The sequence below is a fragment of the Streptomyces sp. NPDC051315 genome (assembly GCF_044455165.1).
Lineage (GTDB): Bacteria > Actinomycetota > Actinomycetes > Streptomycetales > Streptomycetaceae > Streptomyces.
The window spans coordinates 114,031-169,737 of the sequence record NZ_JBITEN010000005.1; the positions used below are offsets into that span (position 1 = coordinate 114,031).

Below are 55,707 nucleotides of genomic sequence, written 5' to 3' on the forward strand. Positions count from 1 at the left end.
CGTCTCCGCCGACAACCAGGTCAGCATGAGCACGGAGCAGCGGATCGCCACCAGCGCGGCCGTCGCCCTGCGCGCGGCGCACATCCTGGGCCGGCCCGAGTCCCAGGCGGGCGCCCTCGGGGACGGCCTGCGGGTCACCAACCCGCAGAAGTCCCAGGTGATCCGCTTCGAGTACACCGCCGGAGCACCCCAGCGGGCGGCGAGCGGCGCCAATGCCTTCGCCGAGGCGTACCTGGACGACCGCAAGAGCCGCAACGACGCCACGGTGCAGCGGGCCACCGACGCCCTGGAACAGCAGATCGCCGTGCTGAACCAACGCCTCGCCACGGACCAGCTGGAGCGCGCGTCGGCGAAGCCCGCCGCGCAGAACCAGCTGTACAACCTGCAGAAGCGTGTCCTCGACATCAAGACCCGTGACACCGACGGAGGCGACATCGTCCGCCGGGCCACCGCCCCCACCCTTCCGGTCGGACCCGGCATGCGGACCCTGGTCGGCCTCGGGATGGTGTGCGGGCTCCTGCTCGGCATCGTGCTGGCCTGGGTGCGCTCGGCCCTGGACAACCGGGTCCGGTCGGTCGGCGACGTACAGGCCGCCCTGCGCGCCCCCGTGCTCGGCATCCTGCCCTCCGACGACGGGGGAGACGACGCCCTGTTGACGGTCGGCCGCACCAGCAGCCCCCGCACCGAGGCGTACCGGGCGCTGGCCTTCCGGCTGCGCGGGGCCGGGAACCCGGACGGTCCCGGCCGGGTGCTCGTCGTGGCCCCGCGGGACGCCGGCGTCGCCGAGGAGGTCGCCGCCAACCTGGGCGCGGCGCTCGCCGACGACGGGAGCGACGTCCTGCTGGTGGACACCGCCCCCGACACCACCAGCCTGGCCACCCGGCTGCCGCTGATGCCGTACGAGGCGCCCACCCTGGAGGAGGCGTTCCTGCCCGCCGGAAGCGTCCTCGTCGACACCGACGTCACCGGCCGGTTCGCCTTCTCCTCGAGCGGTGGCCTCGCCCCGCACCACCGGGTGGCGTCCGAGCCCGACACCTCGAGCGTCGTCGTCACGGGGCCGTTCCTCGCACAGGCCGACGCCCTGGCGATCGCCCAGCGCGTCGACGGCATCGTCGTCGTCGCCGGCCTCAACCGCACCCGGCGCGAGGACCTCCGGCAGGTGCAGGAACTGATCGGCTGCGCCGGCGGACGACTCCTCGGGGCGGTGCTCGACGCCGGGCGCCCGCGCCGGCGCCTGCACAGCCTGCGCCGCCGCCCGAAGTACGGTCCCGAGGCGCACACGGCGAGCTTGGAACTTCCCGTGCCGGACGGCACGTTCAGCATCTCCCGCCGATGACCGCGTCCGAGGCGACCGCCCGCCCCCGTGCCGGGGCCCCCGCCCGCAGTGCGGTGGCCGCGACCGCGCGGGGCGGGTGGTGGGGGATGGCGGGTTCCGTCGCGAACGCCGCCTTCTCCTTTCTCCTCGTCGGCCTGATCACCCGGGCCGTCGGGGCGCAGGGGGCGGGGGCGATCTTCACGGGCGTCGCCCTGTTCACCATTCTCAGCAACACCTGCAAGCTCGGTGCCGACACCGGGCTCGTGCGGTTCGTGCCGCGCGACCTCGCCGTCGACGACGGCCGCTCGGTGGACGCGCTGCTGCGCACGGCCGTCCTGCCGGCGGCCGTGGCCGGCACCGCGGCCGCCGTGCCCCTGTTGCTCTTCCCGGCGGTGGCCACCACGCTCCTGCCGCACCTGCCGCCCGGGGACGCCGTCGCCCTGGTCCGGCTCTTCGGACTCTTCCTGCCCGCCGCCACCGTGGGCATGGTCCTGCTCGGCGCCACCCGGGGATACGGCACGGTCGTGCCCTTCGTCGGCGTGGAGCAGATCGGCAAACCCGTGCTGCGCGTGCTGATCGCCGTCCCCGTGGCCTACTGCGCGCCCGGCGTGCTGTCCCTGGCCTCGGCCTGGCTGCTGCCCGCGCTGGCCGGTTCGGTGGCCGCCTGGATCTCCCTGCGCCGCTGCCGTGCCGCCCGGCCCACGCCGCGTCCCCAGGGCAGCGGGACGGTGCCCTGGCGAACCTTCTGGGCCTTCGCCGCCCCCCGCGCGGTCTCCTCCGTCTTCGACATCAGCGCGGTCTGGGTCGGCGTCATCCTGCTGTCCGTCCTGGGCACGGCCGGTGAGGCGGGGGTGTACACGGCCATCGGCCGCGTCGTCACCGCCTGCACCCTCGTCCAGCTCGCCGTCCGGCTCGCCGTCGCGCCGGAACTCAGCCGGCTGCTCGCCGTGGACAAGGAGGCCGAGGCGCACGATCTGCACCGGGTCTCGACCTTCTGGACCGTGCTCTTCTCCTGGCCGCTGTTCGCCCTGGTCGCCGCCTTCCCCGAGACCGTCCTGTCCGTCTTCGGGCCGGAGTTCACCGTCGGCGCGCCCGCCCTCGTGGTGCTGTGCGCCGCCTCCGTGGTCAATGTCGCGGTGGGCAACGCCCAGACCGTGCTGCTGATGGCCGGCCGGAGCTCGTGGCATCTGGCCGTCACCGCGGCCGCGTTCACGGTGCAGCTGACCGTCGGCGTGCTCACCGTGCCGACCTGGGGCGTGCTCGGCGCCGCGGTGTCCTGGGGCGCCGCCATCGTCGTGGAGAACCTCTCGGCGGCCGTGCTCATCCGGCTGCGCCTCGGCTTCCCGACCGTGGACCGCGGCTACGCGAGCGCCCTCGCCCTCGGACTGGTCGTCTCGCTGGTGCTGGCGGCCTCCCGCGTGGAAAAGGGTGACACATCGTCAGGACTCGCCGTCGCGATGGCTTTGGGATCGTGTGTATTTGGTATTACTTTGTGGCGATATCGGACGTCGCTGAGGGTGGGCGAGCTGGTCGGAGTGCTGCGCCGCCGCGCCGCATGAGCCCAGACACGGTCCTACCGTCCAGGCCCACCCGGTCGGCGTCACTCCCCTCACACCACTGCCAACCGGGGTCTCCCTTGCACCTGAGAAAACTCCGTACGAAGCCGGCCGCCAAGGTCGCCGCCACGGCGCTCGTGTGCTGCGCCACCGCCCTGCTCGACGCCCCTCTCGCCGCGGCCGCCGACGGCACACCCGCGTTCTCCGCCGATCCGCTGGCCACCTGGCAGACGGACGGCATCGTCTGGTCGATGGCCGCCGCCAACGGCGTCGTCTACGTCGGAGGGTCCTTCGACAACGTCCGCCCCCCGGGAGCCGCGCCCGGCCAACGGCAGGTCCAGCGTCGCAACTTCGCCGCGTTCGACGCCGCCACCGGCAAACTGCTGCCCTGCGCCCCGGCGTTCACCGGCCACCACCACACCGTGCGGGCCATGAAGGCGTCCGCCGACGGCCGGATGCTGTACGTGGGCGGTTCCTTCGATCACGTCGGATCCACCCGCGTGGCCAACGCGGTCGCCTTCCACACCTCCACCTGCACGCTCAGCAAGAGCTTCCGGCCCCCGGTGTCCGCCACCGTCCGGGCCATCGAGACGACGGACAAGGCGATCTACCTGGGAGGCGACTTCGGCCGCGTCGGCGGCCAGCCCAGGAACCGGGTCGCCGCCCTCACCCCCGGCGGCTCCCTGCTGCCCTTCCGGGCCGACCTCGACCAGTCGGTGCGTGCCCTGTCGGCCGCGCCCACGCACGGCAGGCTCTTCGTCGGAGGCGACTTCGAGTCCGTCAACGGGCAGGGGGCCCGCTCGCTGGTCACCCTGAACCCCACCACCGGCAAAACGGTTCTCTCGTATCCGGGCTGGTTCCCGCCGCAGTCCTCGGTGAAGGCGATCGCACGCGACAGAACCCGGTTCTTCGTGGGCGCCGAGGGCCACGGGCCCGGCATCTTCGACGGCCGGATCGCGGGCCGTCTCACCAACGGCACCATGGTGTGGAAGGACACCTGCCGGGGCGCCACCCAGGCTCTCGTGCCCTACAAGGGCCTTCTCTACAGCGCCTCGCACGCGCACGACTGCAACGAGACGCCCGGAGGGTTCCCGGAGCGCGGGGACCGGCAGCACCTGCTGGTCCAGTCGCTCGACACCCGCAAGATCCTGCACTGGTTCCCCGACACCAACGACGGAGTGGGGGAGCACGTGGGCCCCCGCGCGCTGGCGGTGTCACGGGGCGTGCTGTGGGCGGGCGGTGAGTTCACCCGGGTCAACGACCAGCCGCAGCAGGGCATCACCCGCTTCGGCGCCCGGGACACCGGAGCGCCGAAGGTCCCCACCCTGTCCGTGTCCGACACCGACCCCGGCAAAGCCACCCTCACCTGGCGCGCCACCTGGGACCGGGACGACGCGGCACTGACGTACCGGATCTACCGCGACGGGAAGCTCGTGACGCGGCAGACGAAGGCGTCCACCTACTGGGACCTGCCGCGGATGCAGTACACCGACTCCGCGCCCGCCGGCCGCCACCGGTACGAGATCGAGGTGACGGACGGCACCAACACGTCCTCCAGGTCCTCCCTGACGGTGACCGTGCCGGCGGCCGCCCAGCAGCGAGTGGCGGGTGACCCGCAGTGACCCTCATCGGTTTCGCGCCCGGTGTCTACGACCTGTTCCACATCGGACACCTCAACATCCTGCGTGAGGCGCGCCGGCACTGCGACCGTCTGGTGGCGGGGGTGACCTCCGACGACCTGACCGCGCACCTGAAGGGCCGGGTCCCGGTCGTGCCGCTCGCCGAGCGCCTGGAGATCGTCCGCAGTGTGCGCTACGTCGACGAGGTCGTCGTGGAGTCGGAGGTCGACAAGCTGAAGACGTGGAAGCGGATCGGCTTCCACGTCATCTTCAAGGGCGACGACTGGCGGGGCACGCCCAAGTGGGAGGAGTTCGAGAGGCGTTTCGCGCAGGTCGGCGTCGAGGTCGTCTACTTCCCGTACACCATGCACACCTCCAGCACGCTCCTGCGGGGAGCCCTGGAACTGCTCTCCCGGCAGGAGCAGCCGGCGATCCCCTCAGCGCAGCTCCCGGAACCACTTCACCAGGAAGACGGCCATGAAGACAACGTGGGCCAGCAGCAGCGCGCAGTACACCGTGAGGAAGATGTGCTGGCTTCCCAGGAATAGGAAGCTGACGCAGGTCAGTCCGTAGTCGACCGGCAGCAGCAGTACGGACCGCAGCGCCGGGGCCGACCCGGCCGGAGCTCCGTCCGGTGTCCGCCACTTGAGCTTCTCCGTCAGGATCCCGGCGAAGAAGATCACCACGGCCGCGAGCTGGAAGACCATCGGCGCCAGCAGGTAGGCCGGGCTGGGCAGGTCGAAGAACCGGTAGAACGACACCAGTACCACCAGGTGGAGGGTGACGATCTTGACGCAGTCCAGCACATGGTCGAGCCACTCGCCCGAGGGGCTCCCCGAGCGCTGCCCGCGCGCCAGCTGACCGTCCGCCGCGTCCAGCGCGAACCCCACGGCCAGGGCGGCGCCGACGCCGACCGCCATTTCCGGGCCCGGCGGCAGCAGAGCCACCGCGGCCAGGGCCGGAAAGGTGAACAGGGCGCCGAGGACGGTCAGCTGGTTCGGTGTCGCCCCCACTCGGTAGGCCAGCGCGGCCAGGACCCGGCCGGCCGGGCGGTTGACGAAGCGGGTGTAGAGCGAGACCCCTTTCGCGGGCTTCTGTGCCGCCGACAGCTGTCTGAGCACCTCGGCAAACTCGGTCATTTCCCTCCTTAGATGAGAAATCGGTTGGAAAGAAGGCAATTATGGCAGAACGGGGAGGCGGGATGTCTCGTGTCAGCCGTCGGCAACTTCTGCGTGGCGGCGTGTCGGTGCTCGCCGCGACAGCGCTGACCGCCCACAACGCGTCCGCCGCCGTGGGACCGGAACGCGGACCGGACGTGCCGCACGGCCCCGTCGGTCCCGGGCGAGGCGGCTCGAAGGCCCGGCTGCCGCTCGTCATCAACGTGGCCGACCTCGGAGCCGTGGGCGACGGACGGACCGATGACAGCACGGCGTTCGAGATCGCCTACTCGCTCGCGGCCTCCCGGGTCTCCCGCGGGGTGGGGCGCACGGTGATCGAGATCCCCGCCGGAGAGTTCCTCATCACCCGCCCGCACGCACTGCTGAACGGCGTCGCCCCGTTGCAGGCGGCCAACGGCCTGCGCGTCTGCGGGGCGGGCAAGCGCATGACCACACTCGTCTTCCGCCCGGCCAACGGCCCGGGCTCCTACCTGTGCCGCAACGAGGACATCTGGTCCAACCTCTCCTTCGAGCGCATGCAGTTCCGCTCGGCCACGCCGGGTGCCTCCTTCTTCAGCTCGTACTCCACGGGACAGGCGCAGGACTACCGCTTCTCGGAGTGCGAGTGGATGGGGGAGTGGGAGTACGGGCTCGTCCTGGACGGCACGGACACCAACTCGGAGATGCGCTGGGAGGCGTGCCGGGTCGGCGGCAGCTACCGACGGGCCTTCCTGTACTCCGGTCTGTCACGACGCCGGCAGGGGGACCCCAACGACCAGGACCAGTTCCTCAACTACTGGTTCACCGACATGAAGGTCGAGTACGAGTGGGGCAACTTCCTGGAGTTCCCCTACGGCGGTTCGATCACCTGCCGGGGCGGCTCGTACATCATCACCGGCACACGGCCCCGGAGCACCGAGGAGTACGGCACCACCAGCACGTTCTTCCGGTTCCCCGTCGCGCAGCACCACGACTCGGTGCAGCGGTTCCACGCCGAGGACATCCGGTTCGAGGTCCGCAACCCGGACGTGCGGATCATCGACTGCACGTGGAAGAGCGGAACGGTCCACTTCAGTGACTGCGACGACACCGGGATCGCCTTCAAGGACTTCTCCGGCGACGTCGTTCCGCACCGCTACACGGTGGGGCCGCGAGGGCCGCTGATCCGGTACGACTCCTGCCAGCTGGTGGGCCGTCACGAGTACCGGACGGAGGGCCCGCCGGACGCCCTGCCGTCCGTGGCCCGCTACGACATGTGTCTGCTGCGCAGCCACCCGGTGAGCGAGTTCCTGGTCACCGAAGGCGTCGAACGGCCCGACTTCGTCAGTTTCGTCGACTGCCTGGACGGATCCGGCCAGGACGACGCACCGGCGCCGGCCCCACCGCGCGCCCCGGACTCGACGATCGGTCCGGCACCGCAAGCGAGTGCGACGCCGCCGGCCGGCCGGCCGGTCGCACCGTCCCCGGCCCAGGTCCGCTGAGGCCCGTCGGGGCCGGCGAGGGACGCCGGCCCCGACGGATCCACCGTCAGCGCACCACGCTCAGCGACAGCGCGAAACGCCCCTGGCGGTCCGTCCACCAGTGCGTCAGTTCCAGCCCCACGCCGGACAGTTCGGCCCGCACCCCCTCCTCCCGGAACTTCGCCGACACCTCCGTGCGCAGTTCCTCGCCCGCCGCGAAGTCGACGGCGAGGTCGAGCGCGGGGATCTTGACCGTCTGCGCCGTACGGGACCGCAGCCGCATCTCGATCCACTCGTTCCGGGCGTCCCACAGGGCGACGTGGTCGAAGGCACCGGGGTCGAAGTCGGCGCCCAGCTCGCGGTTGACGACCGTCAGGACGTTCCTGTTGAACGCGGCCGTCACCCCGGCCGCGTCGTCGTACGCCCGCACCAGCACCCCCTCGTCCTTCACCAGGTCGGTGCCGAGCAGCAGCGCGTCACCCGGCGCGAGCAGGGCGCGGACCGAGGCGAGGAAGGCCGCCCGCTCGTCCGGCAGCAGGTTGCCGACGGTGCCCCCGAGGAACGCCAGCAGACGCGGGCCCGGGGTGTCCGGCAGCGTCAGCGGGGCGGTGAAGTCGGCGATGAGGGCGTGGACGCCGAGGCCGGGACGCTCGGAGACCAGCGCGTGTCCGGCCCGGGTGAGGGCGCTCTCGCTGACGTCCACGGGCACGTACGTGCGCAGTCCGGTCAGCGCCGCGATCAGGTGGCGGGTCTTCTCCGAGGAACCCGAACCCAGTTCCACGAGGGTGCGGGCGCCGGCCGCGGCGGCGATCTCGGCCGAGCGGTCCACGAGGATCTCCCGCTCGGCGCGGGTCGGGTAGTACTCGGGCAACTCGGTGATCCGGTCGAACAGTTCGCTGCCGTGCGCGTCGTAGAACCACTTCGGCGGCAGCGTCTTGGGAGTGGCGGTGAGGCCGTGCCGGACGTCGGCGCGCAGGGCGGCGTCCGTGGCGTCCTCGGGCAGGGTGCGGGTGATGTGGAACGGACTCACGTGCCGGTCTCCTCGGTGGGTACGGGTGCCGCGTCCGCGTCCGGGTCCTTGAGCGGGGTCAGCAGGACCTCGGTCCGGGTCGCCACGAGCAGGGTGCGGTCGGGGACCTCCCGCCAGCGCGGATCGTCGTCGTGGGGCTCGGAGGCCACCACCGCGCGGCCGGGCTCCGCCAGGTACCAGAGGGTGTCGCCCCAGGCCGTCGCGGTGATCGTCGCGCCGTCGGTGAGCAGGAGGTTGAGGCGGGAGCCGGGGGCCGCCGCGGCGACCTCCTGCACGGTGTCCGCCAGCGCCTGCCCCTCCGCGTCCCCGGCACGCAGCCGGGCGAGGACCAGCGCCCACACGAACGCCGAGTCGTTGCGGGCCTCCATCGACAGCACGTCGGCCGCCGGCAGGGTCCGCGCCAGGGACTCCAGGGACCCGGGCCATCCCCGGACCGCCCCGTTGTGGCTGAACAGCCAGGTCCCGGCGGCGAACGGCGCCGCGGCCGCCTCCGCGTCCGCCCCGGCGAGCGTCGCGTCCCGTACGGCGGCCAGCAGGGCCCCGGTCCGGACGACGCGGGCCAGGTCGGCGAAGGACAGGTCCGCCCAGATGGGGCCGGCCCGGCGGTAGCGGGCCGGCACCGGATCACCCTCGGCGTACCAGCCCACCCCGAAACCGTCGGCGTTGACCGTGCCGTGACGCTGCCGCCGGGGGGCCCACGACTGGCGGTACAGGGCGTGCGGGGGCTCCACGAGGAGCCGGCCGAGTGGCTCCCCGGGCCCCACGTAGGCCACATGGCGGCACATCAGACGGCCCCCGAGCGGGCCGTGCGGAAGCCGGAGAAGATCTGCCGCCGGACGGGGTGGTCCCAGTTGCGGAACGTGCCCCGGCAGGCGACCGGGTCCACCGCGAACGAACCGCCGCGCAGCACCTTGTACTCGGGCCCGAAGAACACCTCCGAGTACTCCTTGTAGGGGAACGCCCGGAAGCCCGGGTAGGGCAGGAAGTCGCTCGCCGTCCACTCCCACACGTCGCCGATCAGCTGCCGTACGCCGAGCGGCGACTCACCCGCCGGATAGCTGCCGGCGGGGGCCGGGCGCAGGTGCCGCTGGCCCAGGTTGGCGTGCTCGGGCGCGGGGTCGGCGTCGCCCCACGGATAGCGCGTCGAGCCGCCGGTCGCCGGGTCGTACCGGGCCGCCTTCTCCCACTCGGCCTCGGTGGGCAGCCGCCGTCCGGCCCAGCGGGCGTAGGCGTCCGCCTCGTACCAGCACACGTGCAGCACCGGCTCGTCGGGCGGTACGACCTCGGTGACGCCGAAGCGGCGCCGCAGCCACTGCTTCCCCTCGCGCCGCCAGAACAGCGGGGCCCGCAGGGAGTGCCGGCGGACGTGGGCCCAGCCTTCCCTGGTCCACCAGCGTGCGTCGTCGTAGCCGCCGTCGTCGATGAACGCCTGGTACGCGCCGTTCGTCACCGGCGTCGTGTCGATGAAGAACGGCGCCACCTCGCGCGGGTGCGCGGGCCGTTCGTTGTCCAGCGCCCACGGCTCGTCGGAGGTGCCCATCGTGAAGGGGCCACCCGGGACGAGGACTTCGGACGGGCCGGTGAACAGCGGCGCCGGGACCGGGTCGGGGGCGGTCAGGGCCTGCGGGCCCCGGCGCAGCTGATGGGTGATCAGCATCGTCTCGTCGTGCTGCTGCTCGTGCTGCGCGATCATCCCGAAGGCGAATCCGGCCTCCGTCAGGCGCGTGCCGTGGAAGTCGGCCGACTCCAGCACGTCCAGGGCCCGCCCGCGCACCTCCGCCGCGTACCGGCGGGCCTCGTCGGGCGGCAGCAGCGGCAGCGAGGGCCGCTCGGAGCGAGGGTGCTCGAACGCGTCGTACAGGCCGTCGATCTCGGGGCGCATCGGCTCGCGGCCGGCCACCCTGCGCAGGAGCCAGAGCTCCTCCTGGTTGCCGATGTGCGCGAGGTCCCACACCAGCGGGGACATCAGCGGGGAGTGCTGGGCGGTGAGGTCGGGGTCCTCGACGCAGTCGGTCAGCAGGGCGGTGCGCTCACGGGCGGTGGTGAGGGTGGTCAGCGCCCGCTTGCGGAGCGCCTCTATGTCGGCGGTCCCGACGTCGGCGGTGGCGATGTCGGGGGTCTCGGGGGCGGGGCCGGTCATGGGCGGATGTCCTTCCCGTGTGCGCGACCGTCCGTGGCGCGCAGGCGGTCCAGCTGGTCGTCGGCGGGGCAGCGGCCCGGCAGGACGTAGCGGTCCCGGTAGGCGGTGACGGCCTCGATGACGGCGGGGGCCGCGCCGAGCCGGGGCAGCGCCTCCAGGGCCGCCGTGAAGCAGGCGACGGCGACCTCGTGCAGTTCGGGGTCGGTCAGCCCGGCGCGGGCGGCGTCGGTCCACAGCGGGTTGTGCGGGGCCGGCAGCGACAGCGCCCGCTCCGCCAGGGGCTTCACCGCGCGACAGGCGCTCTCGGCCGCCTCCGGGTCGTCGAACAGTGCCGTCGTCACGGCGACCGGCACGATCCAGCCGTCGTCGCCGGGCTGCGCGTCGATCATGCGCAGCTCCAGGTGGCCGCGTGGCCGGACCGGCGGGAAGAGCGTGGAGACGTGGTAGTCGAGGTCCGCCCGGGTGGGCGATCCCGTCCGGATCCACTCCCGGAACGTCATCCCGTCGGGCACGTCCCACGGCCCGCTGTCGCGCCGTACGCACATCACCGGCGAGTCCAGGACGTGCCGGGACCAGGCCGCGCGCGGCTCGGTGTCGGGGTCGGGGGCACCCGCTCGGCCGGCGCCGATCTCCGTCCACAGCAGCTGCCGGGTGGAGCGCCAGCCGGTGGGGGCACCGGCGAGCAGCGGGGAGTTGGCGAAGGCGGCGACGAGGACGGCGCCCAGGGTGTGCGCCAGCCACCAGCGCCGTTCGTACCCCAGCGGGCCCGGCTCCTCGTACCCGGCGTCCAGACAGACCTGGACGGAGGCCGAGGTGCACATCATGGCGCGGCCGGCCGGGCCGGTGCGGTCGAGGTACGCCTCCATGGCGTCGTAGCGGGGTTCGCGCAGGAACCGGCGGGGCGGGTGCCAGGGATCGGTGCCGATGCCGGAGAGGGCGAGTCCCGCCTCGCGCAGGACCGCGCGGACGGCGTCCAGGTCGGCGGAGAGGGTGCCCACGCACTCCGTCAGGGAGGCGGCGGGCGGCGAGCTGAGCTCCAGCTGGCCACCGGGTTCGACGGTCAGCGCCGAGCTCAGGGGCACGGTCCGCAGGGCGGCGTAGGCCGCCTCGAGTCGTTCGGGTGTCACGGGGAGCTGCGGTGCGCGCAGCTCGTGGACGAGCCATTCCACCTCGACCCCGACGGTGCGGGGCGGGCCGGTCTTGAAGCAGATGCCCCTGACCAGGGCCTCCACCTCGGCTTCGGTGAGGGCTGTACCGGGCTTCGGACAGTCACCCACCGAAGGAGAACTGGTTATGTCGGACATGTCGGGATCCTCCTGAGATTCCACCATGCCACCGGTCCGGTGTCGGTGGAGCCGGACCGGCACCACTCGTCCTACCCAAGACCCTCGAAGTGATTCACACAAGGGTGCACAACGGCACTTTCGGGACCGGGAACCTCCTATTCCGTGCTGTTTCCAGGCTGTTTTCGGCCTGTCCCCGACGCGTTCCCGCGCCGGGAAACCCGGTTGCACCGCCCGTCCAGGATCGCCGACGATGCGTGCATGAGCACGACGGGGGAGACGCGCGGGACGGGAGAGGCCGCGCGGCGCGCGGTCGCGGCGCCCACGGGGGTGGCGCCGTGAGCGCGCGGCTGCGGGGCATCGCCCGCGAGACCGAGGGGATCGTCGCGGCGGGCGCCTACCGGGCGCCGGACGGGCGTGAGGTCTCCCTCGCGGCGGCGATCGCGGCGGCGCGCGAGGGGACGCGGACGTGGGGGCCGGACCCGGTCCCGGTGCCCGACGCCCCCGGCGCGGACACCCTCGTCGAGGTCACCGGCGAGAGCAGCACGGAAGCCGTCCGCCGACTCGCGCGGGACGCACCCGCCGCGGTGCTGAACTTCGCCTCCGCGCGCAACCCCGGCGGCGGCTACCTCAACGGCGCCCAGGCCCAGGAGGAAGCCCTGTGCCGCGCCTCGGCGCTGTACACCTGCCTCCTGGAGGCCCGGGAGTTCTACGACCACCACAGAGCCCACCGCGACCCGTTCTACACGGACCGGGTCGTCCACGCCCCGGCCGTGCCCGTCTTCCGTGACGACCGGGGCCGGCTCCTGGACGAGTCCTGCACCGCCGGCTTCCTGACGGCCGCCGCGCCGAACGCCGGGGTGGTGCTCCGTACGGCGCCGCAGCGCGCGCCCGAGCTGCCGCGCGCCCTGGCCGTCCGCGCCGAGCGCGTTCTGGAGACGGCCGCCGCCCACGGCTACCGGCGGCTGGTCCTCGGCGCGTGGGGGTGCGGGGTGTTCCGCAACGACCCCGCGCAGGTGGCGGGGGCGTTCCGGGCGTTGCTGGGGCCCGGCGGGCGGTTCGAGCGGACCTTCGACCACGTGGTCTTCGGGGTGCTGGACCGCACGCCGGGGACGGTGGTGCGAGGCGCCTTCGAGAAGGCCTTCGGCCGGGGCGCCCCCTCATGAGCCGGGGGAACCCGCGCGCAGACGCCGATGGGGGCCTGACGGGACCTCAGGTCCAGCCGTAGCGCTCGCGCAGCCGGTGCCGCACCAGATTGAACCGCATCCGGTCCAGCGCGCACGCCTCCCGGCGCATGCCCCGCTCGTGCAGCCGCAGGACGCGGTCCACGTCGACCCAGGAGTCGCGACCGGACCGGTCCCACGGCCCGCTGCCGATGGGCACCCACTCGCGGTCGCCGTCGTGCCGCTTGCTGGACAGCTGCACGGCCAGGAAGGTCCCGCCCGCCTCCCGGGCGACGACGAGCACCGGGCGGTCCTTGCCCCGTCCGTCGTTCTCCTCGAAGGGGACCCAGGTCCAGACGACCTCACCGGGATCGGGGTCGCCGTCGTGCGCGGGGGAGTACTCGGTGCGCACCCGGCCGACCTCGCGGGGGTCGGCCTCGGTGGTGGCGGAGGGGCCGAAACGGCCCGGGACGTTCTCTTCGGTAAACGCGGTCACGCAGGCACCTTAGACGTCCTTTCAGCCGGTGAGTCGGTGAGTCGGCGACGAACGATGAGGGCTGCGGCTGTGCCGGCGAAGGCGAGGAATGTGCTTGGCCTCGCGTTCGCGGCGCCGGTGCGGGCGTCTGCGGCAGGCCGGCCACGATGCCGCGGCGCCGGGCGGCGCCGTGAGCGAGATGTGCCCTCGACTCGTCAACAGCCCCCTGTTGTCGACGTCGCTGCAGACGGACGCCCCGGTGGCGTGACCGGTCCTCGGCGGGAGGTGCTCCACGGCCGTCACCACAGTGCCGGGGACGGGCGGAACACCGTCATCCGGCCGCCGCGTTCGTGACCGGCTCGGGCTGCGGCGGCCACAGCTCGTGCCAGCGCAGCTCCGCCTCCAGCTGCGCGGCCAGCGACAGCAGCAGCGGTTCGCTGTTGGCCGGGCCGAGCAGCTGCGCCCCGACCGGCAGCCCGCCGGGCGCGAAGCCCGCGGGCACGTTGACGCCGGGCCACCCGAGGACGTTCCACGGCCAGGCGTACGGGCACGCGGCGATGATGGCGCGGTCGGTGGCGAACCCGCTGAGGTCCAGCATGGCGCCGATCCGGGGCGGGGGAGCGGCGGTCGTCGGCGCGAGGACCACGTCGTACGTCGCGAAGAAGGCGCCGATACGGCGGTGCAGGGCCGCTTCGGCGCGCCGGGCGGCCCGCAGCGGGGTGCCGCCGAGGAGCCGGCCCAGCCGGGCGGTGCCACGGGTGCGCCGGTCGAGCAGCGCGGGGAAGGGCGCCTCGGCGACCCACTCGGCGATGCCCGCGGTCGCCCGGGGCACGAAGGTCAGCCCGATCTGCCCGTACGGCGGGTCGGCCTCCTCGACGGTGTGCCCCAGGTCGGCCAGTTTCCCGGCGACCTCGACGACCCGGGCGCGCACCTCGGGCCGCAGCCGGGCGGGCACGGCGGTGAACGGCGGCTTCAGCGCGAGCGCGATCCGCAGCCGGCCGGGGTCGCGGCCGACGGCGGCGCGGGCGTCGACGGCGGGCGGCCGGTGCGGATCGCGTGCGTGGTTGCCGCCGGCCGCGTCCAGCAGGAGGGCCGCGTCGGCGACGGTCCTGGCCAGCGTGCCGTTGACGGTGATGCCCTGGAAGGACTCGCCGCGCGGCCAGGTGGAGATGCGGCCGCGCTGCGGCTTGATGCCGACGAGGTGGGTCCAGGAGGCCGGGATGCGGACCGAGCCGGCGCCGTCGGAGCCGAGCGCGGCCGGCACCAGGCCCGCCGCGACCGCGGCCGCCGAGCCGCCGGAGGAGCCGCCCGGGGTGTGGTCGGTGTTCCAGGGATTGCGGGTCGCGCCGAAGGCGGGGCCCTCGGTGAACGGCCACTGCCCGAGTTCGCAGGTGTTGGTCTTGCCGACGATGACGGCACCGGCCGCGCGCAGTCGCCGTACCGCCTCCCCGTCCTCGGCGACCACCGGGTGGTCGCCCTGGCAGCCGAAGGCGGTCGGCTCGCCCGCCACGTCCATGTCGTCCTTGACGGCGACCGGCACGCCGAGCAGGGGTCTGCGCACCCCGGCGGCCAGCTCCCGGTCCGCGGCCTCGGCCTCGGCGAGCGCGGCCTCGGCCCGCACGATCCGGAAGGCGTTGAGAATGCCCTGCGTCGCCTCGATCCGCGCCAGGGCCCGCTCGACCAGCGTGCGGGAGGACACCTCCCCCTCGGCGAGCGCGCGGGCGCTGTCCGCCAGGCCTGCGGAACGGTCGAGCGTCATGCGGGACACCTCCGGGAGCACGTGGTCTACCGAACGGTAACGTCCGGAGGGGGACGACGGAACGACCCTCGCGCGGAGGTGAGCCCATTGGCGGCACGGCATCCCGCACGGCCCTTCCCGTTCTGCGCAAAGCATTGACGGGCCGGTGCCCCACCCCTACCTTCTGATCGACTTTCCGAACCTTGTTCGGCATGTCGAACCCTGAGTCGTAGGGAGAGCCGTTCATGACCACCCGTCCCCCCGCCCCGTCCCGCCGCACCCTGCTGCGCGCGATGGCCGTCCTGCCCGCCTCGGCGCTCGTACTCGGCGAGGCGCCCGGCCTGCTCGGCACGGCCCTCGCCGCCGCCCCGCCCAGCGGCTCGGCCACCCGCTACACCATCGTGCCGTTCCTCAACAGCACCGACGGCACGGTCAACGTCTACCAGTCGGACGACGCCACCGACTTCCGGCTCGTGAAGTCCTCGGCCTACACCCCGCCGAGCAACCGCATCCGCGACGCGAGCATTTTCAAGCACACCAACGGCTACTACTACATCACCTACACCACCCACACCTGGCAGGACGTCAGCACCACGATCGGCTTCGCCCGCAGCACCGACCGGGTCAACTGGACCTTCCTGTACGACTACACGGTCCCGGTCGCGAACCTGTCCCGCGCCTGGGCGCCGGAGTGGTTCGTCGACAGCGACGGCAGCGTGAACGTCATCGTGTCCTGCTCGACCACGGACGACGAGTGGATCTTCACCCCGTACCTGCTGAAGGCCACCGACTCGGCCCTGACCACATGGAGTTCACCGGTGGCCCTGTCCGGCATCGGCGAGAACCACATCGACACCTTCATCGTGAAGCTCGGCTCGACCTACCACGCCTTCACCAAGAACGAGACGACCAAGTACATCGAGTACGGCACCGCGACGAGCCTCGCCGGCCCCTACACCATCTCCCGGACCGGCAACTGGGCCGGCTGGGGCAGCTACCGCGAGGGGCCGGCCCTCGTCCAGCTCGACAACGGCGCCTGGCGGATCTTCTTCGACGGCTACGGCGACGGCAATTACTACTACAGCGACAGCTACGACACCTTCGCCACCTGGAGCACCCCCAAGGCCCTGCCGGGCGTCTCGGGCACGGCACGCCACTTCACCGTCATCAAGGAGACGGTCTCCGGTGGAGTCGGCCTGGCGAAGAACGTCACCCGCTCCCTCCGGTCCGCCAACTACACCACCCGCTACTGGCAGGAGCAGTCCTCGCTGCTCAACCTCCCGGTGGTGACCTCGGCCAGTACGACCGCCGAGAAGCAGAACGCCACCTTCACCCTCGTGCCCGGCCTGGCCGACGCCAACGGCTTCTCCTTCCGTGACGCGGCCGGCAACTACCTGCGCCACTACTCCTTCCGCGGCCGCTTCGACCCCGACGACGGCACGTCGACCTTCGCCCGGGACGCCACGTTCATCGCCCGCACGGGCACGGCGAGCGGCTCGGTGCGCTTCGAGTCGTACAACTACCCCGGCTACTACCTGCGCCACTACAACTACCAACTGCGGGTGGAGCAGACGGACGGCACGGACCTGTTCCGGCAGGACAGCTCGTTCGTGCCGGTGACGAGCTGGGCCTGACGGGGCGACACACGCCCGGCCGGCACGCGCCCGTACCGCCGGCCGGGTCCGGCGCCCGTTCCGCCCGCCGGTGACAGGCGCGCGGAGAAGCCGGCACACAACCGCCTTGGTCCCGCAGCCCTTCTCGGAGCGACCGCCATGGCAGCCACCCTTCCGATGTTCGAGCGGAACAAGGTGTACGCCAACATGGCCTACTGGGACGCCGCCGGCAACCTCGGCGGCCATGTGGTGCGCTCCTGCATCCCCAACGGCGGCTGGTGGTTCCTGCGCTGGTACGCCGGCCTGACCGGCGACAGCGTCAGGGTCACCCCGCCGCGGCCGAACACCGTCGACACCCTCCAGGGCCTCGCCTCCCTCGACACCTCCCGCCGCCAGGCGCAGGTCCTGCTCGGCGGCTGCGCGGACGACGTCGACGTCGTCCGCGGCGTCTCCCGGCCGGTGTTCGGCCGTACGGTCACCGTGACCGTCGCCGAGGCCGCCTGGTCCGGCTACGAGGGACCGCACCCGGCCCCGCGCGTCCTCGCCCGCACGAAGGCGGCGGTGGCCGACGACGGCTCGGTGACCGTCGCGCCGCGCGGCCCGCACCGGATGTCCGCGTACCGGATCGTCCTCACCCCCGGCGGCTCGGGCACCCCGCGCCCGCCTCCGTCCCCTGGTCGGCGTCGAACGAGGCCCAGGACGCGGCCCTCACCGACGGCGCTGCTGGTCGTCCACTACGCGCACGACGACCGGCGCGACAACGGCCACGCCTACCACACCGACATCGTCTATCCCGGTGAGGGCGATGCCCGCCGTGACTGTCCGCACCTCCTCCAGCTCCGCGCTCAGCCGCGGACGCGGACCAGGAGGAGGGCGACGTCGTCGTCGGGTTCGGGACGCAGGGCGCCGAGGAGGCTGTCGCTGGTCCGTTCCAGACAGTCACCCGGGTTCTGGAGGAACCGCGTCAGGGTGCCGAGGCCGGTGTCGATCGGCTCCCCCCGGTTCTCGACCAGCCCGTCGGTGTAGAGGGCGAGAAGTGAGCCGGGGGCCAGCTCCAGTTCCACCGTGCCGAAGTCCACGCCGCCCACCCCGAGCGGTACGCCCGTGGGCACGTCGACGAGTTCCGCGGTGCCGTCCGTCCTGACCAGCACCGGCGGCAGGTGGCCGGCGCTGGACAGCTCGCAGGTGCCGCGCCGCAGGTCGCACACGGCGTAGACGCACGTGGCGATCGCGTCGCCCAGTGAGCCCGCGATGTCGTCGAGGTGCCGCAGCAGCTCGGCGGGCGGCAGGTCGAGGCGGGCCAGCGCCCGGGTGGCGGTGCTCAACTGCCCCATGATGGCGGCCGCCTGGACGCCCTTGCCCATCACGTCCCCCACCACGAGCCCGGTGCGCTGCGGCCCCAGTGGCAGCACGTCGTACCAGTCGCCGCCGACCTCGCTCAGCGCGGGCCGGTAACGGGCGGCGATGTCGAGCCCCTCCCGCTGGGCCGGCGCCGACGGCAGCAGGCTGCGCTGGAGCGTCAGGGCGGTGGTGCGTTCGCGTCCGTACAGCCGGGCGTTGTCGATGCAGATCGCGGCCCGTGCGGCGAGCTCCGAGGCGAGGAGGCGGTCCTGCTCGTCGAAGGGGCGGTCGTTGACCGTGCGGTAGAGACTGAGGGTGCCGAGCACCCGTCCCCGGGCCATCAGCGGCAGCGCCAGGTAGGAGTGGACGCCGGCCTCGTGCAGTGTCTGGGCGGCCCGCGCGTCCCGGGCGATGCGCCGCATGATCCGGGCGTCCACCCGCTCGACGAGCACCGGCCGGGCGTTGCGGACGCACTGGGTGATGATCCGCGAGGAGCCGTAGGTGGCCAGCTCCCCGACCGGGTCGGCGGCGTGGATGGCGTCGGTGGGGTAGCCCGCCGCCACGGCCAGCGCCCGGAACTCGGCGGGGGCGCGCCCCGTGACGGGCGTGATGGTGCCGTGGGCCACGACGGATTCGAGGACGTCGACGGCCGCCAGGTCGGCCACGTGCGGCACGGTCACGCCGGCCAGCTCCCGCGCGGTCTGCCGCAGGTCCAGGGTGGTGCCGATCCGCACTCCGGCGTCCGCGATCACGGACAGGCGCTGCCGGGCCTGGGCGACCTCGGCCGCCGCCTGCTGGCGTTCGGTGACGTCCAGGACGGACACCGCCAGACCGAGGACCCGGCCGCTGGTGTCCTCGATGCGGTGGTACGACTCCGAGTACGCGCGGTCCTCGGCGTCAGCGGCCGTACGGCCGACGGTCTGCTGGTCGAGCAGGGGCGTGCCGGTCGCCAGCACGTGCCGCATACGGGCCTCGATGGCCTCCACGTCCAGGCCCGGCAGCACCTCGCCCACCCGGCGGCCCACCACGGCCGACTCGGGTACGCCGTTCATGCGCTCGAGTGAGGGATTGACCCCCACCCAGCGCAGGTCGGTGTCGAAGACGGCGATGCCGATGGGGGACTGGTTGACCAGGCTGTGGGAGAGCGCGAGATCCCGCTCGACGCCCCGCACGGTCGGCGCGTCGGTGGCGAGGCCGAGCAGGTGGGGCTGTCCGTCGCGGTCGAGCAGGCGCATCGTCCGGAACTCGACGGGGCGTTCCGTGCCGTCCCGGTGCCGCAGCGGGAAGACGCCCGCCCACCGGGCCCCCGAACGGACCTGGGCGAACAGTTCCCTGCCCCGCGGCCGGTTCTCGGGGGCGATCAGGAGCGTGTCCGCACGCTGCCCCAGGGCCTCCTCCGCGGAGTGGCCGAGCAGCTGCTCGATCTCGGGGCTCCACAGGGCGATGTGCCCGGTCCTGTCCAGCACCACGGCCGCGACCTTCAGCAGGTCCAGCAGCCCGCCCGGCGCGGCCGTGACCTCGTCGCCGTCCGTGGTCACATGTCCGCGCGTCACGTGCCGCTCCCTCCGGCGCGGCGAACGAAACCGCCAAGATCCGTACTGATGGCCATCCGATTAGGTCACAGAACGGTCGGGAGGGCAACACTGTCGCCGCGGGAGACGACCGTCACCCGTGCGGCCCGCAGACAGGGGGCCGATGTCGGACGCCGCGGGGATCCCCGCGAACCGTCCCCGCCGAAAATGGCCGAAACGGCATGCCGTCCCGGTGGCAGGAACGCACCCAACGTCCTTTGCCCGTACGAAAGTCGGCCTAGGTTGGGAAACCGATCACCGACGTGCACGCGCAGGAGGCTCAGCTGTGCCCGATTCCACCGACCGGACCAACGGCAGCGGGACGGCGCCCGCCCGGATCGACACGTCCATACCGCACTCGGCCCGCTTCTGGAACTACTTCGTCGGCGGCAAGGACCACTACGAGGTCGACCGCGAGATCGGTGACCGGATCAAGGAGATCTTCCCCGGCCTGGTCGACGTGGCCGTCGCCGGCCGGCGCTTCCTGGGGCGCGCCGTCCGCCACCTGGCCGGAGACCGGGGGATCCGGCAGTTCCTGGACATCGGCACCGGCCTGCCGACCGCCGACAACACCCATGAGGTCGCGCAGCGTGTCGCCCCGGACGCCCGGATCGTGTACGTCGACAACGACCCCGTCGTGCTGGCCCACGCCAACGCCCTGCTCACCAGCGCGCCCGAGGGCAGGACCGCCTACCTGGACGCCGACCTGTACGACCCGGAGGCCGTGCTGGCGGCCGCCGCGGACACCCTGGACCTCTCCCGGCCGGTCGCCCTGATGATCCTCAACACGCTGGGGCACGTCGCCGACGGCGAGCAGGCCCGCGACCTGGTGCGCCGGCTCATGGCGGGTCTTCCCCCGGGGAGCCACCTCGTGATCAGCGACAGCACCGCCACCAGCGAGGGCATGATCGCCGCGTCCGCGGCGTACAACGCGAGCGGCGCCGTGCCGTACCACGTGCGCCGCGTCGAGGAGCTCGCCGGCTTCTTCGACGGGCTGGAACTGGTCGACCCGGGCGTCGTCCAGGTGACCCGGTGGCGTCCGGACCCCGGTGACACGGCAGGTCCCGCCGTGCACGTCGACGCCTACTGCGGGGTGGGCCGCAAGGCGTAGCGCCCGGGGGTGGGATGATCCGATCATGGACACGGGGGCGGAGTACGAGACGGTGCGGATCGCGGCGGGCCGGGTCACGCTGACGGACCGGCGGACCCGGCGGACCTGGACGGTGGAGCCGGAGCCCTACCGGCTCGGGGTGTACCCGGTCACCCGGGAGCTGTACGCCCGGGTCACCGGCCGGCCGTCGGACGGCGGCGACCGACTGCCGGTCGAGGGCGTCTCCTGGTGGGACGCGGTGCGTTTCTGCAACGCCCTGTCCCTGCGCGAGGGCCTCACCCCCGCCTACGACGTCCGGTCCGACGGCGGGACCGTCGCCTGGGACGCCTCGGCCGACGGCTACCGGCTGCCGACCGAGGCGGAGTGGGAGCACGCCTGCCGGGCCGGCACCACGGGACCGCGCTACGGCCCCCTCGACGCCGTCGCCTGGTTCCGCGGCAACTCGGGGGAGCGGATCCACGAGGTCGGCGGCAGGCAGCCCAACGCATGGGGCCTGCACGACATGCTCGGCAACGTCTGGGAGTGGTGCTGGGACCTCTACGACCCCGAGGTCTACGGCACCTACCGGGTGCTGCGCGGCGGCGGCTGGTTCGACGAGCACTGGAGCTGCCGGGCCTCCGTGCGGCGCCGCAGCCACCCCACCTTCCGGGTGGACGACGTCGGGTTCCGGGTCGCCCGATCCTGAAGGGGCGCGGGGAACCGCACGAGGGGCCGCGGACGGCCGCCACCCGCCGACGGCGCTCGACCGCGCTGCACGACTGTGCCGGGGCCTCTCCGGCGCCGGGACCGACGGGCCCGGTGGCTCACGGCCGTGCCGCCGCCGCATCGGCAGCGCCGGGTGCAGCCGCAGCCGCCCCTGCGGGGTGGGCACCGGCCGGCCCGGCGGGTGCTCGGCGTGGGTGAGGCGGTCCTGGAGCGGGGCGTGGGCGGCCAGGACGGCGACGGGCCGGGCCGGGCACGCCGAAGGGGTCCGGGAGGAAGCCCCGGACCCCTTCGGCGTGGTCAGGGCCTTCAGGCGGCCGCGGCCTCGCCCGCGTGGCCGTGCAGCCGGGCGACGACCTCGGTCAGCTGGGCGGCGACCTCGGCGTCGTCCACCGGGTGGGTCTCGGCGAAGCGGGTCAGCGAGCCGGGGATGGAGAGCTTGAGGTCCTCGATCACCTTGCCGCCGGCGATGCCCACGGCCTTGCGGGCCTCGTCCTGCGCCCAGACGCCGCCGTACTGGCCGAAGGCGGTGCCCACCACGGCGACGGGCTTGCCGCCGAAGGCGCCGGCGCCGTAGGGGCGGGACAGCCAGTCGATGGCGTTCTTCAGGACGGCCGGGATCGTGCCGTTGTACTCCGGCGAGAAGAGCAGGAACGCGTCGGCGGCCCGGGCGGCCTCGCGCAGCTTGGCCGCGGCGGCCGGGACGCTGCCCTCCACGTCGAGGTCCTCGTTGTAGAAGGGGATCTCGGCCAGGCCCTCGAAGAGCTCGACCTCGGCGCCCTCCGGAGCGACCTTGACGGCGGCCTCGGCGAGCTGGCGGTTGGTGGAACCGGCGCGGAGGCTGCCGACGAGCGCGAGGATACGGACAGACATGGGTACTCCCAGGGGCTGAAACAGTGCCGTTACGATCCGGACCGGGGTCCGTTTAAGGTTGTATCACTCTAAGCGGACCGCGGTCCAGTTTCATTCCCGGTGCTTTACGCTGTGTTCATGTCCGCCGTTCTGCCGCCCTTCCACGGGCCCGAGGAGACCGTCGGCGAGCCCGAGCTGCTCCAGCTCGGGCCGGCCGAGGACGAGCCCTGCCTGCGCGCCGACGCGGCCCGCAACCGGGCCCGGCTGCTGGACGCCGCCGCCCGCCTGATCGCCGAGCACGGCGCGGCCGCGGTCACGATGGAGGCGGTGGCCGCGGCGGCCGACGTCGGCAAGGGGACGGTGTTCCGCCGCTTCGGGGACCGCACCGGACTGCTGACCGCGCTCCTCGACCATTCCGAGAGGAAGTTCCAGGCGGCCTTCCTGAGCGGCCCCCCGCCGCTCGGGCCCGGCGCCCCGCCGGTCGAGCGGCTGCGCGCGTTCGGCGTCGCCCTGCTGCGGCGCTCGGTCGACGAGCTGGACCTGCAACTGGCGGCCGAGCCCGACGCGGACCGCCGTTTCGTCGTCCCGGCGCGCCGTGTCCTGCACGGCCACCTCGCGATGCTGCTGCGGCAGGCGGCACCCGAGGCGGACGCCGAACTGCTCGCCCACACGCTGATGGGCTACCTCAACCCCGTCCTGATCCACCACCTGACCCGCCAGTGCGGCCTGCCCCAGGCCCGCCTGGAGGCCGGCTGGAACGACCTGGTCGACCGGGTGACGGGCGGCTGACGCCCGCACCCCACCCCGCCCGGCGCCCGGGAACCGGCCGGGATCCCGTCCCGCGCCGAGCCCGCGCCCACCCCCGCCCGGCGCCCGGGATCCGGCCGGGACCCCGTCCCGCCCCGCCCGGCGCGCCGGACCCCGTTTCTGCCAAGATGCCGTACGTCATGGTGCAGATACCGAACACGCCCGCGCCGACACCGTCGTCGGCGCCGCGCTCCGTGCCCACGAGCGCCGACGTGGCCCGCCTGGCCGGCGTCTCCCGCGCGACCGTCTCCTACGTGCTGAACAACACCAGCGCCGTACGCATCAGCGAACCCACGCGCCGCCGGGTCCGCCAGGCCGCCAAGGAACTCGGGTACGTCCCGCACGCGGCCGCCCGCAGCCTGCGCGCGGGACACAGCCGCATGGTCCTCATACCCGCCCCGCCCGTCCCGGCGGGCCCCCTCTACAGCCAGTTCGTGCACGACTTCCAGAGCGCGCTCGGCCGCCTCGACTACACCGCCGTCCAGTACGGCGCCGGCGGCCTGCACGGGGACGACGCCGCCCGCGCCTGGGCCGAGCTGCGGCCGGTCGCCGTCCTGGTGCCCGGACCCGGCCTCGGCCCGCGGGGCGTCGCCCTGCTCAGGCGCTCCGGCACCCGCGCCGTGGTGACGCTCGGCTCCGAGCCCGTCGAGGGCGCCCACGCCCTCCTCCTGGACCACGCCGGCGCCGGCCGCAGCGCCGCCGGGCACCTGTACGCCCGCGGCCGCCGCCGTATCGGCGTCGTCGTCCCCCGGGAGTCCGGCCTGCGGATGTTCTCCGCGCCCCGCCTCGCCGGTGCCCGCGCGGCGCTGCACGGCACCGACGCCACCGTCACCGAGCTGCCCCTCGCCTACACGGAGAAGTCCGCGGCGGCCCTCGCCGCGCGCTGGCCGGACCTCGGCCTGGACGCGGTCTTCGCCTTCAACGACGAGTACGCCATGCTGCTGATGCGCGCCCTTCAGGACGCGGGCGTGCGCGTCCCCGAGGACACGGCCGTCATCGGCGCGGACGACCTCATGCTCGGCCGGCTGCTGCGCCCCCGGCTGAGCACCGTCCGGATCGCGCTGCCCTCCGGACGCGCCCTGGCCGGGCTGGTCGACCGGGCGGTCCGCAACCCCGGTGCCGCGCCCGAGTCGCACGAACTGTTCGAGGCCACGGTGGTGCACCGCGACTCCACCTGATGCACTGGAGGAGCGCGACTGCGCCCGCACGACCGCCGCACCCAGGGGAGGCATGCCATGCGCACGACGGTCGGCATCATCGGCGGCGGTCCCGCCGGGCTGGTCCTCGCCCGCTTCCTGCACCGCGCGGGCATCGACTGCGTGGTCCTGGAGAGCCGGACACGGGAGTACGTCCTGGGGCGCCAGCGCGCCGGAATGCTGGAGCAGGGCACGGTCGACGCCCTGCGCGCGGTCGGCGCCGCCCGCCGCCTCGACCTCGAGGGCCTGGTCCACCACGGCATCGAGCTGCGTTTCGACCGGGAACGCCACCACATCGACTTCCCCGTCCTCACCGGTGGCCGCACCGTCACCGTCTACGCCCAGACGGAGCTGGTGAAGGACCTGGTCGCGCTCCAACTCGCCGCCGGGCCACCCCTGTTGTTCGCGGCGGAGGCGCTCGCGGTCGAGAGGCCGGAGAGCGACGCACCCGTCGTACGGTTCCTGCACGAGGGCCGCGAACAGACCCTCGTCTGCGACTGGGTCGTCGGCTGCGACGGCTCCCACGGCGTCGCGCGCGCCGCTTTCCCGGCCGGCGCCGGGCGGACGTACACGCACGACTTCCCGTACTCCTGGCTCGGCGTCCTCGCCGATGTCCCGCCGTCCTGCGAGGAGTTGGTCTACGCGCGGCACGAACGCGGCTTCGCCCTGCACAGCATGCGCTCGCCGCGCGTCTCCCGGCTCTACCTCCAGGTCCCCAACGGCACCCGGGCGGACGACTGGCCCGACGACCGGATCTGGGACGAGCTCGCCGCCCGCTTCGCCCTCGACGCCGACTGGACCCTGAACCGCGGCCCGATCACCTCCAAGGCCGTGACCCCGATGCGCGGCCAGGTCCACGAGCCGATGCGCCACGGCCGGCTCCTGCTCGCCGGGGACGCCGCGCACATCGTGCCGCCCACCGGCGCGAAGGGGCTCAACCTGGCCGTCTCCGACGTCCGTGTCCTCGCCCGCGCCTTCACCGCCCTGCACACCACGGGCTCCACCCGGCTCCTGGACGGGTACTCGGACCAGTGCCTGGAGCGGGTGTGGCAGGCCACCCGCTTCTCCTGCGACATGACCAGGATGTTGCACGTTCAACCAGATGGGGATGCGTTCGACCACCGGATGCAGCTCGCCCGGCTGCGCCGGATCACCGCATCCCGCCACGCGGCCGCCGAACTGGCGGCGAACTACACGGGACTTCCGCTCCCCCCGTGAGTCCCGCGGGCCACTGATCGGAGAGCCGTCATGCCGTTGCTCGACCCCACCACCTGGCAGCCCCGCCCCCTGTCCGGCCCCCGGTACACCGTCACCGAACCCGCCACCGGCGAGGAGCTCGGCACGGTCACCCTGGCCGGCGCCGAGGACGTCACCCCCGCCACCGAGGCGGCGCACGCCGCCCAGGCCGAGTGGGGCCGCGTCCCGCACTTCGTGCGCGCCGGGGTGCTGCGCAAGGCCGGCGACCTGTTCGCCGCGCACGCGGAGGAGCTGCGCGAGTGGCTCGTGCGCGAGTCCGGCTCCATTCCCGGCAAGGCCGACTTCGAACTGCACGTGGCCGCCCAGGAGTGCTACGAGGCCGCCGCCCTCGCCTCCCGCCCGGCCGGCCAGGTGCTGCCCAGCGAGGCGCCCCGGCTGTCGTACACCCGGCGCGTCCCGGTCGGCGTCGTGGGCGTGATCGCCCCCTTCAACGCCCCGTTGATCCTGTCGATCCGCTCCGTCGCGCCCGCCCTCGCGCTCGGCAACGCCGTCGTCCTCAAGCCGGACCCGCGCACCGCGGTGTGCGGCGGTCTCGCCCTGGCCGCGGTCTTCGCCGAGGCCGGGCTCCCCGAGGGGCTGCTGCACATCCTGCCGGGCGGGCCCGACACCGGCGAGGCCCTGGCCGCCGACCCGCGCGTGCCGGTCATCTCCTTCACCGGGTCCACCGCGGCCGGCCGGGCCGTCGGCGAGGCCGCCGGACGCCACCTCAAGCGCGCCCACCTGGAACTCGGCGGCAACTCCGCGCTGATCGTGCTGGAGGACGCCGACCTCGACGCGGTGATCTCCACGGCGGCCTGGGGCTCGTTCTTCCACCAGGGCCAGATCTGCATGACCACAGGCCGCCACCTCGTCCACGCCTCCCTCTACGAGGAGTACGTCGAGCGGCTCGCGGCGAAGGCCGACTCCCTGGCCGTCGGCGACCCGCACCGCGAGCAAGTGCACCTCGGCCCGCTCATCGACGGCGGCCAGCTCACCAAGGTGCACGGGCTGGTGGAGGCCAGCACGGGCGCCGGCGCGAAGCTCGCCGCGGGCGGCAGGCACGAGCGGCTCTTCTACCGCCCGACCGTCCTCGCGGGCGTCGACGACCACACCCCCGCCTACACGGAGGAGGTCTTCGGTCCCGTCGCCCCGGTCCGCGCCTTCGCCCACCCCGACGAGGCGGCGGCCCTGGCCGCGGCGAGCTCCTACGGCCTCTCCCTGGGCATCGTCACCCGCGACGCCGCCCGCGGCCTGGACCTCGCCGAACGCATCCCGACGGGCATCGTGCACATCAACGACCAGACGGTGAACGACGAGGCCGTCGCCCCCTTCGGCGGCATCGCCGCCTCCGGCACCGGCGCCCGCTTCGGCGGCGAGGCCAACCTGGAGGCGTTCACCGAGGTGCGCTGGACGACGGTGCGCGGCGACGTGGCGCCGTACCCCTTCTAGGAGCAGCGGGCCGCGCAGGCCCGGGGACTACTGGCCGTCGTTCTGGGCGGCCTGCTGCTCCTCGATCGACTTGCGGACCTCGTCCATGTCGAGCTTGCGGGCCTGCCCGATGACGTCCGCCAGGGCGGCCTCGGGCAGGGCGCCCGGCTGCGCGAACACGGCGACCCGGTCACGGACGATCATCAGCGTCGGAATGGACTGGATACCGAAGGCCGCGGCCAGCTCCGGCTGCGCCTCGGTGTCCACCTTGCCGAACACCAGGTCCGGGTTGTCCTCGGCGGCCTGCTCGTAGACCGGGGCGAACTGACGGCACGGCCCGCACCAGGACGCCCAGAAGTCGATCAGGACGAAGTCGTTGTCGGTGACCGTCTGGTCGAAGTTCTCCTTGGTGAGCTCCACGGTGCTGCTCATGGCGTGATCCTTCTTCCCGGTGCTTCCTGACAGGTGCTTCCTGCCCGGTACTTCCCGACGTGGGGTGAAGCCGTCCGCACAACGCGGCCGGCGGGTCGCGTATTCCGCGCCCCTACCCGTGTGGCCACCCCGCACACCACCCACCAGACTGACCCCATGACGGAAACGGAAAACATCGCGTACGACGTCGTGGTGCTCGGGGCCGGGCCCGTGGGGGAGAACGTCGCCGACCGTACGCGCGCGGCCGGTCTCACCACCGCGGTCGTGGAGAGCGAACTGGTCGGCGGCGAGTGCTCGTACTGGGCCTGCATGCCCAGCAAGGCGCTGCTGCGCCCGGTCATCGCCCGCGCCGACGCCCGCCGCCTGCCCGGACTGCGCCAGGCGGTGCAGGGCCCCCTGGACACGGCCGCGGTCCTCGCACACCGCAACTACTACACCTCGAACTGGAAGGACGACGGCCAGGTCGGCTGGCTGGAGGGCATCGGGGCCGACCTGTACCGCGGCCAGGGCCGCCTGACCGGCCCGCGCACCGTGCGGGTGGGCGACACGGTCCTCACCGCCCGGCACGCCGTCGCCGTCTGCACCGGCAGCCGGGCCGTCCTGCCCGACCTGCCGGGTCTCGACGCGGTCCGGCCGTGGACGAGCCGGGAGGCGACGAGCGCGCAGTCCGTGCCGGACCGGCTCGTCGTGGTCGGCGGGGGAGTCGTCGCCACCGAGATGGCCACCGCCTGGCAGGCGCTCGGCGCGCGGGTCACCCTCCTCGTCCGCGGCAAGGGCCTGCTGAACCGCATGGAGCCCTTCGCCGGCGAACTGGTCGCCGAGGCCCTCACCGAGGCCGGCGCCGACGTGCGCACCGGCACCTCCGTGGAGTCGGTGACACGGGAGAACGGCACCGTCGTGGTCGTCACCGGCGCCGGCGACCGCATCGAGGCCGACGAGATACTCTTCGCCACCGGCCGCGCCCCGCGCACCGACGACATCGGCCTCGACACCGTCGGTCTGGAACCCGGCTCCTGGCTCACCGTCGACGACAGCCTGCGCGTCACCGGCACCGAGTGGCTGTACGCCGTCGGCGACGTCAACCACCGCGCCCTCCTCACCCACCAGGGCAAGTACCAGGCCCGGATCGCGGGCGCCGCCATCGCGGCCCGCGCCTCGGGGACGGCCCGCCTCGACTCCGACCCGTGGGGCGCCCACGCCGCCACCGCCGACCGGCACGCCGTCCCCCAGGTCGTCTTCACCGACCCGGAGGCGGCCGCCGTCGGCCTCTCCCTGGCGGAGGCGGAACAGGCCGGCCACCGGGTCCGGGCCGTCGACGTCGACCTGTCCTCCGTGGCCGGGGCGGGGCTGTACGCCGACGGCTACAAGGGCCGCGCCCGCATGGTGGTGGACCTGGAGGAGGAGATCCTGCGCGGCGTCACCTTCGTCGGCCCGGGCGTCGGCGAGCTCATCCACTCGGCGACCGTCGCCGTCGCCGGCCGGGTCCCGATCGCCCGTCTGTGGCACGCGGTGCCGTCCTACCCGACGATCAGCGAGGTGTGGCTGCGGCTGCTGGAGGCGTTCCGGGACGACTGACCGGCCGCTCAGGGCAGTTCGAAACCGAGCGCGTGCGCCGCCTGCTCCGGCGTCGGCTGCGCCCAGCGCTCCGCCACCGCCTGGTTGGCGGAGAGCGAGCGCAGTTCGGCCCGGTCCAGGTAGAGCATGCCGTCGAGGTGGTCCGTCTCGTGCTGGACGATCCGGGCGGGCCATCCGGTGAACACCTCGTCCAGCGGGCGGCCGTGCTCGTCCTCGCCCGTCAGCCGCACCTCGGCGTGCCGGGCCACGACCGCCTGCCACCCCGGCACGCTCAGGCACCCCTCGAAGAACGCGGCACGGGCGGAGCCGACGGGCTCGTACGACGGGTTGACCAGGACCCGGAACGGCTGCGGCACCCGGCCCCGGGCCGCCCGGACCTCCTCGGGGACCGGCGCCGGGTCCTCGATCACCGCGATCCGCAGGGCGACGCCGACCTGCGGGGCGGCGAGCCCCACGCCCGGCGCCGCGTGCATGGTGACGCGCAGGGCCTCGACGAAGCGGGCCAGCAGCGCGGGCTCGAGCTGCCCGTCGTAGCGCTCGGTGCCGGCGCGCAGGACCGGGTCACCGGCCGCGACGACGGGCAACGGGCCGCCGGGGGCGAGGAGTTGTTCGATCCGCTCGGCAAGGGGGGTGCGGGGACTGGGAGATGCCATCGGGCCAGCATGCCACGACGGCCCCGACGACCCCGGGTGACTGAGTGACGCACGCCACTCCGGTGGCCGGGAACCCGGCGGTATCCCGCTCCGACTACTGGACCGTCACGGCTGAAGAGCCGACGCACCGTCCCCCACCGACCCGGGAGAAGCCCGCCGATGTCCACCGCTCCCCCGACCACCACGGGCGAGGCCCCGCAGCCCGCCGCGCCCGCGCCGACGTCCCGCGGTCCGTGGGCCCCGCTGCGCCCCCTCGTGCTCCGCCTGCACTTCTACGCCGGCCTGCTCGTCGCCCCGTTCCTGCTCGTCGCCGCCGTCACCGGCCTGCTGTACGCGGGCGCGTTCCAGGCGGAGAAGCTCGTCTACGCGCACGAGACGACCGTGCCGGCCGGCGACACCAAGCTGCCGGTGTCCCGGCAGGTGGCCGCCGCCCGCAAGGCGTACCCCGAGGGCACGGTCGCGGCCGTCCGCCCCTCCCCGGCGGACGACGCCACGACCCGCGTCCTGCTGTCCGGCGTCAAGGGCGTCGACGCGACCCACACCTTCGCGGTGTTCGTCGACCCGTACACCGCCGAGATCCGCGGCGGTCTGGAGCAGTACGGCTCCACCGGCGCGCTGCCGCTGCGGACCTGGATCGACGAGTTCCACCGCGACCTGCACCTCGGGGAGAACGGCCGGCTCTACAGCGAGCTCGCCGCGAGCTGGCTGTGGGTGATCGCGGGCGGCGGCGTGGTCCTGTGGTTCTCCCGCCGACGCGACCTGCGCAAGGTCCGGGGCACCGGCGGACGGCGTCGCACGCTCGGCCTGCACGGCACGGTCGGCGTCTGGGCCGCCGCCGGGTTCTTCTTCCTGTCGGCGACCGGGCTGACCTGGTCGCAGTACGCGGGCGCGAGCATCGACGAGCTGCGCACCTCGCTCGGCGGCGCCCCCCCGTCCGTCTCGGCCGCCGCGAGCGGCGGCGACCACGCCGGTCACGACACGGCCTCCGGCGCTGGCGGCGGCGGTGAGCACGGCGTCGGGCTCGACAAGGTGCTGGCCGCCGCCCGCGCCGAGGGCCTCGGCGATCCGGTGGAGATCGTGCCGCCGGCGGACGCGGAGTCCGCGTACGTCGTGCGGCAGGTGCAGCGCAGCTGGCCCACGAAGCAGGACGCGGCCGCGATCGACCCGGCCACCGGAGAGGTCACCGACGTGCTGCGCTTCAGCGACCACCCGGTGCTCGCCAAGCTGACCCGCTGGGGCATCGACCTGCACACCGGGGTCCTGTTCGGCCTGGTCAACCAGATCGCCCTGATGCTTCTCGCGCTGGCGCTCATCCTGCTGATCGTCTGGGGCTACCGCATGTGGTGGCAGCGCGGCCGTGGTTCCGCCTTCGGCCGGCCGATCCCGCGCGGCGCCTGGGCCCAGGTCCCGCCGTACGTCCTCGTCCCGCTGATGGCGGTGATCGCCGTGCTGGGTTACTTCGTGCCGCTGCTCGGCATCCCGCTCGCCGCGTTCCTCGTCGTGGACGTCGTCCTCGGCGAGATCGCGCACCGGCGGGGGCGGCGGGCGTCCGCCTGAGGCCGGTCCGGCGGATCATGCCGCAGGCGCGGGGAGGGGCACCGGGCGCACCGATCCCCGCTCACCCGCGCCGCTGCATGACCGGCGTCTCCCGCGACCTGATCCGCCGGACAGGCCCTGGCCACGCGGACGGGAGCGGCCCGGCGGTGTCCACAGCCGGGCCGCTCCTCGTGCCGTCAGTCCTCCGGGAAGTCGCCCGCCAGCGCGGAGGCGAGGCGCAGATGCGGTCCCGCCTCCTCGTGGCGTCCCTGCCGCTCCAGGGTGCGGCCCAGCATCAGCCGGGCGTAGTGCTCCACCGGGTCGCGCTCGACGATGATCCGCAACTCGTCCTCGGCACGCCGCAGCTGGGCCGAGTGGTAGTAGGAGCGGGCCAGCAGCAGCCGCGGTCCGGTCTGCTCCGGCACCTCCTCGACCAGCCCGGTCAGGACCCGCGCCGCGGCGGCGTAGTCGCGCGCGTCGAAGAACAGCTGCGCACGCTCCCAGCGCTCGGCCGGCGTTCCGTGGGCGTAGTACGCGGTGTCGTACGCAGCCTCGTATGTCATGTCCACTCTTGACCTCCTTCGAGGCCGACAACCGGGCTTGATGGTTGAATATTCCACTACTCTGGGGGTCGGCGCGGAGGTGAGCGCGGTCAGTTCCGCGTTGGCCCGCTCGGTGACCAGCGCCAGGACGCGACCGCCGGCGGCCAGGTCCCCCGCGGGGACGCCGGCGTGGATCCGGGCGGAGATCTCGCCCGTCTCCGCGCGACCGCGGCGAACAGCTCGCGCCCCGCCTCCGTGGACCGCAGCAGCGGACCCTCGGCCGACAGCAGCCCCGGGCGAGGAGCGTTCAGCGCACCCGGCCGCGCGGCCTGAGGGGCGTCGCGGGCAGCTCGGGCGCGGGCAGGGGAGCGCCGTCGTAGCCGTGCACCTCGCCGAAGCGGGCGCCGGTCATCCAGTCCTGGCGGGCCTGTTCGATCTCCGCCTGGCTGCGGCCGACGAAGTTCCACCACATCACGAGCTCCTCGGCGAAGGGCTCACCGCCGAGCAGCATCAGCCCGGCGTCGGACTCGGCCCGCAGGGGCAGTTCGGAGCGGCCGCAGCCGAGGTAGAGCATCGACCCCGGCAGGACGGGCACGCCGTCCACGCGCACTTCGCCGGACATCGACAGCACGCCGTACTCGAAGTCGGGAACGAGCGGCACCCGTACGTCGGCGCCGCGGGTGAGCGCGAGGTCGGCGCCCAGGATCGGGGTGTACGCCGTGCCGGGCGAGGCCGCGCCGTCGAGGTCACCGAGGATCACGGTGGCGGTGAGGCCGGGAGCCGTGACCGTGGGCAGCGCGCAGTGGTGCTCGAAGCGGGGCTCGGTGTGCCGGTGGGCGTCCGGCAGCGCGACCCACAACTGGGCGCCGTGCAGCAAGGGGGCGTGTGCCTTGGGGCTCTCCTCGGAGTGGCTGATCGCGCGCCCCGACGTCATCAGCCCCAGCTCGCGCGGGCGGATGGTCTGGAGACTGCCGGTGGAGTCGCGGTGCAGCACCTCGCCCTCGTGCAGCCAGCTGACGGTCTGCAGGCCCATGTGGGGGTGCGGCGGGACCTGCATGCCGGGCTCGTCGGCGATGTCGTCGGGGCCGTAGTGGTCGACGAAGGCCCAGGCGCCGATCATCCGCCGGCCGAGGTTGGGCAGCAGCCGGCGCACCTCGCTCGACTCCCCGAGCCTGACGTGCCGGGGGCTCAGCAGCTCACGGACGGGCTCGGCGACGACGAATCCGCGGCCGCCGCACACGCTGGGTACGGGAGCGCGGTCAAGGTTGCTCATGGCGCACAACCTAGCGCTTCACCGGTCGGTCAGCGTGGCGGCCAGTTCCCTGCTGGCCCGGACGAGCTCCCGGTCCGGTTCGTCGAGCAGATGGCGCAGGACGCCGCGCTGGGCGTGGACGGCGTGCCGGGCCTCGCGCTCCCACTCCACGTAGTTGTCGCGGCGGCGCAGCAGCTTCGGGTAGGCGGCGGCCGTGGTCTCCCACTGGCGGGCGTCGGCGATGCTCTTCAGCAACTGCAGGATCTCGACGCGGCAGGTGACCTGCGGAAGCCGGACGAGCTCCCAGAGGAAGGGCACCGTCGCCGCGGTGGCCTGGCCCACCAGGAAGCCGTACTGGCAGATGCGCCGGCGCAACTGGCCGAGCGCGGAGCGGGCGGCCTCGGCGTCGCCGCGGGCGACGGCGGTCAGCAGGAACGGGATGGCCGCGGCGCAGCCGGTCGAGTCCTTGATCTCGGGCCACGGCACGTGGCCGAGGTCCTCGAGTGGTGCGGGTCTCTTCGTGGGAGTCATCTTCAGACGTGGGAACGGGTCGGCAGCATGGCCCAGACGGTCTTGCCCACGGGGGAGCGGCGGGTCCAGCCCCAGTGCTCCGAGAGGGCGTCGACGATGTGCAGTCCGCGGCCGTGCTCCAGCAGGGGATCGGCGGTGTGCGGGTAGACGGGCGGCTCGTCGCTCGGGTCGGTGACGGCACACACCAGGTGGGAGCGGCGCAGAGTGAGTCTCAGCCGTACGTCGGTGTCCTCGGCGGGCAGGTCCGGCAGGGCGTGCAGCACGGCGTTGGCGGCGAGTTCGGTGACGACGGTGAGCGCGTCGTCGGTGCAGTGGTCCAGGGACCAGCTGTCGAGGGTGCGGTGGGTGAAGTCCCGCGCCTCGGCGAAGCCCTCCCGGCTCCCGGCGAGGTGCAGCGTGGCGGTTCTGGCCGAGTCGAGGACGGACTCGGGACTCCGGAACTGCGCAGGTGATGACACGGTGCATCTCCCTGAGGCGACGTCAGGACGGGGCGCCAGAAGTGCGGTTGACGACGTGGTTATTATCCACGCTGACGATGTCCTCGTGCAATTTCACGGGAAATTGCGCGTGAGAGCGAGGAGAGTGCAGTGTCGTCAGTTCCTGGGTTCGTGCCGAACGGAGTGCGGGCGAGCGCGCTGGGCGTCCGCTGGATCAAGAGCAGCCGCAGCAACGCCGAGGGCAACTGTGTCGAGGTGGCCGTCCTGGAAGGGGGGAGCGTCGCGATGCGCAACTCCCGCGACCCCGACGGTCCGGCCCTGGTCTACACGCCGGCCGAGGTGGCCGCGTTCCTCGCCGGCGCGAAGGACGGGGAGTTCGACCACCTGCTGTAGGGACATGCGCGCGGGCTCACATCCTCTGCTCCGTGCGGCCGGAGGGCTTCTGATGCGATAATGCGGACTGTCGTCTGCCGGTCAACGGGGAGTCAGGATGCCTGCCGAGTCGCCTCGCGTCTCCCGTCTCGAACCGTATCTGAACCGGGCCGAACCCGCCCCGACCTTGCTGAAAATGCTGGTCGGTGTGCAGTTGGCGGGCATCCGGGAGGACGCCGGCCTCTCTCAGGAGCAGGCCGCGCGGGCCCTCGGGTTCAGCCCGGCGAAGTTGTCACGGATCGAGGCGGGCAAGGGACGCCGTCCGCCCGCCGAGGCGGATGTCCGCGCGCTCCTCCAGCTCTACCGCTCCGACGAGTACGAGGCGTCCGTGCTGTTGCAGCTGCTGCGGCGCGCGGGGGAGCCCGGCTGGTGGCAGCGGTACGACAAGCGGCTGATGCCCGAGTGGTTCGACCGGCTCGTCGGACTGCAGGAGGCGGCCACGGCGATCCGTACCTTCGAGATCCAGTACGTCCCGGGCCTGTTGCAGATCCCCGCGTACACGCGCGCGGTGGTGGAGCGCGGGCTGCCGACGGCGTCCGCCCGGGAGGTCGAGCGCCGGGTGGAGCTGCGGACGCGGCGCTGCCAGCTGCTCGAGCGGCCCGACGCCCCGCAGCTGTGGGCGATCGTCGACGAGTCGGTGCTGCTGCGCGTCCTGGGCGGCCGCGAGGTGATGCGCGAGCAGCTCGCCCACCTCACGAGGCTGGCCCGGCTGCCCCATGTCACCGTGCAGATCGTGCCGTTGGACGTGACGCACGCGTCCGCGCCCGCCATTCCCGTGACCTATCTGCGGTTCGGCGGATCCGATCTGCCCGACATCGTCTACCTCGAGCAGATCAGGAGCGCCACCTTCCTGGAGGACCGGGACGAGACGGAGGAGTACCGGGTCACGCTCGACCGGCTGGCCGACGAGGCCCTCAACCCCCGTGAGTCGCTCGATCTGTTGAAGGAGACCATGGAGCGGCGCTACCCCGCTCCATGAGCTCGACGGGGTCCGCGCCGGTCAGCGCAGGCGGCCCACTCCGCCGAACTCGATCCACTCCTGGGTGACCTGGCGGGGCGCCACCTCGGTGTCCGGCCGCCAGGTGGAGACCTCCACCAGCCCCGGTTCGAGGATCTCCAGGCCCTCGAACCACTGGGCCACGTCCTTCTCCTGGCGGACCCGGCCCCAGTGACCCTGGGTGGCCTGCGCCATGAAGTCGGTGACGAAGTCCCGCACCCCGGCGTCCTCGCTGACCAGCTGGCACATCACCAGGAAGCTGCCCGGCGCCAGACGTTCGGTGACACGGCGGACCACGGCGGGCGGGCCGTCGGTCTCGTTGTCGGGGATGCAGTGGAAGACCGAGTTGAACAGCACGGCCACCGGCTGCGAGAAGTCGATCAGACGCCTGGTGTCGGGGTGCGTGAAGATCACCTCGGTCTCGCGCATGTCGGCGTGGATGACGCTGGTGCGCTCGTCCTGCTCCAGCAGGGCCCGGCCGTGCACGAGCACCATCGGGTCGTTGTCGACGTAGACGACGTGCGCGCTCGGGTCGATGCGCTGGGCGACCTGGTGCACGTTGTCCTGCGTGGGCAGACCGGACCCGTGGTCGAGGAACTGCCGGATGCCGTACTCATGCGCCAGCGTCCTGACCACCCGCTGCAGGAAGCGCCGGTTGTTCAGGGCGAGGGCGCGGGTGCTCGGGACGACCTTGTCGAGCTGCTCGCAGGCCGCGCGGTCCGCCGCGTAGTTGTCCTTGCCGCCCAGGTAGTGGTCGTACATGCGCGCGGCCGTCGGGACCGCGGCATCGATCTTCGTGGACAGCTGGTTGCCAGGCTGCATCTCTTCCCCCAGTCCCGGGTCGCGCCATGGACCGGCGCGGTCGGCAACCCATCCTAGGGACACGGCAATTGGCGATGCCACCCCTTGATCGGAGTTCCCCCTGAAGGCGGGACGCCGCAGGTCCGGCGGCTGTCCGCCGGGACGGAATCATTGGACTGTTTGTCCAGCGACTGGATTCATGGTCTAATCGCCGCATGACGACCGAGGACCCACGAACAGCGGAGCGGGACGCGATCCTGCGGGCGCTCGCCCCCGTCGTCGACGGGATCGCGGCCACCTTCGGCCCGGTGTGCGAGGTGGTGCTGCACGACTACCGGCGGCCCGAGAAGTCCGTCGTCGCCGTCGCCGGGTCGGTGACCGGGCGGACGGTCGGCGGGGCGATGAGCGAGATCGGCATGCGCGTGCTCGCGCGCGGCGACGAGGCCACCGACGAGCTGAACTACGTCACCCGCACCGGCACCGGCCGGCTGGTGAAGTCGTCGACGATGGTGCTGCGCGACTCCGCGGGAGCGGTCTTCGGCGCCCTGTGCGTCAACGTGGACGTCACCGAGGTCGGCCGGGCGCAGAGCCTGCTCGCCGCGCTCGCCGGGGCCGGCGCGCCGACCCCGGACACGCCGGTGACCACCTTCGGCGACGACATCGACTCCGTCGTGGACGCTCTCCTCGACACCCATCTGGACCAGACCTGGGGCGGCCTCGACCGCGCCCAACGCCTGACGCTCTTCCGGAGCCTGGACGAACGCGGCGTGTTCGCCGTGCGCCGCGCGATCGAGCAGGTCGCCGCCCGCCTCGGCATCTCCCGGGCCTCCGCGTACAGCTACCTGTCCCAGGCGCGGGCGGCCGGTACCTCCGGCGACCACGACACCTCCGAGGGAGCACACACGTGACGACCACACCCCCGCCGATCACCCCGGACGACGTCCGTGACGCGGCCGCCCGCCTCCAGGGCGTCGCCCACCGCACACCCGTGCTGCACTCCCGCACCCTCGACGCGCTGGTCGGCGCCGAAACCCTGTTGAAGTGCGAGAACTTCCAGCGCGTCGGCGCCTTCAAGTTCCGTGGCGCCTACAACGCCGCCTCCCGGCTGACCCCCGACCAGCTCGCCCGGGGCATCGCCGCCTACTCCTCCGGCAACCACGCCCAGGCCGTCGCCCTCGCCGCCCGCGAGCTCGGCACCACCGCGGTGATCGTCATGCCCGAGGACGCCCCGCGCTCCAAGCGGGAGGCGACCGAGGCGTACGGCGCCGAGATCGTGACGTACGACCGCTACACCGGCGACCGGGTGGCCGTCGCCGAGGCCCTGGCCGCCGAGCGGGGCCTCACCCTGATCCCGCCCTACGAACACCCGCACGTCATGGCGGGCCAGGGCACCGCGGCCCTCGAGCTGCTGGAGGAGGTGGGGGAGGTGGGCGCCCTGGTGGCGCCGGTCGGCGGCGGCGGGCTGATCGCGGGCAGCGCGACGATCGCGAAGGGGCAGTACGAGCAGATCCGCGTCGTCGGCGTCGAACCGGAGGCGGGGGACGACACCAAGCGGTCGCTGGAGGCGGGCCGGCGCGTCAGCGTCCCGGTGCCGCGCACGATCGCCGACGGGCAGGCCCTGCACACGCCCGGTGAACTGACCTTCTCGGTGAACCGGCGGCTCGTCGACGCGATCGTCCTGGTCTCCGACGACGAGATCCGCGCGGCGATGCGGTTCGCCTTCGAGCGCCTGAAGATCGTCGTCGAGCCGAGCGGCGCCACCCCGCTGGCCGCCCTGCTCTCCGGTCGCCTCGGCGACCTGCCGCGCCGGGTCGGCGTGATCGTCTCCGGCGGCAACATCGACGCGGACCGGTTCGCGCACCTGTGCGGCGGCCGCTGAGCGGGCGGCACGTCACCCGAATGGCGGCCCTCGAGATGCGGGCGGACGATGAGGGTGTGGGGTCCGGCCGCCACCGGTGGCGTCCAGGCCGGCGGGGAGACCGGGCCGGGCCGCGGGGATCCGTGGCCGGAAGGGAGGAGCGTCATGCTGGAAGTGAAGACGCTCGACAAGCCGGACGAGCGGCGCGATTTCCCCCGCGGCCACCTCGAAGCCGTCCACATGTCGGGCCTGGACTTCGCCGTGGCGACCTTCGAGCCGGGGTGGCGCTGGTCCGAGTCCGTGGGACCGATCGCGGGAACCGAGACCTGCCAGATCCACCACAACGGCTTCATCGCCCAGGGTCGCCTGCACATCCGCATGGACGAGGGCGGCGAGAGCGAAGTGGGCCCCGGTGACGTGTTCGTGTGCCCGCCCGGCCACGACGCCTGGGTGGTGGGCGACGAGCAGGTCGTGGTCTACGACTTCGCGGGACAGATGGCCAAGGAGTACGCCAAGTCGGACTGAGACCGGGCCCAGGGAGAGGCGGGACCCGTCAGACCGGCAGCAACCCGCCCACCAGCGCGCCGAGCTGGTGGGCGTTGCGACACTCGTGCATCGCGACCAGCTCGGCGTAGGCGTACGCGGCGGAGTCGCCCGTGCCCCACTGGGGGCGTGGCTCCGGGTTCAGCCAGTGGACGCGGCGGGCCCGCTCGGTGATCTGCCGGAGCGCCGCCAGGTTGGGGTCGCTCATGTTCGTGCGGGCGTCGCCGAGCACGAAGACCGTGGTGCGCGGGCCGACCGCGCCGGCGTACCGTTGCGCGAACTCGCCCAGGGCGACGCCGTAGTCGCTGCTGCCGTGCCAGCCGGTCAGGGTCGCCTCGGCGCGGATGCGGGCGCCGAGGCCCTCCGGGTCGGCAGCGCCGTGCCGGAGGAGGCCGGTGACCTCGTCGATCCGGTTGACGAAGGCGAAGACGCGCACCTTGGAGAACTGGTCGTGCAGCGCCTGCACCAGCAGCATGGTGAAGTCGGAGAAGCCCGACACCGAGCCCGACACGTCGCACAGCAGCACCAGTTCGGGGCGCGCCGGACGACGGCGGCGCAGCACCGGCCGCATCGGCACCCCGCCCGTCGACAGCGAGCCGCGCAGGGTGCGCCGCAGGTCGATCGTGCCGCGCGAGGCCCGTCGCCGCCGCGCGGCCAGCCGGGTGGCCAGCTTGCGCGCCAACGGCTGAACCGTCCGGCGGAGTTCGGCCAGCCGGTCCTTGCCCGCGTAGAGGAAGTCGACCCGGTCGGCGGTCGGCGCCACCGCCCGCCGGGCGATCTCGTCCCGGCCGCGCCGCTCCGCCACCCGCCGCCGCGCCTCGGCGGCGACCAGCGCCCGGAAGACGTCGATGCGCCGCCGGATCTCGTCCTCCAGCAGCCGGCCGGTGAAACCGTCACCGCCGCCCCGCCGCCGGACGTCGTCCCGCACCCGCGCCAACAGCGTCTGCGGACGCAGCCGTTCCAGCGTCTGGTACGACGACCAGCCGTCCGACCCGGGTGAACTGCCGTAGCCGCCCAGCCCGTCGACCGCCTCCGCCGCCAGCCGGGCCAGCAGCGCCTCGTCGTCGTCGGCGAGCGCGTCGGCGAGCCGGTCGCGCAGGTCGTCCCGGTCCCCGGTCCGCGCCTCGGGCGCGCCGGTGCCACGCGGGAAGTACAGGTCGAACACGGTGTCGAACAACCGTCGCTGGTCCGTCGCGCGCAGCAGCGTCGCGGCCAGGCCCTCCCGCAGCAGCACCCGGTCCGCGAACCCGAGCGCTGCCGCCGCCTCGGCCGCGTCCACCGTCTCACCGGTGCCGATCCGGATGCCGTGCGCGCGCAGCGCGGCGACGAACCCCGTCAGCCGTGCCGCGACGTCCTCTTTCGCGGGGGCCGTCATACGGCGTCCAGGTCGAGCTTCGCGGCCGCCTTCAGCACGTCGTCCTGGTGCTTGAGGATCACACCCAGCGTGTCGCGGACGAGGGCCTCGTCGAGCGCGCCGGCGCCCAGCGCGAGCAGTGTGCGGGCCCAGTCGACGGTCTCGGCGACCGAGGGCGCCTTGCGCAGGTCCATGGCGCGCAGTGCGCCGACCACCCGGACGACCGACTCGGTGAGCGCCGCGTCGATGCCGGGCACCTTCAGCCGGACGATCCGGCGCTCCAGCTCCTCGTCGGGGAAGCCGATGTGGAGGAAGAGGCAGCGGCGGCGCAACGCCTCCGACAGCTCACGGCCGGCGTTGGAGGTCAGGACGACGAAGGGGCGCCGGGTGGCGGTGATCGTGCCCAGCTCCGGGACGGTCACCTGGAAGTCGCTGAGCACTTCCAGGAGCAGGCCCTCCATCTCGACGTCGGCCTTGTCCGTCTCGTCGATCAGCAGCACCGTCGGCCCGTCGCCGCGGATCGCGGTCAGCAGGGGGCGCGGGAGCAGGAACTCCTCGCTGAAGATGTCGGTGCGCGTCTCGTCCCACGTCTCGTCGCGGCCGGCGCTGATGCGCAGCAACTGCTTGGCGTGATTCCACTCGTACAGCGCCCGGGACTCGTCGACGCCCTCGTAGCACTGCAGGCGCACCAGGCGGGCGCCCGCGACCTCGGCGACGGCCTTGGCGAGTTCGGTCTTGCCGACCCCGGCCGGGCCCTCCACGAGGAGCGGCTTGCCGAGCCGGTCGGCGAGGAAGACGGTGGTGGCCACGGCGGGGGAGGCGAGGTAGCCGGTCTCGGCGAGACGCGCGCAGACATCGTCGACGGACGTGAACAACGGGGCCTCCCGGGGCGGGGCGGGGCGACGGCGGACGACAGGCGGCGCGGGGTCCGGGCACGGGGTGATGGGTCCCCGCCCCTCGGACCACCTATCTAAGCGCTTGTTCAGTGCCATGTCATCAGATCGCCGAGGGGTTCTCGGTGCCGTTGTCATCAGATCCGGGAGGCGTTGTCAGTACCGCCCGGTACGTTGCGATCATGGGTGTGTATCTGGTGAGCGTCGACCGGCGGGAGTGGTACGGCGCGGACGAGGGCGGCCACGCGCACGTCGCCTCGGCGCTCGACGACGAGCTGAGGCGGCGCGGTCTGCCACCGTACGAGTGGGTGTCGGGGACCGTGCCCGCGCCCGCCCGCGGCTGGTTCGAGGAGAAGATCAGCCCGCCCATGGCCGGGTTCGACGCGCTCTGCGGGGCGCGGCTGACCGAGGCCGAGCGGGAGACCCTCTACGGGTGGACCGTCCTGGTGCCGGTCTCCCTGGAGGAGCGGATCCTGCTGCCCCTCGGCTCCGCGTACGCGGACGAGACGGTGATCGCGGGCGCCCCGCAGGTCCTCGCCCTCGCCGAGCGGCTCGCCGAAGACCTCCGGATGCCTCTCGACGCCATACCGGCGGCCGGCACCAACCTCGAACTCACCGTGTGGTTCCTGGAGGGCGGGGCGGCGAAGGCCGCCGCCGCCCGGCCGGGCCCGTGGGGCGACGACCTCGACACCGCCTTCTACGTGGCGCTGTACCTGCGCGCGGCCCGGTACGCGGTGCGGCACGGCTGCCCGCTCGTGTACATGTGACATCGCCTCGCGTCCCCCTCCGGCTCCTCGCACGCCCCGCCCCGGCCCGCCCGGATGCGGACACGCACGAGGGGTACCCGGCCGCCGAGCGGTGGTGAGCTGCACCACCGGAACCGGAAGGAGGACACGCCGTGACTCAGCACGTGCGGGACATCATGACCGCCGAGCCCCTGACGGTGGAACCGCAGGCCTCGGTGACGTCCGTGGCCCGGCTCATGCGGGACGAGGACATCGGGGCGGTCCTGGTCACCGAGGACGACCGGCTGCGCGGCCTGGTCAGCGACCGCGACCTCGTGGTGCGCGCCCTCGCCGAGGGCGGGGACCCCGAGCAGACGACGGTGGCCACCGTCTGCAGCGACGACCTGTTCACCGTGGGCCCGGACGAGGATTTGGACCACGCGGTGCAGCTGATGCGCGAGCACGCGGTGCGCCGCGTCCCGGTCGTCGAGGAGGGCCGCCCGGTCGGCATCGTCTCCCTCGGCGACCTGGCCATGGAGCGCGAACCGGAGTCGGCGCTCGGTGACATCAGCGCCGCCAAGTCCAACAAGTAGCGCCCCGTCCGACCGGTGGCGCCCCGTCCGACCGGTGGACCAAGGTCCGCGACCGGCCGTGTGACCCGGCCGGTCGCGGGAACCCGGGGCGCATGGAACAGGCGGACATCCTCGGGTCGTACTGGCTGCACACCGCGCCCCCCGGTGATCCGGCACCCCCTTTGGAGGGGCCGCTCACCGTCGACGTCGCCGTCGTGGGCGGCGGCATCGCCGGACTCAGCACGGCCTGGGAACTGGCCCGGCGGGGACGCTCGGTCGCGGTGCTGGAGGCGCACCGGATCGCGGCGGGCGTCACCGGCCACACCACGGCCAAGCTGAGTGTCCAGCACACCCTCGTCTACGACCATCTGCGGCGCACCCGCGGCCCCCAGGGGGCCGAGCTGTACGCCCGTTCCCAGACAGAGGCCATCCGCCACGCCGCGGAGACCGCCCAGGAACTGGGCGTCGACTGCGAGTGGGAGGACACCGCCTCCTACACCTACGTCGAGGACCCGGCCGGCACCGACCAGCTGAAGGCCGAGGCGGAGGCCGCGCGGGAGGCCGGGCTGCCCGCCGAGTACGTGACCGAGACGGATCTGCCGTTCCCCGTCGCGGGCGCGGTCCGGGTCGCCGGCCAGGCCCAGTTCCACCCCCGCAAGTACCTGCTGGCCGTCGCCGACGGCATCCGGCGCCTCGGCGGCACGATCCATGAGAACAGCCGCGTCACCGGCCTCCACGAGGGCGACCCCTGCGAGCTGACCGTCGAGTCCCCGGCGTCGGTGACGAAGGTGACCGCCCGCGCCGTCGTCGTCGCCACCCACTACCCCGTCTTCGACCGCGCCCTGCTCTTCACCCGGCTCTCCTCGCGCCGCGAACTGGTGCTGACCGCGCCGGTGGACGCCGCTCGGGCCCCGCTCGGCATGTACATCACCCAGGAGCAGAACACACGCTCGGTGCGCACGGCGCCGCTCCCGGACGGCCGGCGCCTGCTGATCGTCACCGGCGAGCACTTCACGCCCGGCACGGGCGGCGACGTCGAGGAGCGCTACGAGCGGCTCGCCGCCTGGGCGACCGACCGCTTCGGCGACCTGACCTTCACCCACCGCTGGGCCACCCAGGACAACGACTCCACCGACTCCGTCCCGCTGGTCGGCCCCCTCCACCCGGGGAGCCGCAACACCTACGTGGCCACCGGCTTCGGCGGATGGGGCATGAGCGGCGGCCTGATGGCGGGCCGCCTGCTGAGCGAGCAGATCACCGGCCGCAGCTGCCCGTGGAGCGACCTGTACGACCCCCGCCGCATCGCGTCCGTCGTCCGCGAGGGCGCCGCCTTCATCAAGCACCAGGCCGACGTGGCCCGTCACTTCGTCGGGGACCGGCTGCCGTCGGCGAGCGGTCCGTCCGTGGACGACATCGCCCCCGGTGACGGCGCGATCGTCCGCGTCTCCGGGGAGCGCTGCGCGGTCCACCGCGACGAGAACGGACAACTGCACGCGCTCACCGCGCGCTGCTCGCACCTGGGCTGTGTGGTGGCCTTCAACCGCGCGGAACGCGCCTGGGAGTGCCCGTGCCACGGCTCCCGCTTCGCCGTGGACGGCCGGGTCGTCCAGGGACCGGCCCAGAAGCCCCTGGAGCGCCGCGACCTGTGACGCCGTGACGCACCGGCACCGCTCAGCCGACCAGGACGACCTCCAGCGTGCGCGGGCCGTGCACCCCCTCGACCCGGTCCAGCTCGATGTCGCTGGTCGCCGACGGACCGGAGATCCACGTCAGCGGACGGGCCGGGTCGAGCCGTCCGAGCGCCTGCGGCACGGACGAGACGACCTGGTCGGGGACGCGGACCACACAGATGTGGTGGTCGGGGACGAGGGTGATACGGCGGCGGCCCTGGTCGGGGGAGCCGTCCAGCACGATCGTGCCGGTCTCGGCGACGGCCACGGCACACGCGGTGACCACGCTGTCGACGCGGTCGAGCTCGTGCGGGGTGCTCCCGGCCCGGTCCGGGACCCGCTCCACGTCGGCCGCCGCGAGCCACTCCGGCGCCAGACCGGGCGGCACCAGCACCGTCCGGGCCCCTCGCGCCGCCAGCATCCCGGCGATCGTCGCCGCCAGGTCGTCCGCCGAGCAGCGGTGCACGACCGCCCGGTAGTCCGCCAGGTTCTCGGCGAGCAGCGCCACCGTCCCCTCGGCACCGAGGCGGCCGTGCGCGACGGCGTAGTCGCGCCGGACCGCCTGTTCGTACGGCGTGTCGTCCTGCGGCACGTCGGCCAGCGCGCGCCGCACCCGGCCCAGGACCCTTTCCCTGCTGCTCACTTGGCCTCGTCCTTTCCGCCGTTCGTCCGCTGCCACCAGTCGCGGAACGGCTCCGCGGGCACCGCCGGCAGGTCCCGCGTACCGCTCCACGCCCTGCCGGGCCCCGGGAGCGTCCGCGGATGCAGCCGGCGGGTACGGGACGCCAGCCGCTGGCCCGCGCGCAGGGCGCCGGGCCGGGCGAACGCCCAGCGCGCCGCCCGCATCGCCGCCCGCTCGGCGGCATGCCCCTTGGCGGGCTTCAGCACCACCTTGTTGCCCTCCCGCGTCACCGGCCCGCCCTCGACGACCCGCTCGCGCAGATGGACCAGCACCTCGGGGATGTCGATGGCGACCGGGCACACCTCGTAGCAGGCCCCGCACAGCGAGGAGGCGTACGGCAGCGAGGCGTCGATCTCGCTCGCCGTGCCCCGCAGCTGGGGGCTGAGGATCGCGCCGATCGGACCCGGGTAGACCGAGCCGTAGGCGTGGCCGCCGGCCCGCTCGTAGACGGGGCAGACGTTCAGGCAGGCCGAGCAGCGGATGCAGCGCAGGGCCTGGCGGCCGACCTCGTCGGCGAGGGTGTCGGTGCGGCCGTTGTCGAGCAGGACCAGGTGGAAGGTGCTGGGGCCGTCGCCGTCGGTGGTGCCGGTCCAGGTGGAGGTGTAGGGGTTCATGCGCTCGGCCGTGGAGGAGCGCGGGAGGGTCTGGAGGAAGACCTCCAGGTCCCGCCAGGTCGGCACGATCTTCTCGATGCCGACGACGGAGATCAGCGTCTCGGGCAGGGTGAGGCACATGCGGCCGTTGCCCTCGGACTCGACGACGACGAGGGTGCCGGTCTCGGCGACCATGAAGTTGGCGCCCGAGACGCCGACCTTGGCCCGCAGGAACTTCTCCCGCAGGTGCAGCCGGGCGGCCTCGGCGAGTTCGGCCGGTGTGTCGGTGAGGCCCTCGGGGGCGGGGCGGCCCCACTCGCCCATCTCGTCCCGGAAGATGTCGCGGATCTCGCCGCGGTTGCGGTGGATGGCGGGGACGAGGATGTGCGAGGGCCGGTCCTTGCCCAACTGCACGATCAACTCGGCGAGATCGGTCTCGTAGGCGCGGATGCCCTCGGCCTCCAGCGCCTCGTTGAGGCCGATCTCCTGCGTGGCCATGGACTTGACCTTGACCACCTCCGACTCGCCGGTCGTCTTGACGAGGCGGGTCACGATCTCGTTGGCCTCGTCGGCGTCGGCCGCCCAGTGGACGACACCGCCGGCGGCCGTCACCGACTCCTCCAACTGCACGAGGTAGCGGTCCAGGTGACGGAGCGTGTGATCCTTGATCCGCTTGCCGGCCTCCCGCAGCTGCGCCCAGTCCGACACCTCCGCGACCGCCTTGGCCCGCTTGGCGCGGATGGTGTGCGTGGCGTGGCGCAGATTGCCCCGCAGGGTCTCGTTGCCCACGGCTTCGTGCGCGGCCTTCGGAAACGCCGGCATGCCCAGATACGTCCCGCTCATACGGCCGGTTCCTCCTCCGTGCTCGCCAGGATCTCCGCGATGTGCACCGGCCGGATGCCCGTCCGGAGCCGGGTCATGGTGCCGCCGATGTGCATCAGACAGGAGTTGTCGGCCGCGCACAGCACGTCCGCGCCCGTCGACTCGGCGTTGCGCACCTTGTCCGCGCCCATCGCCGCCGAGACGTCGGCGTTCTTCAGCGCGAAGGTGCCGCCGAAACCGCAGCACTCCTCGGCGCCCGGCAGTTCCACCAGCTCCAGCCCCTCGACCGCCTGGAGCAGCCGCCGGGGCCGCTCCCCGAGCCCGAGCCCGCGCAGCCCGTGGCAAGTCGGGTGGTAGGTCACCTTGTGCGGGTAGTACGCGCCGACGTCCGTCACCCCCAGCACGTCCACCAGGAACTCGGTCAGCTCGTACGTCTTCGGCACCACCGGCGCCAGCGTCGCCGCGAGGCCGTCCCCGCGCCCCTCGGCCCGCGCCCGCTCACCCATCCGCGGATACAGCTCCCGCACCATGGCCCCGCATGATCCGGAGGGCGTGACGATCGCCTCGTACTCCCCGAAGACATCGGAGAAATGCCGAGCCAGTGGCTCGGCCTCATGGCGGTAACCGGTGTTGTAGTGGGCCTGCCCGCAGCAGGTCTGGGCCATCGGGAAGTCGACCTCGACGCCCAGTCTGGTCAGCAGTTTCACCACGGCACGGCCGGTGTCCGGATACAGCGTGTCGTTGACACACGTCAGGAACAGTGCGACACGCATCGCGGCTCCTTGGGGGTTGATCATCGGATGAGTGAAGCCTAGTAGGAGGGCACGGACCGGGGGAGGCCCCGGCTCACCGCGTGGCGAGCCGGGCCTGCGCGTCGCGCCAGCGCCCGGTGCCGCCCTGCGGCTCGTAGCGCGTCAGCGGCTGGGTGCGGGCGAGCAGCCGCCGCATGGCGTGCCGGTCGCCGACCAGCCCGTGCGCCCGGGCCTGGACGAGGACGTTGCCGAGGGCCGCCGCCTCCGTCGGACCGGCCACCACCGGCAGCCCGCAGGCGTCGGCGGTGAGCTGGCACAGCAGGGCGTTGCGGGTGCCGCCCCCGACGATGTGGACCACGTCGACGGGGTGGCCGGCGAGCCGCTGGGCGTCCTCCACCGCCCGGCGGTGCGCCAGGGCGAGCGAGTCGAGGATGCACCGCGTGATCTGGCCGGGCGACTCGGGCACCGGCTGCCCGGAGGCCCGGCACGCCTCGGCGATCCGCTCGGGCATCCGGCCGGGCGCGAGGAAGGCCGCGTCGCCGGCGTCCACGACCGAGCCCAGCGCCGGCGCGGCGGCCGCCTCGCGCAGCAGTCCGCCCAGGTCCGGGTCGCCCCAGGCCCGTACGCACTCCTGGAGCAGCCACAGGCCCATGATGTTGCGGAGGTAGCGGACCGTGCCGTCGAGGCCCAGCTCGTTGGTGAAGTTGGCGGCGCGGCTCTCCTCGGTGAGCACGGGCGCCTCCAGCTCCAGGCCGGCCAGGGACCAGGTGCCGGTGCAGATGTAGGCGAAGCGCTCGCCGGTCGCCGGGACGGCGGCCACCGCGGAGGCGGTGTCGTGAGAGCCGACGGCCGTCACCGGTACGGGACCGGTCAGGCCCGTCTCCTCCAGCACCTTGGGCCGCAGCGCGCCCGCCGGGTCGCCCGGCTGCCGCAGCGGGGCGAACAGCTCCAGGTCCACGCCGAGCCGCGCGGCGAGGTCGTACGACCAGTCCCGGGTGCGGGGGTCGATGAGCTGGGTGGTGGAGGCGTTGGTCAGCTCGGTGCCCTGCTCGCCGGTGAGCCAGTACGTGAGCAGGTCGGGGATGAGCAACAGGCGCCCGGCGTGCGCGAGCTGGGCCGAGGAGGCCGCCGCGGTCAGCTGGTAGAGCGTGTTGAAGGGCGCGTACTGGATCCCGGTCGCCGCGTACAGCTCGGCGGCCGGGACGGTGGTCCACACCTTCTCCGCGACGCCCTCGGTGCGGGCGTCGCGGTAGTGCACCGGGTTGCCGAGCAGGGCCCCGTCGGCGTCCAGCAGGCCGTAGTCCACGGCCCAGCTGTCGATGCCGACGGAGTCGAGCCGCCCACCGCAGCGCGCACCGGCCGCCCGCAGACCGTCGAGGACACCCGCGTACAGCCCGAGGACGTCCCAGCGCAGCCCCTCCGGGACCCGCACGGGCCGGTTGGGGAAGCGGTGCGCCTCCGACAGCTCCAGCGAGTCCGGGCTGACCCGGCCGACCATCACCCGCCCGCTGGAGGCGCCGAGGTCGACCGCGGCGTACGAGCGCACGGCCGTCACCGGAGGAAGGCGGCGGCGACGCCGGCGTCGACCGGTACGTGCAGTCCGGTGGTGTGGGTGAGCTCGCCGCCGGTCAGCGCGAACACGGCGTTGGCCACGTGCTCGGGGAGCACCTCGCGCTTGAGGATGGTCCGCTGCGCGTAGAACTCGCCCAGCTTCTCCTCCTCCACGCCGTAGACGGCCGCGCGCTGCGCGCCCCAGCCGCCCGCGAAGATCCCGGAGCCGCGCACGACGCCGTCCGGGTTGACGCCGTTGACGCGGATGCCGTGCTCGCCGAGCTCGGCGGCGAGCAGCCGTACCTGGTGGGCCTGGTCGGCCTTGGTCGCCGAGTACGCGATGTTGTTCGGGCCGGCGAAGACGGCGTTCTTCGACGCGATGTAGACGATGTCGCCGCCCAGCTGCTGCGCGATCATCACCCGGGCCGCCTCGCGCGACACGAGGAAGGAGCCGCGCGCCATGATGTCGTGCTGGAGGTCCCAGTCCTTGGCGGAGGTCTCCAGCAGTGGCTTGGAGATGGAGATGCCGGCGTTGTTCACGACGAGGTCGACCCCGCCGAAGGCGAGCACGGCGGTCCTGAAGGACGCGGCGATCTGCTCCTCGGACGTCACGTCGACGGTCACCGCGACGGCCTTGTCCGGTCCGCCCAGCTCCTCGGCGACGGCGGCGGCGTTCTCCGCGTTCAGGTCGGCGACGACCACACACGCGCCCTCGGCCACCAGCCGGTGCGCGATCGCCCTGCCGATCCCGCTGCCCGCGCCCGTGACCAGCGCCACCCGCGTGGCCAGCGGCTTGGGCTTCGGCATCCGCTGGAGCTTGGCCTCCTCCAGCGCCCAGTACTCGATGCGGAACTTCTCCGACTCCTCGATCGGCGCGTACGTCGAGACCGCCTCGGCGCCCCGCATCACGTTGATCGCGTTCACGTAGAACTCGCCCGCGACCCGGGCCGTCTGCTTGTCCTTGCCGAAGGAGAACATGCCCACGCCGGGGATCAGCACGATGGCCGGGTCGGCGCCGCGCATGGCGGGGGAGTCGGGCTCGGCGTGCCGCTGGTAGTAGGCGGCGTACTCCTCGCGGTAGGCGGCGTGCAGCTCCCTCAGCCGCGCGATCGCCTCCTCCAGCGGGGCGGTCGGGGGCAGGTCCAGGACCAGCGGCCGCACCTTGGTGCGCAGGAAGTGGTCGGGGCAGGAGGTGCCCAGGGCCGCCAGCCTCGGGTGCTCGGCGCGGGCGACGAAGTCCAGGACCACGTCCGCGTCGTCGAAGTGTCCGACCTGCGGCTTGTCCTGCGAGGCGATGGCCCGCACGTACGGGGCGAGCGCGGCGGCCCGCTCCCGGCGGTCGGCCTCGGGCAGCGGCTCGTACCCCTCGATCACGGGCCCGAAGGGCTCCGCCCTGCCCCGCTCCTGGAGGAAGGACTCGGCGGTGCGGATGATGTGCAGCGAGTTGCGCTCGCACTCCTCGGCCGTGTCGCCCCAGGCGGTGATGCCGTGCCCGCCCAGGACACAGCCGATGGCCTGCGGGTTGGCCTCCTTCACGGCGGCGATGTCCAGTCCCAGCTGGAAACCGGGCCGGCGCCACGGCACCCACACCACGCTGTCCCCGAAGCACTCGGCGGTCAGCTTCTCCCCGTCGGCGGCGCAGGCGAGCGCGATGCCCGAGTCGGGGTGCAGGTGGTCCACGTGGGCGGCGTCGACCAGCCCGTGCATGGCGGTGTCGATCGAGGGCGCGGCCCCGCCCTTGCCGTGCAGGCAGTAGTCGAACGCGGCGACCATCTCGTCCTCGCGCTCGACCCCGGGATAGACGTCGACGAGCGCCCGCAGCCGGTCCAGCCGCAGCACGGCCAGTCCCGCCTCGGTGAGCGTCCCGAGGTCCCCACCGGACCCCTTCACCCACATCAGCTCGACATCGCCACCGGTGACGGGATCGGTGTCGGAGCCCTTGGCGGACGCGTTGCCGCCGGCGTAGTTGGTGTTGCGGGGATCGGCGCCCAGCCGATGGGACCGGGCGAGGAGAGCGGCGGCTTCGGGGTGCGGTGCCATGAACGTTCAGTCCTTACGTGTGAGAGACGGGGAGTGCGGCGCCCGGAACGGGCGGGGGGGAACTGCGCGAGCGGCCGTGACGGGCCGCAGTCCGCGAGGAGACAGGGACCCGGCAGACGCCTACGCCCCCCACCCGGCCTGCTCGCCGCCGATCCGCTCGGCCACGATCTTCTCGGCCCATCCGGACGCCCTGTAGGCCGCGATCGGGTCGGGGGCCAGCCCCATCTCCTCGCGCACCTCACGCAGCAGCGGCCGCACGTCCGTGTTGTAGGCGTCCATCAGCACGGCGTTCGCCTCCAGTACGTCCCCGGAAGCCTGCGCGGCGGCCAGCGCGGCCCGGTCGACGAGCAGCGCCTTGGCCGTCGCCTCCTGGACGTTCATCACGGAACGGATGATCGCCGGGATCTTCGTCTCGATGTTGTGGCACTGGTCCAGCATGAAGGCGACCTCGGGCGTGAACCCGCCGCCCCGGATGACCTCGTACATGATCCGGAACAGCTGGAAGGGGTCCGCCGCGCCCACCATCAGGTCGTCGTCGGCGTAGAACCGCGAGTTGAAGTCGAACCCGCCGAGCTTGCCCTCCCGCAGCAGCGTGGCGACGATGAACTCGATGTTGGTGCCCGGCGCGTGGTGGCCGGTGTCGACGACGACCTGCGCCTTCGGCCCGAGCTTGAGGCAGTGCGCGTACGCCGTGCCCCAGTCCGGCACGTCCGTCGTGTAGAAGGCCGGCTCGAAGAACTTGTACTCCAGCAGCATCCGCTGCCCGTCCCCGAGCCGCTCGTACACCTCGGCCAGCCCCTCGGCGAGCCGGTCCTGCCGGGCGCGGATGTCGTCCTGGCCGGGGTAGTTCGTCCCGTCGGCGAACCACAGCTTCAGGTCGGTCGAGCCGGTGGCGTCCATGATGTCGACGCACTCCAGCAGATGGTCGACGGCCTTGCGGCGGATCGCCGCGTCCGGGTGGCAGACGCTGCCCAGCTTGTAGTCGTCGTCCTGGAAGGTGTTGGAGTTGATCGCGCCGAGCCGCACACCGCGGGCCTCGGCGTGTTTCGCAAGTGCGGAGTAGTCCTCCACCTTGTCCCACGGGATGTGCAGGGCGACGGTCGGGGCCACGCCCGTGACGGCGTGCACCTGGGCCGCGTCGTCCAGCTTCTCCTGCGGCGTGCGTGGTACGCCCTGCTGGGCGAACACCTTGAAGCGGGTCCCCGAGTTCCCGTACGCCCACGACGGCGTCTCGACGGCCTGTGTCTTCAGCGCGGCCTTCACCGCGGCGAGGTCGGTCACTTCGGGCTCCTGTGACATCGGTCCGGAACGGTCCGGACGAGCTTCGGACGAGCTTTTGCAGAGCTCTGGATGAAACGATTCAGAAGGGGAAGCTATGAGGCCGCCGGAGGAGTGTCAAGCCCTGTGTTCAGGTCCGCCTTCCGTGACCGATGCGTGACCTTCGACTATCGAAAACTTTTCGAGGCGGACCCATTGACGTGACATGGGTCGCATGCCTAACGTCCCGGCAATCCAGTTGAAACCTTTCACGACGCTGTGACAGCCCCGGTGGGTTCCGTGCGCAGACGTCGTCGAGGAGCCACCCATGACCCACCCGTCCGATGCGGGACCGGCCCCGGTGCTGGCGCTCAGGGACGTCGCCAAGTCCTTCGGTGCCGTACGCGCCCTGCGGGGCGTCTCCCTGGAGCTGTTCCCCGGCGAGGTGCACGCCCTCGCCGGTGAGAACGGCGCGGGCAAGTCGACCCTCATCAAGACGCTCGCCGGGGTGCACCGACCGGACGCCGGCCAGGTGCTGCTCGACGGTGAGCCCGTCGTCTTCCACGGCCCCGGCGACGCACGCGACGCCGGCATCGCCGTCATCTACCAGGAGCCCACGCTCTTCCCGGACCTGTCGATCGCCGAGAACATCTTCATGGGCCGCCAGCCCCGGCGCGCCCTCGGCCGCATCGACCACAAGGCCACCCACAACGCCACCGCCGCCCTGATGGAGCGCCTCGGTGTCGACCTCGACCCCGACCGCCCGGCGCGCGGCCTGTCCATCGCCGACCAGCAGATCGTCGAGATCGCCAAGGCCCTCTCCTTCGACGCCCGCGTCCTGATCATGGACGAGCCGACCGCCGCCCTCACCGGCAGCGAGGTCGCCCGCCTGTTCGGCGTCGTGCGCACCCTGCGCGAGCAGGGCGCGGCGGTCCTGTTCATCTCGCACCGGCTGGAGGAGATCTTCGAGATCTGCCAGCGGGTGACCACCCTGCGCGACGGCGCCTGGATCGCCAGCGAGTCACTGGCCGGCATGACCGAGGACGACCTGGTCCGCCGTATGGTCGGCCGCGACCTCGACGAGCTCTACCCCAAGCAGGACGTCACGCCCGGCGAGGTCGCCCTCAGCGTCCGCCGCCTGACCCGGGAGGGCGTCTTCACCGACGTCTCCTTCGAGGTCCGGCGCGGCGAGATCGTCGGCCTGGCCGGACTGGTCGGCGCCGGGCGCACCGAGGTCGCCCGCGCTGTCTTCGGCATCGACCGCTGGGACGCCGGCGAGGTCGAGGTCGAGGGACGCAGGCTCGTCAACGGCGCCCCCTCCACCGCCATGGCCGCCGGGCTCGCCCTCGTCCCCGAGGACCGCCGCGCCCAGGGCCTGGTGATGGACATGTCCATCGAGCGCAACATCGGCCTCACCGGACTCCGTACGACGGTGAAGGCCGGCCTGATGGACCGCGGCGCCGAACGCAGCCGCTCCCTCGACTGGGCGGTCAAGCTCCAGGTGAAGTACGCCCGGATCGCCGACACCGTCAACACGCTGTCCGGCGGCAACCAGCAGAAGGTCGTCCTCGCCAAGTGGCTGGCCACCGGCCCCAAGGTGCTCATCGTCGACGAGCCGACCCGTGGCATCGACGTCGGCACCAAGGCCGAGGTGCACCGGCTGCTGTCGCAACTGGCCGCCGACGGCGTCGCCGTCCTGATGATCTCCTCCGACCTGCCCGAGGTCCTCGGCATGGCCGACCGCGTGCTGGTGATGCACGAGGGCCGGCTGACCGCCGAGATCCCCCGCTCCGACGCCACCGAGGAAACCGTGATGGCCGCCGCCACCGGGAGGGCCGCCGCATGACGGTGATCACCCCGAACCAAGCCCCCGCCGCCGAGGTGCCCAAGTCCAGCGGCACCCGGCTGGTCGACCGCGTCTTCAAGATGCGCGAACTCGCCATCCTGGCCGTGTTCCTGGTGATGATCGCCGTCACCCAGGCCGGCAACAGCGAGTTCCTCTCCGAGCAGGGCGTCAAGGACCTGCTGCTCAACGCGACCATCCTGGTCCTGGTCGCCACCGGCCAGTCCCTGGTCGTGATCACCAGGAACGTCGACCTGTCCGTCGGCTCCACCCTCGGCATCACCGCCTTCGCCGCGGGCACATACCTCCAGGGCGGTGGCCACCCGGTCGTCGCGATCGCCCTGGCGGTCCTGCTCGGCATCGGCTTCGGCCTGCTGAACGGCCTGCTGGTCAGCCTCGGCCAGGTGCCGGCCCTCGTCGTCACCCTCGGCACGCTCTACATCATCCGGGGCATCGACTCCATCTGGGTCGGCTCCCGCCAGATCACCGCGGCCGACCTGCCCGGCTCCTTCGTCGACTTCGGCTCCGGCGGCCTCTCCGCCGTGCCGTACCTCGCGCTGATCGCCCTCGCCGTCCTGGCCGCCACCGCCTACTACCTCAAGCACTTCGCCAGCGGCCGCGAGCTGTACGCGCTCGGCTCCAACCCGGAGGCCGCCCGCCTCGCCGGCATCCCCGTCCGCAAGCGGATCCTCGTCGCCTACACCTTCTGCGGCGCCCTCGCGGGCCTCGCCGGAGCGATGTACCTGGCCCGCTTCGGCAACGTCGACTCCGGCACCGGCAACGGCTACGAACTCACCGTCGTCAGCGCGGTCGTCGTCGGCGGCGTGGTCTTCACCGGCGGCTCCGGCAGCGTCTACGGCGCCGCGCTCGGCGCGCTGCTGCTGACCTCCATCAACAGCGTGCTGCCCGCCCTCGGTGTCAGCTCCGTCTGGGTGCTCGCCATCAACGGCATCCTGCTCCTCCTCGCCATCGCGGTGGACCGTGTGGTCGCGCTGCGGGTGGCGTCGGCCCTGAAGAAGAGGAACGCCCGCCATGCCTGAGTCGCTGACCCGCGCGATCCGCTGGGACACGGTCGTCGGCGCCCTCCTGATCGTCCTGCTGCTGTTCTCCTTCTCCTTCGTCGACGGCTTCGGCAACGCGCTCAACCTGTCGTTCCTCATCGGCAACACCCTGCCGATCGCGCTGATCGCCCTGCCGATGACGCTCCTGGTGGTCTCCGGCGAGATCGACCTGTCGGTCGCCTCCACGGCCGGCCTGTCCGGCGCGGTGATGGGCGCCCTGTGGAACCAGGGCATGACCATCGAGGCGATCATCCCGATCTGCCTGCTGCTGGGCGTGGTGTGCGGGCTGGTCAACGGTCTGCTGGTGACCCGCCTCGGGCTGCCGTCCCTCGCCGTCACCATCGGCACCCTCGCCGCCTACCGGGGCATCGCGCAGATCGTCCTCGGCTCCGACGCGGTGACCGACTTCCCCAGCCAGTACCTGGACTTCGCGGCCGGACGCGTCGGCGACACCTTCGTCCCGCAGGCCCTGCTGCCCTTCCTGGTCCTGCTCGCGATCGCCGTGGTCGCCCTGCACGCCACCCCGTTCGGCCGGTCGCTGTTCGCGATCGGCGCCAGCGAGGAGGCCGCACGCTTCGCCGGCATCCGCGTCAAGCGGCAGAAGCTGCTCCTGTTCACCCTGACCGGCCTGATGGCCTCCCTCACCGGCGTCTTCTGGGCGCTGCACTACGCCAGCGCCCGCTACGACAACGCCACCGGGCTCGAACTCTCCGTCATCGCCGCGGTGCTGCTCGGCGGCATCGACTTCGACGGCGGCAAGGGCACGCTCGGCGGCGCCGTCGCGGGAGTCTTCCTGCTCGGCGCGCTGCAGAACGTGATGAGCCTCCAGGACGTCTCCGCCCAGTCGCAGATCGTCGTCACCGGCGTCCTGCTCGTCATCTCGGTGCTCGGCCCCAGGGTCGCGCGCCAGATCGCCGTCGCGCGGGCCGGGCGCAGAGCCGCCTCCGCCCCGGTGCCCGAGGCACCTGCGCCGACCGCCTGAATCCGCCCGCTCACCCTCGAAGGAACAGCCATGCGCAAGTCATCCCTCCGTCGTGCCTGCGCGGCGCTCGCCGCCGTCACCTCCCTCGCCCTCGCGGCCACCGCCTGCGGCGGCACCACCAAGGAGGACGTGAAGAAGGAGAGCACGGGCGCCGCCGCCTCCGGCGGCAAGGCCGACCCGAACGCGGCCACCAAGAAGGGCCTGACCGTCGGCTTCCTGCCCAAGCAGGTCAACAACCCGTACTTCACCACCGCCGACAAGGGCGGCGAGGCGGCCCTGAAGGAGCTGGGCTCCAGCTACAAGGAGGTCGGCCCGTCCAGCGCCACCGACACCTCCAGCCAGGTGAGCTACGTCAACACCCTCACCCAGCAGCAGGTCGACGCGATGGCCGTCTCCGCGCAGGACCCGGGCGCCCTGTGCACCGCGCTCAAGCAGGCCATGAGCAACGACATCAAGGTCGTCACCTACGACTCGGACACCAACCCCGAGTGCCGCAACGCCTTCGTCTCGCAGGCCTCCGCCGAGGAC

General features: G+C 73.1%; 51 protein-coding genes and 1 pseudogene (2 of these 52 cut by a window edge). 28 read left to right on the forward strand and 24 right to left on the reverse strand.

What is annotated here, in order from left to right; translation table 11 throughout:
- The 4 genes from ACIBBD_RS11855 to ACIBBD_RS11870 form a co-directional block, all read left to right on the forward strand.
- Positions 1-1,336: the 3' portion of a hypothetical protein gene (locus ACIBBD_RS11855; RefSeq protein WP_399419192.1), read on the forward strand. 215 nt of this gene lie to the left of the window's left edge; only the last 1,336 of its 1,551 coding nucleotides appear in the window; its start codon lies off the left edge, out of view; the stop codon is at positions 1,334-1,336.
- The gene (locus ACIBBD_RS11860; RefSeq protein WP_399419193.1) at positions 1,333-2,874 is read left to right on the forward strand and encodes an oligosaccharide flippase family protein; all 1,542 of its coding nucleotides are present in this window, start codon (positions 1,333-1,335) and stop codon (positions 2,872-2,874) included. The genes ACIBBD_RS11855 and ACIBBD_RS11860 overlap by 4 nt, the downstream gene beginning before the upstream one ends.
- Positions 2,875-2,951: 77 nt before the next feature.
- Positions 2,952-4,493 (forward strand): fibronectin type III domain-containing protein, encoded by a 1,542-nt coding sequence (locus tag ACIBBD_RS11865; RefSeq protein WP_399419194.1) that lies wholly within the window; start codon positions 2,952-2,954, stop codon positions 4,491-4,493.
- A complete protein-coding gene (locus ACIBBD_RS11870; RefSeq protein WP_399419195.1) occupies positions 4,490-5,038 on the forward strand; it encodes an adenylyltransferase/cytidyltransferase family protein in 549 nt (182 codons plus the stop codon). Before ACIBBD_RS11865 ends, ACIBBD_RS11870 begins: the two co-directional genes overlap by 4 nt.
- Here the strand turns inward: ACIBBD_RS11870 and ACIBBD_RS11875 are convergent.
- Positions 4,928-5,629 carry a CDP-alcohol phosphatidyltransferase family protein gene (locus ACIBBD_RS11875; protein WP_399419196.1) on the reverse strand — a complete coding sequence of 234 codons (702 nt, stop codon included), beginning with the start codon at positions 5,627-5,629 and terminating at the stop codon, positions 4,928-4,930. The two genes, ACIBBD_RS11870 and ACIBBD_RS11875, sit on opposite strands and share 111 nt — an antisense overlap.
- A gap of 62 nt (positions 5,630-5,691) precedes the next feature.
- Here ACIBBD_RS11875 and ACIBBD_RS11880 point away from each other — a divergent pair, with 62 nt between their 5' ends.
- Positions 5,692-7,128 (forward strand): glycosyl hydrolase family 28-related protein, encoded by a 1,437-nt coding sequence (locus tag ACIBBD_RS11880; protein WP_399419197.1) that lies wholly within the window; start codon positions 5,692-5,694, stop codon positions 7,126-7,128.
- A gap of 46 nt (positions 7,129-7,174) precedes the next feature.
- On the opposite strand, the gene egtD is transcribed toward ACIBBD_RS11880, so the two are convergent.
- From egtD to egtA, 4 genes are read right to left on the reverse strand one after another with little or no spacing between them, the layout of a single operon-like run.
- Positions 7,175-8,137, reverse strand: coding sequence for an L-histidine N(alpha)-methyltransferase (egtD, locus tag ACIBBD_RS11885; protein ID WP_399419198.1), 963 nt, complete (start codon positions 8,135-8,137; stop codon positions 7,175-7,177).
- Positions 8,134-8,922 (reverse strand): ergothioneine biosynthesis protein EgtC, encoded by a 789-nt coding sequence (egtC, locus tag ACIBBD_RS11890; protein WP_399419199.1) that lies wholly within the window; start codon positions 8,920-8,922, stop codon positions 8,134-8,136. The genes egtD and egtC overlap by 4 nt, the downstream gene beginning before the upstream one ends.
- Entirely contained in the window at positions 8,922-10,277 is a 1,356-nt protein-coding gene (gene egtB / locus ACIBBD_RS11895; RefSeq protein ID WP_399419200.1) for an ergothioneine biosynthesis protein EgtB, read from the reverse strand. The genes egtC and egtB overlap by 1 nt, the downstream gene beginning before the upstream one ends.
- Positions 10,274-11,581 carry an ergothioneine biosynthesis glutamate--cysteine ligase EgtA gene (egtA, locus tag ACIBBD_RS11900; protein ID WP_399419201.1) on the reverse strand — a complete coding sequence of 436 codons (1,308 nt, stop codon included), beginning with the start codon at positions 11,579-11,581 and terminating at the stop codon, positions 10,274-10,276. The genes egtB and egtA overlap by 4 nt, the downstream gene beginning before the upstream one ends.
- Positions 11,582-11,898: 317 nt before the next feature.
- Between egtA and ACIBBD_RS11905 the strand changes: the two genes are divergently transcribed.
- Positions 11,899-12,726 carry a TIGR02452 family protein gene (locus ACIBBD_RS11905; RefSeq protein WP_399419202.1) on the forward strand — a complete coding sequence of 276 codons (828 nt, stop codon included), beginning with the start codon at positions 11,899-11,901 and terminating at the stop codon, positions 12,724-12,726.
- 46 nt (positions 12,727-12,772) lie between these two features.
- Here ACIBBD_RS11905 and ACIBBD_RS11910 read toward each other — a convergent pair whose 3' ends face one another.
- The gene (locus tag ACIBBD_RS11910; protein ID WP_399419203.1) at positions 12,773-13,219 is read right to left on the reverse strand and encodes a type II toxin-antitoxin system PemK/MazF family toxin; all 447 of its coding nucleotides are present in this window, start codon (positions 13,217-13,219) and stop codon (positions 12,773-12,775) included.
- Positions 13,220-13,529: 310 nt separating this feature from the next.
- On the reverse strand, positions 13,530-14,957 hold the full coding sequence (locus ACIBBD_RS11915; RefSeq protein ID WP_399419204.1) for an amidase: 1,428 nt from the start codon (positions 14,955-14,957) through the stop codon (positions 13,530-13,532).
- A 224-nt stretch (positions 14,958-15,181) separates the two neighbouring features.
- Here ACIBBD_RS11915 and ACIBBD_RS11920 point away from each other — a divergent pair, with 224 nt between their 5' ends.
- Both ACIBBD_RS11920 and ACIBBD_RS11925 read left to right on the forward strand, forming a co-directional pair.
- Positions 15,182-16,570: a glycoside hydrolase family 43 protein gene (locus ACIBBD_RS11920; protein WP_399419205.1), complete on the forward strand. Its 1,389-nt coding sequence runs from the start codon at positions 15,182-15,184 to the stop codon at positions 16,568-16,570.
- Positions 16,571-16,726: 156 nt separating this feature from the next.
- Positions 16,727-17,268 (forward strand): annotated as a pseudogene (locus ACIBBD_RS11925) (cellulosome protein); the annotation flags it as partial.
- A gap of 126 nt (positions 17,269-17,394) precedes the next feature.
- On the opposite strand, the gene ACIBBD_RS11930 reads toward ACIBBD_RS11925, so the two are convergent.
- On the reverse strand, positions 17,395-19,443 hold the full coding sequence (locus ACIBBD_RS11930) for a SpoIIE family protein phosphatase (RefSeq protein ID WP_399419206.1): 2,049 nt from the start codon (positions 19,441-19,443) through the stop codon (positions 17,395-17,397).
- 304 nt (positions 19,444-19,747) lie between these two features.
- On the opposite strand from ACIBBD_RS11930, the gene ACIBBD_RS11935 reads away from it, so the two are divergent.
- Positions 19,748-20,572 (forward strand): SAM-dependent methyltransferase, encoded by an 825-nt coding sequence (locus ACIBBD_RS11935; RefSeq protein WP_399419207.1) that lies wholly within the window; start codon positions 19,748-19,750, stop codon positions 20,570-20,572.
- 25 nt (positions 20,573-20,597) lie between these two features.
- The gene (locus ACIBBD_RS11940) at positions 20,598-21,257 is read left to right on the forward strand and encodes a formylglycine-generating enzyme family protein (protein ID WP_399419208.1); all 660 of its coding nucleotides are present in this window, start codon (positions 20,598-20,600) and stop codon (positions 21,255-21,257) included.
- Between the two features lie 326 nt (positions 21,258-21,583).
- On the opposite strand, the gene ACIBBD_RS11945 is transcribed toward ACIBBD_RS11940, so the two are convergent.
- A complete protein-coding gene (locus ACIBBD_RS11945) occupies positions 21,584-22,147 on the reverse strand; it encodes an NAD(P)H-dependent oxidoreductase (RefSeq protein WP_399419209.1) in 564 nt (187 codons plus the stop codon).
- A 117-nt stretch (positions 22,148-22,264) separates the two neighbouring features.
- Here ACIBBD_RS11945 and ACIBBD_RS11950 point away from each other — a divergent pair, with 117 nt between their 5' ends.
- The 4 genes from ACIBBD_RS11950 to ACIBBD_RS11965 all read left to right on the forward strand — a co-directional run bounded on the left by ACIBBD_RS11950 (position 22,265) and on the right by ACIBBD_RS11965 (position 26,814).
- Positions 22,265-22,915 carry a TetR/AcrR family transcriptional regulator gene (locus ACIBBD_RS11950; RefSeq protein ID WP_399419210.1) on the forward strand — a complete coding sequence of 217 codons (651 nt, stop codon included), beginning with the start codon at positions 22,265-22,267 and terminating at the stop codon, positions 22,913-22,915.
- A gap of 146 nt (positions 22,916-23,061) precedes the next feature.
- Positions 23,062-24,111: a LacI family DNA-binding transcriptional regulator gene (locus ACIBBD_RS11955; RefSeq protein ID WP_399419211.1), complete on the forward strand. Its 1,050-nt coding sequence runs from the start codon at positions 23,062-23,064 to the stop codon at positions 24,109-24,111.
- Positions 24,112-24,168: 57 nt separating this feature from the next.
- Complete coding sequence (locus ACIBBD_RS11960) at positions 24,169-25,347, forward strand: 4-hydroxybenzoate 3-monooxygenase (protein ID WP_399419212.1); 1,179 nt, start codon at positions 24,169-24,171, stop codon at positions 25,345-25,347.
- 30 nt (positions 25,348-25,377) lie between these two features.
- A complete protein-coding gene (locus tag ACIBBD_RS11965; RefSeq protein WP_399419213.1) occupies positions 25,378-26,814 on the forward strand; it encodes an aldehyde dehydrogenase family protein in 1,437 nt (478 codons plus the stop codon).
- Between the two features lie 27 nt (positions 26,815-26,841).
- Here the strand turns inward: ACIBBD_RS11965 and trxA are convergent, their stop codons facing one another.
- On the reverse strand, positions 26,842-27,225 hold the full coding sequence (gene trxA / locus ACIBBD_RS11970) for a thioredoxin (protein WP_399419214.1): 384 nt from the start codon (positions 27,223-27,225) through the stop codon (positions 26,842-26,844).
- Between the two features lie 156 nt (positions 27,226-27,381).
- Between trxA and ACIBBD_RS11975 the strand changes: the two genes are divergently transcribed.
- On the forward strand, positions 27,382-28,800 hold the full coding sequence (locus ACIBBD_RS11975) for a dihydrolipoyl dehydrogenase family protein (RefSeq protein ID WP_399419215.1): 1,419 nt from the start codon (positions 27,382-27,384) through the stop codon (positions 28,798-28,800).
- Positions 28,801-28,808: 8 nt separating this feature from the next.
- Here the strand turns inward: ACIBBD_RS11975 and ACIBBD_RS11980 are convergent, their stop codons facing one another.
- Positions 28,809-29,453, reverse strand: a complete 645-nt coding sequence (locus ACIBBD_RS11980; RefSeq protein ID WP_399419216.1) for a peptide deformylase — start codon at positions 29,451-29,453, stop codon at positions 28,809-28,811.
- A gap of 159 nt (positions 29,454-29,612) precedes the next feature.
- On the opposite strand from ACIBBD_RS11980, the gene ACIBBD_RS11985 reads away from it, so the two are divergent.
- Positions 29,613-31,010 (forward strand): PepSY-associated TM helix domain-containing protein, encoded by a 1,398-nt coding sequence (locus ACIBBD_RS11985; protein ID WP_399419217.1) that lies wholly within the window; start codon positions 29,613-29,615, stop codon positions 31,008-31,010.
- Between the two features lie 176 nt (positions 31,011-31,186).
- Here the strand turns inward: ACIBBD_RS11985 and ACIBBD_RS11990 are convergent, their stop codons facing one another.
- The 4 genes from ACIBBD_RS11990 to ACIBBD_RS12005 form a co-directional block, all read right to left on the reverse strand.
- Positions 31,187-31,552, reverse strand: a complete 366-nt coding sequence (locus ACIBBD_RS11990; RefSeq protein ID WP_399419218.1) for a tetratricopeptide repeat protein — start codon at positions 31,550-31,552, stop codon at positions 31,187-31,189.
- 286 nt (positions 31,553-31,838) lie between these two features.
- Positions 31,839-32,804, reverse strand: coding sequence for a pirin family protein (locus ACIBBD_RS11995; RefSeq protein ID WP_399419219.1), 966 nt, complete (start codon positions 32,802-32,804; stop codon positions 31,839-31,841).
- 18 nt (positions 32,805-32,822) lie between these two features.
- A complete protein-coding gene (locus ACIBBD_RS12000) occupies positions 32,823-33,314 on the reverse strand; it encodes a hypothetical protein (RefSeq protein ID WP_399419220.1) in 492 nt (163 codons plus the stop codon).
- 2 nt (positions 33,315-33,316) lie between these two features.
- A complete protein-coding gene (locus ACIBBD_RS12005) occupies positions 33,317-33,772 on the reverse strand; it encodes an ATP-binding protein (protein WP_399419221.1) in 456 nt (151 codons plus the stop codon).
- A 150-nt stretch (positions 33,773-33,922) separates the two neighbouring features.
- On the opposite strand from ACIBBD_RS12005, the gene ACIBBD_RS12010 reads away from it, so the two are divergent.
- The gene (locus tag ACIBBD_RS12010) at positions 33,923-34,144 is read left to right on the forward strand and encodes a DUF397 domain-containing protein (RefSeq protein WP_399419482.1); all 222 of its coding nucleotides are present in this window, start codon (positions 33,923-33,925) and stop codon (positions 34,142-34,144) included.
- Between the two features lie 97 nt (positions 34,145-34,241).
- On the forward strand, positions 34,242-35,162 hold the full coding sequence (locus ACIBBD_RS12015) for a helix-turn-helix domain-containing protein (protein WP_399419222.1): 921 nt from the start codon (positions 34,242-34,244) through the stop codon (positions 35,160-35,162).
- A gap of 21 nt (positions 35,163-35,183) precedes the next feature.
- On the opposite strand, the gene ACIBBD_RS12020 is transcribed toward ACIBBD_RS12015, so the two are convergent.
- On the reverse strand, positions 35,184-36,002 hold the full coding sequence (locus tag ACIBBD_RS12020; RefSeq protein ID WP_399419223.1) for an SAM-dependent methyltransferase: 819 nt from the start codon (positions 36,000-36,002) through the stop codon (positions 35,184-35,186).
- Between the two features lie 194 nt (positions 36,003-36,196).
- Between ACIBBD_RS12020 and ACIBBD_RS12025 the strand changes: the two genes are divergently transcribed.
- The 3 genes from ACIBBD_RS12025 (at position 36,197) to ACIBBD_RS12035 (ending at position 38,364) form a co-directional block, all read left to right on the forward strand.
- Entirely contained in the window at positions 36,197-36,889 is a 693-nt protein-coding gene (locus tag ACIBBD_RS12025) for a transcriptional regulator (RefSeq protein ID WP_399419224.1), read from the forward strand.
- Positions 36,886-37,860 carry a threonine/serine dehydratase gene (locus tag ACIBBD_RS12030; RefSeq protein WP_399419225.1) on the forward strand — a complete coding sequence of 325 codons (975 nt, stop codon included), beginning with the start codon at positions 36,886-36,888 and terminating at the stop codon, positions 37,858-37,860. The genes ACIBBD_RS12025 and ACIBBD_RS12030 overlap by 4 nt, the downstream gene beginning before the upstream one ends.
- Before the next feature lie 144 nt (positions 37,861-38,004).
- Complete coding sequence (locus ACIBBD_RS12035; RefSeq protein ID WP_399419226.1) at positions 38,005-38,364, forward strand: cupin domain-containing protein; 360 nt, start codon at positions 38,005-38,007, stop codon at positions 38,362-38,364.
- 28 nt (positions 38,365-38,392) lie between these two features.
- On the opposite strand, the gene ACIBBD_RS12040 is transcribed toward ACIBBD_RS12035, so the two are convergent.
- Together ACIBBD_RS12040 and ACIBBD_RS12045 are read right to left on the reverse strand one after the other, a co-directional pair.
- On the reverse strand, positions 38,393-39,757 hold the full coding sequence (locus tag ACIBBD_RS12040) for a VWA domain-containing protein (protein ID WP_399419227.1): 1,365 nt from the start codon (positions 39,755-39,757) through the stop codon (positions 38,393-38,395).
- Positions 39,754-40,611, reverse strand: coding sequence for an AAA family ATPase (locus ACIBBD_RS12045; protein ID WP_399419228.1), 858 nt, complete (start codon positions 40,609-40,611; stop codon positions 39,754-39,756). The genes ACIBBD_RS12040 and ACIBBD_RS12045 overlap by 4 nt, the downstream gene beginning before the upstream one ends.
- Before the next feature lie 200 nt (positions 40,612-40,811).
- Here ACIBBD_RS12045 and ACIBBD_RS12050 point away from each other — a divergent pair, with 200 nt between their 5' ends.
- The 3 genes from ACIBBD_RS12050 to ACIBBD_RS12060 all read left to right on the forward strand — a co-directional run bounded on the left by ACIBBD_RS12050 (position 40,812) and on the right by ACIBBD_RS12060 (position 43,575).
- On the forward strand, positions 40,812-41,396 hold the full coding sequence (locus ACIBBD_RS12050) for a hypothetical protein (RefSeq protein WP_399419229.1): 585 nt from the start codon (positions 40,812-40,814) through the stop codon (positions 41,394-41,396).
- 131 nt (positions 41,397-41,527) lie between these two features.
- Positions 41,528-41,947 (forward strand): CBS domain-containing protein, encoded by a 420-nt coding sequence (locus ACIBBD_RS12055; protein WP_399419230.1) that lies wholly within the window; start codon positions 41,528-41,530, stop codon positions 41,945-41,947.
- 92 nt (positions 41,948-42,039) lie between these two features.
- The gene (locus ACIBBD_RS12060; RefSeq protein WP_399419231.1) at positions 42,040-43,575 is read left to right on the forward strand and encodes an FAD-dependent oxidoreductase; all 1,536 of its coding nucleotides are present in this window, start codon (positions 42,040-42,042) and stop codon (positions 43,573-43,575) included.
- 22 nt (positions 43,576-43,597) lie between these two features.
- On the opposite strand, the gene ACIBBD_RS12065 is transcribed toward ACIBBD_RS12060, so the two are convergent.
- The 6 genes from ACIBBD_RS12065 to rhaI all read right to left on the reverse strand — a co-directional run bounded on the left by ACIBBD_RS12065 (position 43,598) and on the right by rhaI (position 51,317).
- On the reverse strand, positions 43,598-44,239 hold the full coding sequence (locus tag ACIBBD_RS12065; RefSeq protein WP_399419232.1) for a lactate utilization protein C: 642 nt from the start codon (positions 44,237-44,239) through the stop codon (positions 43,598-43,600).
- Positions 44,236-45,714, reverse strand: a complete 1,479-nt coding sequence (locus tag ACIBBD_RS12070) for a LutB/LldF family L-lactate oxidation iron-sulfur protein (protein ID WP_399419233.1) — start codon at positions 45,712-45,714, stop codon at positions 44,236-44,238. The genes ACIBBD_RS12065 and ACIBBD_RS12070 overlap by 4 nt, the downstream gene beginning before the upstream one ends.
- Positions 45,711-46,466: a (Fe-S)-binding protein gene (locus ACIBBD_RS12075; protein ID WP_399419234.1), complete on the reverse strand. Its 756-nt coding sequence runs from the start codon at positions 46,464-46,466 to the stop codon at positions 45,711-45,713. The genes ACIBBD_RS12070 and ACIBBD_RS12075 overlap by 4 nt, the downstream gene beginning before the upstream one ends.
- A gap of 73 nt (positions 46,467-46,539) precedes the next feature.
- Positions 46,540-47,991, reverse strand: a complete 1,452-nt coding sequence (locus ACIBBD_RS12080; protein WP_399419235.1) for a rhamnulokinase family protein — start codon at positions 47,989-47,991, stop codon at positions 46,540-46,542.
- Positions 47,992-47,996: 5 nt separating this feature from the next.
- A complete protein-coding gene (locus ACIBBD_RS12085; protein WP_399419236.1) occupies positions 47,997-50,036 on the reverse strand; it encodes a bifunctional aldolase/short-chain dehydrogenase in 2,040 nt (679 codons plus the stop codon).
- A gap of 120 nt (positions 50,037-50,156) precedes the next feature.
- A complete protein-coding gene (rhaI, locus tag ACIBBD_RS12090) occupies positions 50,157-51,317 on the reverse strand; it encodes an L-rhamnose isomerase (RefSeq protein ID WP_399419237.1) in 1,161 nt (386 codons plus the stop codon).
- 304 nt (positions 51,318-51,621) lie between these two features.
- Between rhaI and ACIBBD_RS12095 the strand changes: the two genes are divergently transcribed.
- The 4 genes in view from ACIBBD_RS12095 to rhaS are tightly spaced (at most 30 nt apart) and all read left to right on the forward strand, a layout consistent with a single transcriptional unit that may run on beyond the window.
- Entirely contained in the window at positions 51,622-53,139 is a 1,518-nt protein-coding gene (locus tag ACIBBD_RS12095; RefSeq protein ID WP_399419238.1) for a sugar ABC transporter ATP-binding protein, read from the forward strand.
- Complete coding sequence (locus ACIBBD_RS12100; RefSeq protein ID WP_399419239.1) at positions 53,136-54,176, forward strand: ABC transporter permease; 1,041 nt, start codon at positions 53,136-53,138, stop codon at positions 54,174-54,176. Before ACIBBD_RS12095 ends, ACIBBD_RS12100 begins: the two co-directional genes overlap by 4 nt.
- Entirely contained in the window at positions 54,169-55,179 is a 1,011-nt protein-coding gene (locus ACIBBD_RS12105; RefSeq protein ID WP_399419240.1) for an ABC transporter permease, read from the forward strand. The genes ACIBBD_RS12100 and ACIBBD_RS12105 overlap by 8 nt, the downstream gene beginning before the upstream one ends.
- 30 nt (positions 55,180-55,209) lie before the next feature.
- Positions 55,210-55,707: the beginning of a rhamnose ABC transporter substrate-binding protein gene (gene rhaS / locus ACIBBD_RS12110; protein WP_399419241.1), read on the forward strand. The gene runs 585 nt beyond the window's last position; 498 of the gene's 1,083 nt are visible here — the first part of the coding sequence; its start codon is at positions 55,210-55,212; its stop codon lies beyond the right edge, outside the window.

What these genes read in the sequence shown, in the direction of transcription:
- ACIBBD_RS11860 (WP_399419193.1), top strand. Translation starts at nt 1,333, where the DNA reads ATGACCGCGTCCGAGGCGACCGCCCGCCCCCGTGCCGGGGCCCCCGCC.
- ACIBBD_RS11875 (WP_399419196.1), bottom strand. Translation starts at nt 5,629, where the DNA reads ATGACCGAGTTTGCCGAGGTGCTCAGACAGCTGTCGGCGGCACAGAAG.
- ACIBBD_RS11880 (WP_399419197.1), top strand. Translation starts at nt 5,692, where the DNA reads ATGTCTCGTGTCAGCCGTCGGCAACTTCTGCGTGGCGGCGTGTCGGTG.
- egtC (WP_399419199.1), bottom strand. Translation starts at nt 8,922, where the DNA reads ATGTGCCGCCATGTGGCCTACGTGGGGCCCGGGGAGCCACTCGGCCGG.
- egtB (WP_399419200.1), bottom strand. Translation starts at nt 10,277, where the DNA reads ATGACCGGCCCCGCCCCCGAGACCCCCGACATCGCCACCGCCGACGTC.
- egtA (WP_399419201.1), bottom strand. Translation starts at nt 11,581, where the DNA reads ATGTCCGACATAACCAGTTCTCCTTCGGTGGGTGACTGTCCGAAGCCC.
- ACIBBD_RS11915 (WP_399419204.1), bottom strand. Translation starts at nt 14,957, where the DNA reads ATGACGCTCGACCGTTCCGCAGGCCTGGCGGACAGCGCCCGCGCGCTC.
- ACIBBD_RS11920 (WP_399419205.1), top strand. Translation starts at nt 15,182, where the DNA reads ATGACCACCCGTCCCCCCGCCCCGTCCCGCCGCACCCTGCTGCGCGCG.
- ACIBBD_RS11940 (WP_399419208.1), top strand. Translation starts at nt 20,598, where the DNA reads ATGGACACGGGGGCGGAGTACGAGACGGTGCGGATCGCGGCGGGCCGG.
- ACIBBD_RS11945 (WP_399419209.1), bottom strand. Translation starts at nt 22,147, where the DNA reads ATGTCTGTCCGTATCCTCGCGCTCGTCGGCAGCCTCCGCGCCGGTTCC.
- ACIBBD_RS11950 (WP_399419210.1), top strand. Translation starts at nt 22,265, where the DNA reads ATGTCCGCCGTTCTGCCGCCCTTCCACGGGCCCGAGGAGACCGTCGGC.
- ACIBBD_RS11955 (WP_399419211.1), top strand. Translation starts at nt 23,062, where the DNA reads ATGCCGTACGTCATGGTGCAGATACCGAACACGCCCGCGCCGACACCG.
- ACIBBD_RS11960 (WP_399419212.1), top strand. Translation starts at nt 24,169, where the DNA reads ATGCGCACGACGGTCGGCATCATCGGCGGCGGTCCCGCCGGGCTGGTC.
- ACIBBD_RS11965 (WP_399419213.1), top strand. Translation starts at nt 25,378, where the DNA reads ATGCCGTTGCTCGACCCCACCACCTGGCAGCCCCGCCCCCTGTCCGGC.
- trxA (WP_399419214.1), bottom strand. Translation starts at nt 27,225, where the DNA reads ATGAGCAGCACCGTGGAGCTCACCAAGGAGAACTTCGACCAGACGGTC.
- ACIBBD_RS11975 (WP_399419215.1), top strand. Translation starts at nt 27,382, where the DNA reads ATGACGGAAACGGAAAACATCGCGTACGACGTCGTGGTGCTCGGGGCC.
- ACIBBD_RS11980 (WP_399419216.1), bottom strand. Translation starts at nt 29,453, where the DNA reads ATGGCATCTCCCAGTCCCCGCACCCCCCTTGCCGAGCGGATCGAACAA.
- ACIBBD_RS11985 (WP_399419217.1), top strand. Translation starts at nt 29,613, where the DNA reads ATGTCCACCGCTCCCCCGACCACCACGGGCGAGGCCCCGCAGCCCGCC.
- ACIBBD_RS11990 (WP_399419218.1), bottom strand. Translation starts at nt 31,552, where the DNA reads ATGACATACGAGGCTGCGTACGACACCGCGTACTACGCCCACGGAACG.
- ACIBBD_RS11995 (WP_399419219.1), bottom strand. Translation starts at nt 32,804, where the DNA reads ATGAGCAACCTTGACCGCGCTCCCGTACCCAGCGTGTGCGGCGGCCGC.
- ACIBBD_RS12000 (WP_399419220.1), bottom strand. Translation starts at nt 33,314, where the DNA reads ATGACTCCCACGAAGAGACCCGCACCACTCGAGGACCTCGGCCACGTG.
- ACIBBD_RS12015 (WP_399419222.1), top strand. Translation starts at nt 34,242, where the DNA reads ATGCCTGCCGAGTCGCCTCGCGTCTCCCGTCTCGAACCGTATCTGAAC.
- ACIBBD_RS12020 (WP_399419223.1), bottom strand. Translation starts at nt 36,002, where the DNA reads ATGCAGCCTGGCAACCAGCTGTCCACGAAGATCGATGCCGCGGTCCCG.
- ACIBBD_RS12025 (WP_399419224.1), top strand. Translation starts at nt 36,197, where the DNA reads ATGACGACCGAGGACCCACGAACAGCGGAGCGGGACGCGATCCTGCGG.
- ACIBBD_RS12035 (WP_399419226.1), top strand. Translation starts at nt 38,005, where the DNA reads ATGCTGGAAGTGAAGACGCTCGACAAGCCGGACGAGCGGCGCGATTTC.
- ACIBBD_RS12040 (WP_399419227.1), bottom strand. Translation starts at nt 39,757, where the DNA reads ATGACGGCCCCCGCGAAAGAGGACGTCGCGGCACGGCTGACGGGGTTC.
- ACIBBD_RS12050 (WP_399419229.1), top strand. Translation starts at nt 40,812, where the DNA reads ATGGGTGTGTATCTGGTGAGCGTCGACCGGCGGGAGTGGTACGGCGCG.
- ACIBBD_RS12060 (WP_399419231.1), top strand. Translation starts at nt 42,040, where the DNA reads ATGGAACAGGCGGACATCCTCGGGTCGTACTGGCTGCACACCGCGCCC.
- ACIBBD_RS12070 (WP_399419233.1), bottom strand. Translation starts at nt 45,714, where the DNA reads ATGAGCGGGACGTATCTGGGCATGCCGGCGTTTCCGAAGGCCGCGCAC.
- ACIBBD_RS12075 (WP_399419234.1), bottom strand. Translation starts at nt 46,466, where the DNA reads ATGCGTGTCGCACTGTTCCTGACGTGTGTCAACGACACGCTGTATCCG.
- ACIBBD_RS12085 (WP_399419236.1), bottom strand. Translation starts at nt 50,036, where the DNA reads ATGGCACCGCACCCCGAAGCCGCCGCTCTCCTCGCCCGGTCCCATCGG.
- ACIBBD_RS12095 (WP_399419238.1), top strand. Translation starts at nt 51,622, where the DNA reads ATGACCCACCCGTCCGATGCGGGACCGGCCCCGGTGCTGGCGCTCAGG.
- ACIBBD_RS12100 (WP_399419239.1), top strand. Translation starts at nt 53,136, where the DNA reads ATGACGGTGATCACCCCGAACCAAGCCCCCGCCGCCGAGGTGCCCAAG.
- ACIBBD_RS12105 (WP_399419240.1), top strand. Translation starts at nt 54,169, where the DNA reads ATGCCTGAGTCGCTGACCCGCGCGATCCGCTGGGACACGGTCGTCGGC.